50 protein-coding genes, 1 rRNA gene and 1 pseudogene (1 of these 52 running past the window's edge) are annotated in these 57,671 nt (G+C 47.8%); 18 read left to right on the forward strand and 34 right to left on the reverse strand.

Features of this window, described 5'->3' with window-relative positions; translation table 11 throughout:
• The 3 genes from Q4Q46_RS15600 to Q4Q46_RS15610 form a co-directional block, all read right to left on the reverse strand.
• Window positions 1–88 (reverse strand): 16S ribosomal RNA (locus Q4Q46_RS15600); the annotation flags it as partial.
• A 764-nt stretch (window positions 89–852) separates the two neighbouring features.
• Complete coding sequence (secA, locus tag Q4Q46_RS15605; protein ID WP_311906457.1) at window positions 853–3,579, reverse strand: preprotein translocase subunit SecA; 2,727 nt, start codon at window positions 3,577–3,579, stop codon at window positions 853–855.
• A 60-nt stretch (window positions 3,580–3,639) separates the two neighbouring features.
• Window positions 3,640–4,539 carry a M23 family metallopeptidase gene (locus Q4Q46_RS15610; RefSeq protein WP_006079901.1) on the reverse strand — a complete coding sequence of 300 codons (900 nt, stop codon included), beginning with the start codon at window positions 4,537–4,539 and terminating at the stop codon, window positions 3,640–3,642.
• Window positions 4,540–4,566: 27 nt separating this feature from the next.
• Here Q4Q46_RS15610 and Q4Q46_RS15615 point away from each other — a divergent pair, with 27 nt between their 5' ends.
• Window positions 4,567–5,013, forward strand: coding sequence for a DUF721 domain-containing protein (locus Q4Q46_RS15615; RefSeq protein WP_311906413.1), 447 nt, complete (start codon window positions 4,567–4,569; stop codon window positions 5,011–5,013).
• A 12-nt stretch (window positions 5,014–5,025) separates the two neighbouring features.
• Here Q4Q46_RS15615 and lpxC read toward each other — a convergent pair whose 3' ends face one another.
• From lpxC to mraZ, 15 genes are all read right to left on the reverse strand, one after another.
• A complete protein-coding gene (lpxC, locus tag Q4Q46_RS15620) occupies window positions 5,026–5,946 on the reverse strand; it encodes a UDP-3-O-acyl-N-acetylglucosamine deacetylase (protein WP_311906414.1) in 921 nt (306 codons plus the stop codon).
• Window positions 5,947–6,126: 180 nt separating this feature from the next.
• Window positions 6,127–7,314, reverse strand: coding sequence for a cell division protein FtsZ (ftsZ, locus tag Q4Q46_RS15625; protein ID WP_006079898.1), 1,188 nt, complete (start codon window positions 7,312–7,314; stop codon window positions 6,127–6,129).
• Between the two features lie 33 nt (window positions 7,315–7,347).
• Complete coding sequence (gene ftsA, locus Q4Q46_RS15630; protein WP_006079897.1) at window positions 7,348–8,583, reverse strand: cell division protein FtsA; 1,236 nt, start codon at window positions 8,581–8,583, stop codon at window positions 7,348–7,350.
• Window positions 8,564–9,313 carry a cell division protein FtsQ/DivIB gene (locus Q4Q46_RS15635; protein WP_311906415.1) on the reverse strand — a complete coding sequence of 250 codons (750 nt, stop codon included), beginning with the start codon at window positions 9,311–9,313 and terminating at the stop codon, window positions 8,564–8,566. The genes ftsA and Q4Q46_RS15635 overlap by 20 nt, the downstream gene beginning before the upstream one ends.
• 151 nt (window positions 9,314–9,464) lie before the next feature.
• Entirely contained in the window at window positions 9,465–10,931 is a 1,467-nt protein-coding gene (gene murC, locus Q4Q46_RS15640; RefSeq protein WP_311906416.1) for a UDP-N-acetylmuramate--L-alanine ligase, read from the reverse strand.
• Between the two features lie 2 nt (window positions 10,932–10,933).
• Window positions 10,934–12,022 (reverse strand): undecaprenyldiphospho-muramoylpentapeptide beta-N-acetylglucosaminyltransferase, encoded by a 1,089-nt coding sequence (gene murG, locus Q4Q46_RS15645; RefSeq protein ID WP_259570521.1) that lies wholly within the window; start codon window positions 12,020–12,022, stop codon window positions 10,934–10,936.
• The gene (gene ftsW, locus Q4Q46_RS15650; RefSeq protein ID WP_006086699.1) at window positions 12,022–13,233 is read right to left on the reverse strand and encodes a cell division protein FtsW; all 1,212 of its coding nucleotides are present in this window, start codon (window positions 13,231–13,233) and stop codon (window positions 12,022–12,024) included. Before ftsW ends, murG begins: the two co-directional genes overlap by 1 nt.
• Complete coding sequence (gene murD / locus Q4Q46_RS15655; RefSeq protein ID WP_006079892.1) at window positions 13,223–14,542, reverse strand: UDP-N-acetylmuramoyl-L-alanine--D-glutamate ligase; 1,320 nt, start codon at window positions 14,540–14,542, stop codon at window positions 13,223–13,225. Before murD ends, ftsW begins: the two co-directional genes overlap by 11 nt.
• A gap of 6 nt (window positions 14,543–14,548) precedes the next feature.
• Window positions 14,549–15,631, reverse strand: coding sequence for a phospho-N-acetylmuramoyl-pentapeptide-transferase (gene mraY, locus Q4Q46_RS15660; RefSeq protein ID WP_006079891.1), 1,083 nt, complete (start codon window positions 15,629–15,631; stop codon window positions 14,549–14,551).
• Window positions 15,632–17,014 carry a UDP-N-acetylmuramoyl-tripeptide--D-alanyl-D-alanine ligase gene (locus Q4Q46_RS15665; protein ID WP_263168648.1) on the reverse strand — a complete coding sequence of 461 codons (1,383 nt, stop codon included), beginning with the start codon at window positions 17,012–17,014 and terminating at the stop codon, window positions 15,632–15,634.
• Window positions 17,011–18,513 carry a UDP-N-acetylmuramoyl-L-alanyl-D-glutamate--2,6-diaminopimelate ligase gene (gene murE, locus Q4Q46_RS15670; protein ID WP_311906417.1) on the reverse strand — a complete coding sequence of 501 codons (1,503 nt, stop codon included), beginning with the start codon at window positions 18,511–18,513 and terminating at the stop codon, window positions 17,011–17,013. The genes Q4Q46_RS15665 and murE overlap by 4 nt, the downstream gene beginning before the upstream one ends.
• Window positions 18,510–20,264 carry a penicillin-binding transpeptidase domain-containing protein gene (locus Q4Q46_RS15675; protein ID WP_105251191.1) on the reverse strand — a complete coding sequence of 585 codons (1,755 nt, stop codon included), beginning with the start codon at window positions 20,262–20,264 and terminating at the stop codon, window positions 18,510–18,512. Before Q4Q46_RS15675 ends, murE begins: the two co-directional genes overlap by 4 nt.
• Window positions 20,265–20,277: 13 nt before the next feature.
• Complete coding sequence (gene ftsL / locus Q4Q46_RS15680) at window positions 20,278–20,592, reverse strand: cell division protein FtsL (protein WP_105251190.1); 315 nt, start codon at window positions 20,590–20,592, stop codon at window positions 20,278–20,280.
• Between the two features lie 10 nt (window positions 20,593–20,602).
• Window positions 20,603–21,544: a 16S rRNA (cytosine(1402)-N(4))-methyltransferase RsmH gene (gene rsmH / locus Q4Q46_RS15685; protein ID WP_006079886.1), complete on the reverse strand. Its 942-nt coding sequence runs from the start codon at window positions 21,542–21,544 to the stop codon at window positions 20,603–20,605.
• A gap of 31 nt (window positions 21,545–21,575) precedes the next feature.
• Window positions 21,576–22,034: a division/cell wall cluster transcriptional repressor MraZ gene (gene mraZ, locus Q4Q46_RS15690; protein ID WP_006079885.1), complete on the reverse strand. Its 459-nt coding sequence runs from the start codon at window positions 22,032–22,034 to the stop codon at window positions 21,576–21,578.
• Window positions 22,035–22,769: 735 nt separating this feature from the next.
• Here mraZ and Q4Q46_RS15695 point away from each other — a divergent pair.
• Complete coding sequence (locus Q4Q46_RS15695) at window positions 22,770–23,099, forward strand: hypothetical protein (protein ID WP_006079884.1); 330 nt, start codon at window positions 22,770–22,772, stop codon at window positions 23,097–23,099.
• Window positions 23,100–23,252: 153 nt separating this feature from the next.
• On the opposite strand, the gene glpK is transcribed toward Q4Q46_RS15695, so the two are convergent.
• Window positions 23,253–24,737 carry a glycerol kinase GlpK gene (gene glpK / locus Q4Q46_RS15700; RefSeq protein WP_311906418.1) on the reverse strand — a complete coding sequence of 495 codons (1,485 nt, stop codon included), beginning with the start codon at window positions 24,735–24,737 and terminating at the stop codon, window positions 23,253–23,255.
• A gap of 315 nt (window positions 24,738–25,052) precedes the next feature.
• On the opposite strand from glpK, the gene Q4Q46_RS15705 reads away from it, so the two are divergent.
• Window positions 25,053–26,354: an NAD(P)/FAD-dependent oxidoreductase gene (locus tag Q4Q46_RS15705; protein ID WP_311906419.1), complete on the forward strand. Its 1,302-nt coding sequence runs from the start codon at window positions 25,053–25,055 to the stop codon at window positions 26,352–26,354.
• Between the two features lie 47 nt (window positions 26,355–26,401).
• Here the strand turns inward: Q4Q46_RS15705 and Q4Q46_RS15710 are convergent, their stop codons facing one another.
• The 5 genes from Q4Q46_RS15710 to leuA all read right to left on the reverse strand — a co-directional run bounded on the left by Q4Q46_RS15710 (window position 26,402) and on the right by leuA (window position 33,050).
• Window positions 26,402–27,751: an outer membrane protein transport protein gene (locus Q4Q46_RS15710; protein WP_311906420.1), complete on the reverse strand. Its 1,350-nt coding sequence runs from the start codon at window positions 27,749–27,751 to the stop codon at window positions 26,402–26,404.
• Window positions 27,752–28,277: 526 nt separating this feature from the next.
• The gene (leuD, locus tag Q4Q46_RS15715) at window positions 28,278–28,883 is read right to left on the reverse strand and encodes a 3-isopropylmalate dehydratase small subunit (RefSeq protein ID WP_311906421.1); all 606 of its coding nucleotides are present in this window, start codon (window positions 28,881–28,883) and stop codon (window positions 28,278–28,280) included.
• A gap of 27 nt (window positions 28,884–28,910) precedes the next feature.
• Window positions 28,911–30,317, reverse strand: coding sequence for a 3-isopropylmalate dehydratase large subunit (gene leuC, locus Q4Q46_RS15720; protein WP_311906422.1), 1,407 nt, complete (start codon window positions 30,315–30,317; stop codon window positions 28,911–28,913).
• On the reverse strand, window positions 30,317–31,411 hold the full coding sequence (gene leuB, locus Q4Q46_RS15725) for a 3-isopropylmalate dehydrogenase (RefSeq protein ID WP_311906423.1): 1,095 nt from the start codon (window positions 31,409–31,411) through the stop codon (window positions 30,317–30,319). Before leuB ends, leuC begins: the two co-directional genes overlap by 1 nt.
• A 70-nt stretch (window positions 31,412–31,481) precedes the next feature.
• Entirely contained in the window at window positions 31,482–33,050 is a 1,569-nt protein-coding gene (gene leuA / locus Q4Q46_RS15730) for a 2-isopropylmalate synthase (RefSeq protein WP_311906424.1), read from the reverse strand.
• 507 nt (window positions 33,051–33,557) lie between these two features.
• On the opposite strand from leuA, the gene Q4Q46_RS15735 reads away from it, so the two are divergent.
• Window positions 33,558–35,339, forward strand: coding sequence for a diguanylate cyclase domain-containing protein (locus Q4Q46_RS15735; protein WP_311906425.1), 1,782 nt, complete (start codon window positions 33,558–33,560; stop codon window positions 35,337–35,339).
• On the opposite strand, the gene recQ is transcribed toward Q4Q46_RS15735, so the two are convergent.
• Window positions 35,321–37,144, reverse strand: coding sequence for a DNA helicase RecQ (gene recQ / locus Q4Q46_RS15740; protein ID WP_006086682.1), 1,824 nt, complete (start codon window positions 37,142–37,144; stop codon window positions 35,321–35,323). The genes Q4Q46_RS15735 and recQ overlap by 19 nt on opposite strands.
• Before the next feature lie 328 nt (window positions 37,145–37,472).
• Here recQ and Q4Q46_RS15745 point away from each other — a divergent pair, with 328 nt between their 5' ends.
• Window positions 37,473–37,937: a thioesterase family protein gene (locus tag Q4Q46_RS15745; RefSeq protein WP_219255934.1), complete on the forward strand. Its 465-nt coding sequence runs from the start codon at window positions 37,473–37,475 to the stop codon at window positions 37,935–37,937.
• Between the two features lie 200 nt (window positions 37,938–38,137).
• Window positions 38,138–39,022 carry an EamA family transporter RarD gene (gene rarD, locus Q4Q46_RS15750; protein ID WP_261273714.1) on the forward strand — a complete coding sequence of 295 codons (885 nt, stop codon included), beginning with the start codon at window positions 38,138–38,140 and terminating at the stop codon, window positions 39,020–39,022.
• A gap of 49 nt (window positions 39,023–39,071) precedes the next feature.
• Here rarD and Q4Q46_RS15755 read toward each other — a convergent pair whose 3' ends face one another.
• From Q4Q46_RS15755 to radC, 5 genes are all read right to left on the reverse strand, one after another.
• Entirely contained in the window at window positions 39,072–39,590 is a 519-nt protein-coding gene (locus Q4Q46_RS15755) for a PH domain-containing protein (RefSeq protein WP_261273715.1), read from the reverse strand.
• Between the two features lie 119 nt (window positions 39,591–39,709).
• Window positions 39,710–41,029: an amino-acid N-acetyltransferase gene (argA, locus tag Q4Q46_RS15760; protein WP_106648335.1), complete on the reverse strand. Its 1,320-nt coding sequence runs from the start codon at window positions 41,027–41,029 to the stop codon at window positions 39,710–39,712.
• Window positions 41,030–41,353: 324 nt separating this feature from the next.
• On the reverse strand, window positions 41,354–41,527 hold the full coding sequence (gene rpmG, locus Q4Q46_RS15765) for a 50S ribosomal protein L33 (RefSeq protein ID WP_006079871.1): 174 nt from the start codon (window positions 41,525–41,527) through the stop codon (window positions 41,354–41,356).
• Window positions 41,528–41,533: 6 nt separating this feature from the next.
• Window positions 41,534–41,770 (reverse strand): 50S ribosomal protein L28, encoded by a 237-nt coding sequence (gene rpmB, locus Q4Q46_RS15770; protein WP_006079870.1) that lies wholly within the window; start codon window positions 41,768–41,770, stop codon window positions 41,534–41,536.
• A 121-nt stretch (window positions 41,771–41,891) separates the two neighbouring features.
• The gene (radC, locus tag Q4Q46_RS15775) at window positions 41,892–42,569 is read right to left on the reverse strand and encodes a RadC family protein (protein ID WP_006079869.1); all 678 of its coding nucleotides are present in this window, start codon (window positions 42,567–42,569) and stop codon (window positions 41,892–41,894) included.
• Between the two features lie 122 nt (window positions 42,570–42,691).
• Between radC and coaBC the strand changes: the two genes are divergently transcribed.
• The 5 genes from coaBC to folE all read left to right on the forward strand — a co-directional run bounded on the left by coaBC (window position 42,692) and on the right by folE (window position 48,040).
• Complete coding sequence (gene coaBC / locus Q4Q46_RS15780) at window positions 42,692–43,912, forward strand: bifunctional phosphopantothenoylcysteine decarboxylase/phosphopantothenate--cysteine ligase CoaBC (protein WP_311906458.1); 1,221 nt, start codon at window positions 42,692–42,694, stop codon at window positions 43,910–43,912.
• Window positions 43,909–44,367 carry a dUTP diphosphatase gene (gene dut / locus Q4Q46_RS15785; RefSeq protein ID WP_006086674.1) on the forward strand — a complete coding sequence of 153 codons (459 nt, stop codon included), beginning with the start codon at window positions 43,909–43,911 and terminating at the stop codon, window positions 44,365–44,367. Before coaBC ends, dut begins: the two co-directional genes overlap by 4 nt.
• Before the next feature lie 34 nt (window positions 44,368–44,401).
• On the forward strand, window positions 44,402–44,995 hold the full coding sequence (slmA, locus tag Q4Q46_RS15790) for a nucleoid occlusion factor SlmA (protein ID WP_113941097.1): 594 nt from the start codon (window positions 44,402–44,404) through the stop codon (window positions 44,993–44,995).
• 135 nt (window positions 44,996–45,130) lie between these two features.
• Entirely contained in the window at window positions 45,131–47,119 is a 1,989-nt protein-coding gene (locus Q4Q46_RS15795; protein WP_311906426.1) for an alpha/beta hydrolase family protein, read from the forward strand.
• A 270-nt stretch (window positions 47,120–47,389) separates the two neighbouring features.
• Window positions 47,390–48,040, forward strand: coding sequence for a GTP cyclohydrolase I FolE (gene folE, locus Q4Q46_RS15800; protein ID WP_311906427.1), 651 nt, complete (start codon window positions 47,390–47,392; stop codon window positions 48,038–48,040).
• A gap of 225 nt (window positions 48,041–48,265) precedes the next feature.
• On the opposite strand, the gene pyrE is transcribed toward folE, so the two are convergent.
• Both pyrE and rph read right to left on the reverse strand, forming a co-directional pair.
• On the reverse strand, window positions 48,266–48,907 hold the full coding sequence (gene pyrE, locus Q4Q46_RS15805) for an orotate phosphoribosyltransferase (protein ID WP_311906428.1): 642 nt from the start codon (window positions 48,905–48,907) through the stop codon (window positions 48,266–48,268).
• 164 nt (window positions 48,908–49,071) lie between these two features.
• Entirely contained in the window at window positions 49,072–49,785 is a 714-nt protein-coding gene (gene rph / locus Q4Q46_RS15810; protein ID WP_106648341.1) for a ribonuclease PH, read from the reverse strand.
• A gap of 212 nt (window positions 49,786–49,997) precedes the next feature.
• On the opposite strand from rph, the gene Q4Q46_RS15815 reads away from it, so the two are divergent.
• From Q4Q46_RS15815 to Q4Q46_RS15840, 6 genes are all read left to right on the forward strand, one after another.
• Window positions 49,998–50,861 carry a YicC/YloC family endoribonuclease gene (locus Q4Q46_RS15815; RefSeq protein ID WP_311906429.1) on the forward strand — a complete coding sequence of 288 codons (864 nt, stop codon included), beginning with the start codon at window positions 49,998–50,000 and terminating at the stop codon, window positions 50,859–50,861.
• Window positions 50,862–51,323: 462 nt separating this feature from the next.
• The gene (locus tag Q4Q46_RS15820) at window positions 51,324–51,686 is read left to right on the forward strand and encodes an Arm DNA-binding domain-containing protein (RefSeq protein WP_311906430.1); all 363 of its coding nucleotides are present in this window, start codon (window positions 51,324–51,326) and stop codon (window positions 51,684–51,686) included.
• A gap of 118 nt (window positions 51,687–51,804) precedes the next feature.
• The gene (locus tag Q4Q46_RS15825) at window positions 51,805–52,110 is read left to right on the forward strand and encodes a type II toxin-antitoxin system HigB family toxin (RefSeq protein ID WP_311906431.1); all 306 of its coding nucleotides are present in this window, start codon (window positions 51,805–51,807) and stop codon (window positions 52,108–52,110) included.
• Between the two features lie 99 nt (window positions 52,111–52,209).
• Complete coding sequence (locus Q4Q46_RS15830) at window positions 52,210–52,581, forward strand: helix-turn-helix domain-containing protein (protein WP_000354815.1); 372 nt, start codon at window positions 52,210–52,212, stop codon at window positions 52,579–52,581.
• 25 nt (window positions 52,582–52,606) lie between these two features.
• On the forward strand, window positions 52,607–55,015 hold the full coding sequence (locus Q4Q46_RS15835) for a TOTE conflict system archaeo-eukaryotic primase domain-containing protein (RefSeq protein ID WP_311906432.1): 2,409 nt from the start codon (window positions 52,607–52,609) through the stop codon (window positions 55,013–55,015).
• Between the two features lie 468 nt (window positions 55,016–55,483).
• Window positions 55,484–55,639 carry a hypothetical protein gene (locus Q4Q46_RS15840; RefSeq protein WP_311906459.1) on the forward strand — a complete coding sequence of 52 codons (156 nt, stop codon included), beginning with the start codon at window positions 55,484–55,486 and terminating at the stop codon, window positions 55,637–55,639.
• A 301-nt stretch (window positions 55,640–55,940) separates the two neighbouring features.
• Here Q4Q46_RS15840 and Q4Q46_RS15845 read toward each other — a convergent pair.
• Together Q4Q46_RS15845 and Q4Q46_RS15850 are read right to left on the reverse strand one after the other, a co-directional pair.
• A pseudogene (locus tag Q4Q46_RS15845) lies at window positions 55,941–56,633 on the reverse strand (DUF927 domain-containing protein); the annotation flags it as partial.
• Window positions 56,620–56,862: a helix-turn-helix transcriptional regulator gene (locus Q4Q46_RS15850; protein ID WP_031214901.1), complete on the reverse strand. Its 243-nt coding sequence runs from the start codon at window positions 56,860–56,862 to the stop codon at window positions 56,620–56,622. The pseudogene Q4Q46_RS15845 and the gene Q4Q46_RS15850, both read right to left, overlap by 14 nt.
• Before the next feature lie 393 nt (window positions 56,863–57,255).
• Between Q4Q46_RS15850 and Q4Q46_RS15855 the strand changes: the two genes are divergently transcribed.
• Window positions 57,256–57,671, forward strand: partial view of an ATP-binding protein gene (locus tag Q4Q46_RS15855; RefSeq protein WP_311906433.1) — the 5' end (the start) only. It continues 898 nt past the right edge of the window; the window shows 416 of its 1,314 coding nt (coding positions 1–416); it begins with the start codon at window positions 57,256–57,258; its stop codon lies off the right edge, out of view.

Raw genomic sequence — 57,671 nt, forward strand, 5'->3', positions numbered from 1 at the left:
AGTAAACTCCCTTGTGCTGCCGCTCGACTTGCATGTGTTAGGCCTGCCGCCAGCGTTCAATCTGAGCCATGATCAAACTCTTCAATTAAAGTTTTGTTGTTTGACTTACGTCAAACGGCTCAACGAATTCTGTTCGACTCCTATTTATTCGAAAATAAGTAGTAAGTCTTTGTACATATTGCTATGAACACTCATCACTCTCGTGAAAGAATTGGTTGATTTAAATTTTGACTGCCAACCCGAAGGTTAAGCAGTTTCGATTAACTCAACACCTGTGAGTGTCCACACAGATTTGCTTGATAAATTGTTAAAGAGCGTTGACCACACACTGAGTTTTCAGCGGGTCAGGGCTGCGTATTCTACGCATTCCCGTTAGTGCGTCAAGTAGTTTTTTCAACTTTCTCAACACTCATCGTTTAGCTCGCTAACCGATGAACTGCTTGGCTTTCTTTGCTTAACTTGCGTTACGCTGTCTGCCGTGTCAGTGGATGCGCATTATAGGGAGATTGAGAAAGTCCGCAAGGGCTTTTTTGAGAAAAATGGATCTTTTTTTAATACTTTCAGTTAGTCACACAATACCCCCACTTTATCCTCAGACTTATCCACAAAATGGGTTTTAACGGTTAAATTTGCTACAGCGATGGGTTTGCTTTAATGGCTATCGATGAGAGTGAAATGATGTTCAATGGGGAATAACGACGATTAGCTATATAAAGAAGAGTAAGAATGTAATCCGGATGACACGAGAGTCGCGCTAGGCTTATTAAAGAGGAAATAAAAAGGCAACTTAGATAAGTTGCCTTTAGTGTGCGTTCTATTCTACTTATTCAGTAGGCTTAATCTGTCAGCAGATTAACTTAACTTGCCGTGACATTGTTTGTACTTGCGACCTGAGCCACAAGGACAAGGATCGTTACGACCCACTTTCTCACCATCGCGGATCATCGGTGCTTGCGCAGTGACAGCTTCATGCTCATCACCACCGCCAACAAGCGACTCTGCCGCTGCGTGTTGATAGTCGCGCTGGATCTTGGCATCTTCTTCACGACGACGCGCTTCCATTTCTTCCACATCTGACTGAGCTTGAACTTGTACTTTCGACAGCACACTGATGACGTCGTGTTTCAAGGTATTCAATAGTTGTTGGAATAACTCAAACGACTCACGCTTATATTCTTGCTTTGGATTTTTCTGTGCGTAACCACGTAAGTGGATACCTTGACGCAGATGGTCCATCGCCGCTAAGTGTTCTTTCCACAGACCATCGAGCGTTTGTAGCATAACGGCTTTCTCGAACTGGCGTAGCACTTGCGCGCCAACCATTTCTTCTTTTGCCTTATACGCATCGCCCCAAGCAGTGATAATACGCTCACGTAGACTCTCTTCATGCAGATCGTCTTCTTTATCTAACCATTCCTGGATAGGTAGTTTGAGCATAAACTCTTGGTGTAGACGTTGCTCTAAACCTGGGATATCCCACAGCTCTTCTACTGATTGTGGTGGAATATACTGATCGATGACCGCGCCAATCACATCGTCTTGAATGTTTTGGATAGTATCTTCAATACTTTCAGCATCCATCAACTCGTTGCGCTGAGCGTAAACCACTTGGCGCTGATCGTTAGCGACGTCATCAAATTCAAGTAATTGCTTACGAATATCAAAGTTACGTGCTTCAACTTTACGTTGAGCGTTTTCGATTGCACGAGACACCCATGGATGCTCGATCGCTTCGCCCTCTTCCATACCCAGCTTTTTCATCATGCCAGAGACACGATCCGAGGCGAAGATGCGCATTAAGCTATCTTCCATCGACAGGTAGAAACGTGATGAACCCGCGTCACCTTGACGACCCGCACGACCACGTAACTGGTTATCGATACGGCGTGATTCGTGACGTTCGGTACCTAGGATGTGCAAACCACCCGCGGCGACGACTTCATCATGACGAATTTGCCAATCGGCTTTGATCTTAGCTTTTTGCTCAGCGGTTGGATTATCGAGTTCATCGATTTCCATGTTCCAGTTGCCGCCAAGCACGATGTCGGTACCACGACCTGCCATGTTCGTCGCAATAGTCACTGAACCAGTACGGCCAGCTTGCGCGACGATTTCAGCTTCTCGTTCGTGGAATTTAGCATTTAAGACTTCGTGCGGGATCTTTTCCTGCACCATTAAGCGCGCTAACAGTTCAGACTGTTCGATTGAGACTGTACCCACCAATACTGGCTGACCACGTTCGCGGCAATCTTTAATGTCTTTGATGATAGCTTGATATTTTTCATCGGCGGTCAGGTAAACCAAATCCGCCATATCCTTACGCACCATTGGACGGTTAGTCGGCACAACAACTGTGTCTAATCCATAGATGTGTTGGAATTCGAACGCTTCAGTGTCGGCTGTACCTGTCATACCTGCCAGCTTCTCGTATTGACGGAAGTAGTTCTGGAAAGTGATCGAAGCCAATGTTTGGTTTTCGTTTTGAATGTGCACGCCTTCTTTGGCTTCGACAGCTTGATGTAAGCCTTCTGACCAACGACGACCTGGCATAGTACGACCCGTGTGTTCATCGACTATGATGACTTCGTTGTCTTGTACTATGTAATCCACATCACGCTCAAACAGCGTGTGCGCACGGAGCGCCGCATTAACATGATGTAACAGGGAAATATTTGCAGCAGAATAGAGTGAGTCACCTTCGGCTAACATGCCGCGCTCGATCAGCAGGTTCTCTACTTTTTCTTGACCACGTTCGGTGAAATGCACTTGTTTGGCTTTTTCATCGATGCTGTAGTCACCTTCACCCACATACTCTTCAGAGTCTTCTTTATCCTGACGGATAAGATTTGGGATAAGCAGGTTGATCTTGATGTAAAGCTCAGAGCTGTCTTCAGCGGCACCAGAGATAATCAGCGGTGTACGTGCTTCGTCGATTAAGATTGAATCCACTTCATCGATTAGGGCGTAATGCAACGGACGTTGTACCCGTTCTTGCGGTGAAAACGCCATGTTATCGCGCAGATAATCGAAACCAAACTCGTTGTTGGTCCCGTAAGTGATATCGGCGTTGTAAGCGGCTTTCTTTTCATGCTGGCCCAAACCTGCCACGTTGATGCCGACGGTTAAACCGAGGAACTCAAACAGTGGACGGTTATTCTCGGCATCACGACGTGCTAAGTAATCGTTCACGGTAATCACGTGAACGCCTTTGCCCGTCAATGCGTTTAAGTAAGCGGGCAAGGTTGCCGTTAAGGTTTTACCTTCACCAGTACGCATCTCTGCAATACGGTTACTGTCGAGCACCATACCACCGAGTAACTGTACGTCGAAGTGGCGCATGTCAAATACGCGCTTAGACGCTTCACGCACTGTCGCAAAAGCTTCAGCCATGATGCTATCTAATGAAGCGCCGGCAGCTAAACGCTCACGGAACTCAGCGGTTTTCGCTTTTAAAGCTTCATCGGTTAATTTTTCATAATCAGCTTCTAGTGCGTTAATGCTAATAACGATCTTTTGAAGCCCTTTAAGGGTGCGGTCGTTGCGACTACCAAATACTTTTGTCAGTAATTTACCAAACATCTGAATCACTTATTCTCTGTAGGCCAAGTCCATGATGGAAACTAGAAGCCAATGTTTCAATTAACTTGCTTTGCGGTAGACAAACTTTTGTGGATCTATCTGCTGTCCGCCGCGCAACACTTCATAATGCACATGAGCCCCAGTTGAGCGCCCAGTGCTTCCCATACTGGCGATTGCATCGCCTTTTGCGACCACATCACCTACAGTCACTGACAAAGCTTTATTATGGCCATAACGCGTATGTAAACCGTTACCATGGTCTATTTCGACCAACTCGCCATAACCGAACATGTTCCCAGCCCAAGTTACTACGCCTGCAGCAGTCGCAACAACTTTGGCCCCTTCTCGGCCGGTAAAATCAATCCCCTTATGCACAGTCCTGCGACCGTTGAAAGGGTCATTACGTAATCCGTAGGGCGACGATAACCAACCTTTATCGAGTGGGATCCCTGATATATAACGTTCATCATCTATATGGTGGTTAGATGACACTGTTTCAAGTAGTGATAGCTGAACATTATTATTGTCAATTCGTGATGCCAACTTATCCATATCGTCGATAAGCTGTCCGAGCTCGATGTTAGTGCCTAATTCGCTCAAACCACCCACACCAACTTCGGATGAGAAATCAAAATCTTCATCCAATTTGTTCTGCTGGGCGACCTGTTGACCTAAGGCTTCGAGACGGGTGATCTTGGCTTGCATACGTGCAACATGAGTCACTAGCATGGCCAGTTGAGACTCGGTAGCACTTTTTAGCTCTAAGACTTGTTTCTTTTGTTGTTCGCGCACGAGACGATCGTTATCGACACTGGCTTGCTGATCTTGAAATCGAGCTGAGTTGTGTTGATAAATACCGGACCCAGTGGCCAACAATAGTATTGGAAGTAGCAACCAGCGTTTACTGGGCTGCCAGCGTGTGACGCCATTCCGACCTTGAATAAATACTGTTACACTCATAGCCTAATTCAGCCATCTTATTATCATATGAAAAAGCCCCCTCAAGATCTCAGCCAATTACTGCATCAATCGGGCAAATTACCCGACCTTGCTGAGAAAGCGGAACTACTTATGTATCTGAATCAGCATGTGAAGCAGATTATCGCAGGTCCTGTTGCGGAGCAGCTAAAAGTCGCTAATTTCCGCCAGGGTGTTCTTGTGGTTGAAACCACTTCGGCGGCCTGGGCTGCACGAATTAATTTCCAAAAGCCGAAGCTACTAGCGCAGCTTCAAGCAGAAACGCTCCCAATCCTTACCGCAATCGAAGTTAAAGTCAACCCGAGATTAGCAATGTATGACGCAAAGCCTAAACAGGCACACAAAGAATTAAGCCCTGCGGCAGCGGAGCATATTGCGGCATTAGCGGAAAATATTGGCGGTTCACTGGGCGAAAAACTAAAACGGCTGGCCTCATTGGCCAGCCGTGATAAATAATCTCACCGCTTTTTAAGCAAATACAGCGCCACATGGCACGGTAAAGCTGACGGGAACATCGGCTTCTTTTTCAAAGCTAACCAACTCCCACGCATCCTGTTGCGCCAATAAAGCACGCACCAATTGGTTGTTCAGCGCATGACCGGTTTTATACGCAGTAAACTCACCTAAAATAGCGTGTCCTGCCACATATAGATCACCAAACGCATCTAGAATTTTGTGCTTAACAAATTCGTCCTCATAACGCAGGCCGTCGGGATTAAGGACGCGATATTCATCAAGTACAACTGCGTTTTCCATGCTGCCGCCCAACGCTAGGTTGTTGGCTCGCAGATATTCGATATCACGCATAAACCCAAAAGTACGGGCGCGGCTGATATCTTTCACGAAAGCAGACGTTGAAAAGTCCATCACCACATGCTGTTGGCTACGAGCGATTTCTGGGTGCGCGAAGTCAATTTTAAAATTGACTCTAAAACCTTTAAAGGGTTTCAGCTCGGCCCATTTGTCGCCATCTTCAACACGCACAGGGCGCTTAATCTTTAAGTATTTCTTAGGTGCGGCCTGCTCTTTAATACCCGCAGACTGCAATAAGAAGACGAACGGGCTCGCACTGCCATCCATAATAGGAATTTCAGGCGCGTCCACTTCGATTACGGCGTTATCTATGCCTAAACCCGCAAGTGCTGCAAATAAATGCTCAATGGTCGAGATACGAATACCTTCGTCATTGACAAGTGCCGTACACATAGTGGTTTCACGAACTTGCTCCGCCTTCGCTGGAATGGCGACGGCAGGACTCAAATCGGTGCGCACGAGTACGATCCCTGAATTAACGGGCGCGGGCATTATGCTCAAAGTGACCTTGTTGCCAGAATGCAATCCGACACCAGTAGTTTTCACCATTTTCTGAACAGTTCTTTGAAATATCATTCAGTTACCCGTTTATATGCCAATTATAAAGCCTAATATTTGTACACTCAGCGTCGGCAAATTGGCCGCACTGGTTCAACATAATAACATAACTTTATTATGTCACACAAATGCAGCTATGCTGTGGTATTGCCCAAAACGAACAACACCTCACATATACGCTGGACTCAAACGCTATCGCTAGTCGGCTTGCTTACGCAAAAATGCTGGAATATCAAGATAATCCAACTCATGCTTTGTCGATGGTGCAGGCTGTGGCGCTGGCTGTGGTGCCGCTGGCAATACGTTGCCTTTTGGCGCAGCGTAGTTCACATGTACCGCTTCTTCGACATAGGCTTCGACTTTTGGTTCCACAACCACTGGCTCTGGACGAGGCGCAGGCTTAGACACCAATTGAATATCTGGACGCTTTTCAGCACCAATACCCGTAGCAACAACCGTTACACGCAGCTCATCACTCATTTCTGGGTCGATGACAGCACCAACAACCACAGTCGCGTTGTCAGAGGCATAAGCCTTAACGTGATTACCCACGGTTTCGAATTCTTCGATACTCATGTCCATACCCGCAGTGATGTTAACTAACACACCACGCGCACCGGCTAAGTCGATGTCTTCTAATAATGGGCTGGCAACAGCGGCTTCAGCCGCTTCTTCTGCACGGTCTTCACCGCGAGCGACGCCTGTACCCATCATGGCATTACCCATTTCAGACATCACAGTCTTCACGTCGGCGAAGTCGACGTTAATCAGACCTGGACGAGTGATAAGCTCGGCAATACCTTGTACCGCGCCAAGTAACACGTTATTCGCTGCGGCGAACGCATCGAGTAAAGAAGTGCCACGGCCCAATACTTTTAATAATTTTTCATTTGGAATCGTGATTAACGAATCCACGTGCTTAGCGAGCTCAGCAATACCTTGCTCGGCATAAGCCATACGCTTTTTCCCTTCGAATGGGAAAGGCTTAGTCACAACCGCAACGGTCAGAATACCTTCTTCGCGAGCGATTTGAGCAACAACGGGCGCCGCACCTGTACCTGTACCACCGCCCATACCGGCAGCGATAAAGATCATGTCAGAGCCTTTGATTGCTGCGCGAATGTTTTCGCGGTCTTCTTCAGCTGCTGCACGACCCACGTCTGGGTTTGCCCCAGCTCCGAGACCTTTAGTGACATCGCGTCCTAATTGAATCGTTGAGCCTGCACCTGATTTTCTCAGGGCCTGAGCGTCTGTATTGGTAACGATAAACTCAACACCTTCAATGTTGTGTTTGACCATATGTTCGACAGCGTTACCGCCGCCGCCGCCAACGCCGATGACTTTAATCACCGCGTCGTCTGAGTGAGTATCCATGATCTCAAACATTGTCTGATCTCCGTGTTGCCTGCGTTATGAAAATTAAAATTCGCCCTTAAACCAGCTTTGGACCCGATTCCAAGCGCTAGTTACCCCTTGGCGCTCAGGACGTTCGAACTGACGTTCGATCACCCGTCGTGCACCGTAATGAAGCAGTCCGACTCCAGTGGAGTAAATAGACTGGTCCACGTATTCATATAAACCTTTGATCGGTAGCGGTGATGCTACGCGAACTGGCATGCCGAATGTCGCTTCTGCGATATCGACCACACCTTGAATCGACGCTGTGCCACCAGTGAGCACAATACCTGCGGCGATTTGATCTTCTAAGCCACTGTCTTTCAGCTCTTTGAGCACTAACTCAAACAGCTCTTGGTATCTTGGTTCTACTACTTCGGCGAGCGTGTGACGTGACATGCTCCGCGATGGACGTCCACCTACCGATGGCACTTCGATACTGTCTTCGCGGCTCACCATCGAGCTGCGCGCACAGGCGAATTGCACTTTAATTTGTTCAGCATGTGACGACGGCGTGCGAAAAATCTTCGCAATGTCGTTGGTCACTTGGTTGCCCGCAACTGGCACAACCGCGCAATGACGCAAGGCGCCGTTGGTATATACCGCTATATCTGTGGTGCCACCGCCGATATCGACGATACACACACCTAAATCTTTCTCATCGAAGGTCAGCACGGCATCGGCTGAAGCAATCCCAGAGAACACTAAGTCATCGACCTTAAGGCCACAACGCTCAACGCTCTTAGTGATGTTCTTCGCCATATCATTGGCGCAAGTCACTATATGTACCTTGGCTTCCATCCGCATGCCGGACATACCGATAGGGCTGCGGATGCCGTCTTGCACGTCGATCGCATATTCCTGCGGCAGCACATGTAAGATGCGACGTTCGGTCGGGATCTTCACCGAGCGAGCCGTGTGGATCACGTTATCGACGTCTTCCTGTGTCACTTCTTCATCGTTGATCGATACCATGCCGTTTTCGTTTTGGCAGGCGATGTGTTTACCAGAGATGCTCAGGTAAACCGATGACACTTGGCAATCCGCCATTAATTCCGCTTGATCGAGCGCACGTTGCACACTGCGAACTATCGAATCTAAATCATTCACGCCACCTTTATCCATGCCTCTTGAGGGATGGTTGCCAAGGCCGACTATGCTGATTTCGCCATCGGGCAGAACTTCGCCTATGATCACTGCGACCTTAGAGGTTCCTATATCCAATCCGACGATAAGGTTTCTATCTTGGTTTTTGATCATTAATTATCGGCTCTCTTGTTTGTGCATCGCCCCAGCCTACGGCCAACCCTGTGTCGTAGCGCAAATCTACTCTGGCGACGGATTTATCTTGTTTCGCCAAAACCGGATAAACAGTTATAAATCGCTGTATCCGTGCAATTTTATCTTCGCGACCTAAATCTAAAACGATGCCGTTTCCTAAGGTCGCGTGCCACGCATGTCGTGGCGTCAAATACAAACTGGCTAAGGTAAAGCCATTAATCTTTAACAGGGAGTTGATCTGTGCATAGACAGTCAATACCTCAAGCCCCATATCGTCTGGTCCTGATAACTGCGGTAAATGCTCCAGCTCTGGGTGCGATGGCGCTTCAAACACTTCACCATGCACATTCAACCAGGAGTCGCCATTCCAATGGGCCGCCGGTTGCTGCTCTTGCAAATACACCCTGAGTTTCGCTGGCCACTCGCGTCTTACCGACGCGCGATACACCCAAGGTAAGTCTTCTAACGCCTGTTGCACTAAGGTGATGTCAGCACTAAAAAAACTCCGCTGCATTAAATCCTGTAGTGCCACTTGTATATCTTTATCTGTGGTGTAAGCCCGCTCACCTTTGATGGCAACGGCCTCAATCGGCAAGGTGCTGGCATCATTTAAAAACTTATGTAACTGGTATCCACCAAATACAAAACTGGCCACGATGAAGAATAAAAAGCCAGCCCCGCTCCACAGATACCAATTAACCCGTGACATTCTTGCCCGCCAGTGCCGCCTCTTATCACTCCAAGACACGCTTCATTCCACCTTTAACGACACTCACTAAAAACCACAGAAAACCGGCCATTATATAGACCAAAATCCTTTGGTCAAAATTTCCTTTTCCTCGCAGATCAAGCGCTAAAGATCAGCTTGCTTGCGCAGGTAATTCCGCAACAGCAAAGCCCAATTCTGTCGTCGCTAACAATCGCGACAGGGCGCCAATATTACCCGCACCTTGGGTGAGTAATAAATCCCCCTCTTGCAATACATCGGGCAATACTTCTGCGAGCTGATCAGGACTGGCGATAAAGATCGGATCTAACTGGCCACGCAGGCGAATTGAGCGACATAAGGCTCGGCCATCGGCACCTGTGATTGGCGCTTCACCCGCACTATAAACATCGAGCAACAGTAAGCAATCCACTTGAGATAACACTTCCACAAAATCTTCATACAAATCACGGGTACGTGTGTATCTGTGTGGCTGATACGCCATAACCAGACGTTTGTCGGGCCAACCTGCACGGGCGGCTTTAATGGTCGCGGCGACTTCACTGGGGTGATGGCCATAATCATCAACTAACATAACTTCGCCCTTGGGCGTAGCAAACTTGCCCAAGTGTTGGAAACGACGGCCTATGCCTTGGAACTCCACTAATGCCTGAGTAATGGCGCTGTCGTCGATTTCATCTTCGGTCGCGACCGCTATCGCAGCTAAGGCATTAAGCACGTTATGTTGACCCGGTAAATTCAGCACCAGATCGAGATCAGTTTTGCCTTTACGTCTCACAGTGAAACGACACTGATGCCCTTGCTGACTGAAATTCAGCGCTTGCACGTCCGCATCGTCACTAAAACCATAGGTCACGAGTTGACGACCAATCCGCGGCATGATTTCACGCACCACAGCATCGTCGATACACACAACTGCGACACCGTAGAAGGGCAAGTTATGTAGAAAATCCACGAAGGTCGATTTCAATTTCTCGAAATCACCGCCATAGGTATCCATATGATCGGCTTCAATATTAGTTACCACACTGACCATAGGCTGCAAATGCAGGAAGCTCGCATCACTCTCATCGGCTTCGGCAATCAAGTAACGGCTGGTGCCTAATCTGGCGTTGGTACCGGCACTATTGAGCAAGCCACCAATCACGAAGGTAGGATCCCGTCCCGCTTGACCGTACACGCTGGCGATAAGGCTCGTTGTCGTCGTTTTACCATGGGTGCCAGCAATCGCCACACCATGACGGTAACGCATCAACTCAGCTAGCATTTCGGCGCGGCGCACAATAGGAATACGTAATTCTTTGGCAGCAAGGATTTCTGGGTTTTCCAGATTAATCGCCGTGGAGACCACGACCACATCCACTTGCTGCACGTTTTCGGCAGCATGACCAATTTGGATCTTGGCACCGAGCAAACACAATCTGTCGGTCACGGCATTTTGCGCGATATCCGAACCACTCACCTGATAGCCTTCGTTCACTAACACTTCGGCGATCCCGCCCATGCCCGCGCCGCCAATGCCGACGAAGTGAATACGCTTAATACGGCGCATTTCTGGGATCATGCTTCTCAGTTGTGCATATCTTTCTGTCTTAGTCATGCTTATCCTTTCTCAGCAAGGCTGATGCACACTGCGGCAACTTGTTCAGTCGCATCCAGTACGGCAACGTCTCTTGCTCTTTGGCCCATACGGGCTAATTCTGTTCTGTCATTGGCGAGCAGTTGTAATTTACTCGCCAGTTTATTCACGTCCAAGATGGCCTGTGGCAATAGGAAAGCTGCGCCAGCCTCAACCAATACTTGGCCGTTACGGGTTTGGTGATCATCCACGGCATGGGGATAAGGCACCAGAATACTCGGTAGCCCCACCGCCGCTAACTCAGACACCGTCAGCGCACCGGCGCGGCACAATACCACATCAGCCCAGCGATAAGCGGCTTCCATGTCGTCGATAAACTCGGCGATATTCACGCCGCCATCTTGCCCATGTTGCTGATAAGCCGCCTTCACGCCCGCAAGATTATCTTTACCCACTTGATGCCAAACCGTAACGGACTGCTGCTGACTCAGAATCGCAACCGCTTCAGGCATCAGATCGTTAAAGACTTTGGCGCCAAGGCTGCCGCCGACAACTAATACTTTTAAGGCTTCATCAGCCTCTGGCTTTGGTTCTGCGCCTAAGGCAATCAATTCTTGGCGAATCGGATTACCAACAACCTTGGCCTTCACTGTGGTAAAGGTATTTTTAAAGGCACATAACACTTGAGTCGCAATCCGCGACAACAACTTATTCGTCATCCCTGGGATGGCATTTTGCTCATGCAGAACCAATGGAATACCGGCTAATCTTGCCGCCACACCACCTGGGCCACTGGCGAATCCGCCCATGCCAAGCACGACATCGGGTTTAAACTCAGCAATCACGGCCTTAGCCTGCAATATTGAGCGCACCACTTTAAAGGGCGCCGCGAGTTTACGTATCAAACCATTGCCGCGCACACCTTTGATATCGATGAAATCAATATCAAATCCATACTGGGGCACTAAACGCGCCTCCATACGATCGGCCGTGCCTAACCAACGCACTTGCCAACCCTGTTGAGCTAGATACTTAGCCACAGCCAGCGCCGGGAACACATGTCCTCCCGTACCACCCGCCATGACTAAAATACGTTTTCCTGCTGGGGTCATCACTTCAATCTCCCTTGCACGGCCTGAACTAATGTCATGCGCCGCTCGTAATCAATGCGCAGCAACATCATGGCTGCCGCCGTCATGACCCATAAACTACTGCCGCCATAGCTGATAAAAGGTAATGTCAGACCTTTGGTCGGTAACATGCCGATACTCGCGCCGACATTAACCACAGTCTGGAAACATACCCAAATACCAATGGCGTAACCTAAATAACCTTCGAAGGGCTTATCCATGGCTAAGCACAAATTGCCCAAACGAATCGATCTCAGCGCCACAAACAGCAGCACAGATAACACGGCGATAATACCGATAAAACCTAATTCTTCCCCGATCACGGCAAAGATAAAGTCAGTGTGCGCTTCGGGCAGATACTCTAATTTCTGAATACTGTTGCCCAGCCCTTGGCCGAACCAATCACCACGGCCATAGGCCATCAAAGATTGTGTCAACTGGTAACCACTACCAAAGGGATCTTGCCAAGGATCCATAAACGATGTCACCCGGCGCATACGGTAAGGTTCTAATAACACCAAAGCCACAAACGCCAACACGCCGGCAAAAATCAGGGCGAAGAAGTCGAGCAAACGTGCACCCGCTAAAAACAGCAGGCCAACGGTACCGACGAACAACACCACAACCGTCCCTAAGTCGGGCTGCATCAAAATCAGCACAGCGTAAATGGCAAATACCGCAATCGGTTTATAGAAACCCTTAGCGTTCTCGCGCACTTCCTGATGACGACGCACTAAATAGCCCGCCATGTAGATGGCAAAAGCAAACTTAGCGACTTCCGCCACTTGGATGCGAATTGGGCCGATCGATAACCAACGCGTCGCGCCGTTTACCGTAGTACCGACCACTAAAACCGCCAGCAACATCAAGCCCACAACCAGCAGCAGCATGGGACTCCAGCGCTGCCAAGTTTGCATTTCAACTCTTAATACAAATGCCGCAATGGCTAAGCAACCCACTAAATAACCCACATGGCGAGTCATAAAATAAAACGGGTTACCCGTGAGCGTTTGCGCTTCTGGCATTGAGGCCGACATCACCATCACAAAGCCAAAGCCAATCAATGACAACACAGCCGCGAGCAAAGCGCGGTCGTACAATTGCACGCCCGGCACTTCGGTATCACGTTGCCAATTGGGCATTGCTGAACGCAAACGCCCAAATAGGCTGAGTTGTCTTACATCACTCGCCATTGAGTTGCTCCACAAGGTTTCTAAAATCGTCACCTCGAGCCATAAAGTTACTGTACATATCTAAACTGGCGCAGGCTGGTGACAATAAAACGATATCGCCAGAAGTTGCCAATTCAGCGGCCTTCGTTACCGCTGCCGCCATAGTGTCGACCTTCACCGCGCCGTCTTTTAACGCGGCAATCTTTTTGCCATCGCGACCTAAGGTAATGAGGTGTGTTACTTTCGCTAACGCCACGCCTAAAGGTTTAAAATCAGCACCTTTGCCGTCGCCGCCAGCAATCAAAATAATATCGCCTAAGTGATCACTCAAACCATCCAGCGCGGCAACGGTGGCACCGACGTTCGTCGCTTTCGAGTCATTGACATAGGTCACGCCATTCTTAATGCCAACCACTTCACAGCGATGGGATAAGCCGGTAAAGCTACGCGCCACTTTTGCCATCACCTGTTTATCAACGCCCACAGCATCCACAAGCGCCATTGCTGCGAGTAAGTTGGCATGGTTATGGCTGCCAATCAGGGAGACTTCAGTGATCGGCATGATTTCGCTGCTGCCGTGATAAATTTTGCTGTCGCTGATACCCCATTCGTCCGCTTCTGGCGCAGCTAAACCAAAACTGTTTTGGTTCATTGGCTCTGGCGGTACGGTCAGTTTATCGTCGCGATTAAACAGCACGGCGCGGCTTTGTTTGTATAAACGTAATTTAGCTTCGCGGTAGGCAGCGATATCGCTGTATCTATCCATGTGGTCTTCGCTGATATTCAAACAGGTCGCCACCACACACTTAAGGCTATGGGTGGTTTCCAATTGAAAGCTCGACAACTCAAGCACAAACAAGTCGGCATTTTCATGCAGTAGATCCAGCGCAGGCACACCGATATTGCCACCAACGGCAACGGCAATACCCGCTTCCCTTGCCATTTCGCCTACAAGCGTAGTGACAGTTGATTTACCGTTAGAGCCAGTAATACCGATAACGCAAGGTTTACGGTCAGCAATCTCACGGGCAAATAGCTCCACATCGCCAATCACTTCGATGCCCATATCCACAGCGGCACGCACCTCTGGGGTATAAGTGGCAATGCCGGGACTGATAATGATCTGCGTCGCTTGCACGAGATAACGGCAATCGAATCCGCCAGAAATCAGCTTCACATCAGGAAAAGACGTCGCTAATGTTTCGGCGCCCGGAGGCTGCCGACGACTGTCCATGACCAATGGCGTAATGCCCTTTCCACACAAATAGCGCACGACGGACAAACCCGTTGCCCCTAAACCTAACACTATGTGTGAATACTGATTTTGCATAACCAATTACCTTAACTTCAACGTGGCTAAGCCAAGTAAGACGAGGAATATCGAGATAATCCAAAAACGCACTATCACTCGAGGTTCAGGCCAGCCTTTTAACTCATAGTGATGGTGTATCGGCGCCATGCGGAAAATACGCTGGCCGCGTAACTTGTACGAACCCACCTGTAGGATGACTGACAGGGTTTCCATCACGAACACGCCGCCCATGATCACTAACAAAATTTCTTGGCGAACGAGCACTGCAATTGTGCCCAGTGCAGCACCTAATGACAGTGAACCCACATCGCCCATGAAGACTTGCGCAGGGTAAGTGTTGAACCACAAAAAGCCCAGACCCGCACCGACAATGGCGGTACAGACAATCACAAGCTCACCCGAACCGGGTAAATGCGGAATATGTAAGTAGTTCGCAAACTGCGCGTGACCCGATAAATAAGCTATCAAGGCAAACGCCGCCGCGACCATTACCGTCGGCATGATTGCCAAACCGTCTAGGCCGTCGGTTAAGTTCACCGCATTGCTCGAACCCACAATCGTGAAGTACGCCAATACGATAAATACGGCGCCAAGTTGCGGCATCACGTCTTTAAAGAAAGGCACCACTAACTGGGTTTCACCTGGATTTGCCGCTGTGGCATACAGGAAAAAAGCAATGAGCAGCGCAGCTAAAGATTGCAGAATGTACTTCCAGCGCGCGATCAAACCTTTAGTGTCTTTACGCACCACTTTGCGGTAATCGTCGATAAAGCCGATCAAACCGAAACTACCGAGCACAAACAACATCACCCACACATAGCGGCTACCGAGATCGCCCCACAGCAACACACTGATGAAGATAGCAGCCAATATCAGCAAGCCACCCATAGTCGGCGTGCCACGCTTACTAAAATGTGATTCTGGACCATCGTTACGCACGACCTGACCAATTTGCAGTAATTGCAAACGTTCAATCAGTTTAGGGCCAAACCATAAGCTAAAAACCAATGCGGTTAATAAGCCTAAAATGGCTCGAAACGTCACATAGGAAAACACGTTAAACCCGGTATGAAAACGGGTTAAATACTCGGCCAGATATACCAGCATTTACACTAACTCCCCACGCCCGAAGGCTACTGTTAGTCCATCCACGACCCGCTCCATGGCGGCGCTACGTGAACCTTTAACGAGAACCGTTACCTGTCCCGGTAACTGGTTAATATGCTTTATGAGTTTTTCTACTAACGTCGCCACACTGTCATAGTGCTCCGCACCGAAAGCTTGGCTCGTATGCTGACTTAACGTTCCGGTGCAAAACAAGGCATCTATCCCCTGTTGCTTGGCCAGTTGCCCTAGTTCAGCGTGTAAAAGGGGCGCATTGTCGCCTAATTCTCCTAAATCTCCCAGTACCAGACAGCGATTTTCAGAAATTTCCTTTAACCAAGCGATCGCAGCGCCAACGGACACAGGATTTGCGTTATAGCTATCGTCGATTAGACGCACGCGCCCCAATTGACTCGGCTGCATACGTCCTTTCACTGGCGTTAATTGGCTCAAGCCTTCAGATATTTCAGTCAAACTCAATCCCAAAGCAATACAAACACTTGCAGCGGCGAGTGCATTACTCACCTGATGACGACCCGCCAACGGCAATACAACTTGGCAAGATTCACCTAAATAATTGAGCATAAAACGATAGCAACCATCCGCATTAGTCTTATGGCCTGTCGCTATCACGTCGATATGACGTTTAGCGGCGCCATCTTGCTGGGAGAAGCTCAATTGCTTATAAGGTCTTGCCTTAACGCTCATAAAATCAGCGAAGGCATCATCGGCGTTGATGATGGCAGTGCCATCGGCCTGCAGATGATTAAAAATCTCTGACTTCGCCTGTGCGACACCTGCTTGTGATCCAAATCCTTCTAAATGGGCGCTGCCGACGTTATTCACCAGCGCTACGTTTGGACGCACGAGTCCCGAGGTGTAATCGATTTCACCTTTATGGTTAGCGCCGAGCTCGAATATCCCAAACTCATCCGCTGGCGTTAAACGCAGCAAAGTGAGCGGCACACCAATCTCATTATTAAAATTGCCAGCGGTATAGAGGATTTGATGCTTTGCCGACAGAATGGTCGCGATCATTTCCTTCACGCTGGTTTTGCCGTTTGAGCCAGTCAAAGCAACACAAATCGGATTGATCTGGTCACGAACATAAGCACCAATCGCACCCATGGCTTTTTGACAATCAGCCACTATGAGCTGCGGGATATCAAAAGCTAACTCACGCTCAACCATTAACGCCGCTGCGCCGTTCGCAATAGCTGTAGCTGCAAAATCATGGCCGTCAAAGCGCTCACCCTTTAAGGCAACAAACAGGGTTGCAGCGCCGATTTTGCGGCTATCACTGCTTAAATCTTGGATGGTGACGTCGTCACCGACTCGAAACGTACCTAAGTGTTGACTTAGGGTCTCGAGAGAAAGAGGGATCATCTTAATTGCTCCGATAACTGGCGTGCCAGAGCGCGTTCATCATAGTCATGACGCACACCTGCCGCCTCTTGGTAAGTTTCGTGGCCTTTGCCCGCCAGCAAGATCACATCGCCAGGTTTAGCCAATGCCACAACCTCTTTAATTGCTGCGATACGGTCAACCTGAGTCAATGCCTGCTCTGGTGTTGCAAGCCCTTGGATAATATCGGTAATAATTTGCGCGGGATCTTCACTGCGTGCATTGTCGCTGGTCACCATAATACGGTCGGCAAACTGTTCAGCAGCTTGGCCCATCAAAGGACGCTTGCCCTTATCACGGTCGCCGCCACAACCAAACACGCACCATAAATCACCGGCACAATGGCGACGTAGCGCGTTTAACGCTTGTTCGATCGCATCGGGTGTATGGGCATAATCGACCACTAAGGTGATGTTATCCGCTGTAGTGAAACGCTCCATACGACCTGCAACAGGCGTTAAATATTGCACCTGCTCGGCTAACGCTTTCATATCAAAACCTTGCAGATACAAGGCCGATAACGCCGCGAGTAAATTAGAGAGATTAAAGGCACCAAGAAGTGGCGAGTGGATTTGAGTCTCGCCCTCGGGCCACACTAAGGTTGCACTGACACCTTGATCGTCAAACTTGGCATTTTTGGTATAAAAAGCCGCACCTTGATGACCTTCAATACTAAAACCCCAAATCTGCGCAGGCGCAGGCTTAAGCTCAGTCAACCAAGACGCGCCAACTGCATCGTCGAGATTCAATAAACCGTGACCTAAAGTGCTGAAGCGAAATAGGCTTTGTTTAGCGGCGGCATAGCTTTCCATATCGCCGTGGTAATCGAGGTGATCGCGTGTCAGATTAGTGAACACGGCAACATCAAATGGTACTGCGTCGACGCGGCCTTGCACTAAGCCGTGACTTGACACTTCCATGGCGCAGACACTCGCGCCTTGGGCTTCAAACTCATGCAACTGACGCATTAAGGTAATCGCATCGGCTGTGGTATTACCGCTATCGACTAACGCCCCCCAGAGACCATTACCAAGGGTTCCCATGACGGCGGCTTTGCGCCCCAATGAAGTCACCAGTTGTGCAATGAGTTGACTCGTAGAGGTTTTACCGTTAGTTCCGGTAATGCCGATAACCCCAAGGGATGGCATAACGGCAGACTTGTGCGCTAAGGGATAACGCTGGGTGGCAATTGCCGATACCTGACGACTTAACTGAAAGAAATAAATCTGCACACCGTGCTCGGCATTATCGCCCAGCAACACTTTGCCATGTTGGTCAGCATCATCCGTGTGAACTAATACGCCTGCTGCACCTAAATCTAAGGCTTTTTCAATAAACTGTCTGCCATCGACCTTATGTCCTGGCAGCGCCAAAAACACATCGCCGCGACGTATTGCGCGGCTATCTAAGGTCAGATCATTGAAGGACTGCGCGCCAGCATAATGTAGCCAAGGCGCTAGCAAATCCCGTAATAACATCATTCTGCTCTCCCAGCGGCGATTCCCGCCAATTGCACTTGTTCTTTATCGGTAATGGGTTCAACGTTTAACATTTGCAGTGCGCCAGACATGACTTTGGCAAATGCAGGCCCCGCCACTGAACCACCATAATAGAGATCGCCCTTAGGCTCATTCACTACCACCACTATCGCTAATCTAGGATTATTCGCAGGAGCAACACCCGCAAATAAAGCAACATAATCATCACCATAACCACCAGCAACTGCCTTGCGACTTGTGCCAGACTTACCTGCAACTGGATAACCGTCGATGTGTGCTAAGGTGCCAGTGCCACCTTTTTCCGTTACACCGACCAGCATTTGCATCACATCGTGGGCCACATTTTCAGAAATGACTCGCTCACCGACAGGTGGCTTTTTCAGTTTCATTATCGAGACAGGGAACAAAGTGCCGCCATTGCCTAAAGTGGCATACATGCGCGCAAGTTGAAGTGTTGTTGCCGTTAAGCCGTAACCAAACGACAAGGTGGCACGTTCAAAGTCTGACCAGCGGTGGCGATCTTGAATCAAGCCAGCGCTTTCACCCGTGAGGTTAATTCCCGAAAAGCTGCCAAGTCCCATGGATTGATAAGTACCGAGCAGTTGCTGCACCGGAATAGACAAAGCCAATTTACTGATGCCGACGTTACTGGATTTAGCCAAAATACGCGCCAAACTCATATCGCCGTAGTTCGCGGGGTCGCGTACTTGGCGGCCGCCTAAACGCATCCAACCCGGTGAAGTGGCAATAATATCGGTCGATTTAACTGTGCCAGCTTCAAGCGCTGCGGCAACCACAAATGGCTTAATGGTCGAACCCGGCTCAAAGGTATCTGTCATAGCACGGTTACGCATTCTGAAGGTTTGCAGATTGTCGCGCGCATTGGGGTTATACGAAGGCGTATTCACCATTGCCAAGACTTCACCCGTGTGAATATCGAGTACGACGATGGAACCCGAAGTCGCTTGGTTCATCTCAGTGGTGCGTTTTAGTTCGCGATAGGCTAATTGTTGGATCCTATGATCGATACTCAGCACGAGATCATTTGGACTCTCACCTTCCTGCACTATATCGAGACGCTCGACGACATGACCATCGCGTGACTTACGCACTTTTTGTTTGGAAGGCGTACCTGTTAACCAACTATTATATGCATTTTCAACACCTTCAATCCCAACATCATCTATGTTAGTGATGCCGATTAACTGAGCCGTGATTTCGCCACCAGGATAATAACGGCGAGATTCAGACTTTAGAAATACACCGGGTAATTTAAGCTGAGTAATATAGTCCGCAACCGCAGGGGTAATTTGGCGTTTCAAGTAGGTGAAGCGTTTGGTGGGGTTACTGCGCACTCGCTCTAACAAATCTTCGAGGGGCTCATGCAACACATCGGCTAAGGCTTGCCAGCGGCGCATATCGGCAAAACCATTACTATCATTGACTTGTTTTGGATCGGCCCAGACGGCTCGTACAGGTACGCTCACGGCCAGCATGTCGCCATTACGGTCGGTGATCAAGCCACGCTGCACTTCACGACTTGTGGTCCGCAATGTTCGCATGTCACTTTCGTGACGTAATTTGTCGGGCTCGATAATTTGAATGTAAGCTGCGCGTCCCACTAGGCTGCAAAACAACGCACACACAAACCCGACCACTACGTATAAACGCCAGTGGATCAATTGAGGTTTTTGCGGTTTGCTTACCCGTTTGATTTTCGCTTGCCTAGTCATATCTTCCCTATACTCACGGCACCTTTACCACAACTTCTTCGCTGGGTAACGGACGACTCATGTTGAGTTCCTTAGAGGCAATACGCGTAATACGACTGTGCTCAGTCTGCGATTGCTCTTCTAATAATAAATTGCGCCACTCAATATCTAATCTATCTCGCTCCTGCAGTAACTGGTCCCACTGGGTTGTCAGTTGACGGCTAACATGGCTGCCATAAACCACGGCAACCGCATTACTCAGCACAAGCAAGGCTAATAACAAGATCCATTTGTGCAGCCATAAATCATGTAAAACGATCCGTGGCAGATTAATCGAGGGCTTACTCACAGTGCGCCCCTTAGTAATCTAAACGCTCGGCAATGCGTAACACTGAGCTGCGAGCTCTGGCATTGCGTTCGATTTCTTCGTCGGATGGCATAATCGCCTTGCCCACGGCACGTAACTTACGCGACTTGTTAATTTGATCTTCAGTCACAGGAAAACCGTGCGGTACACTTTCGCCTTGGCTATGACGACGAATAAAACGCTTCACGATACGATCTTCTAAAGAATGGAAACTGATGACCGACAAGCGCCCTTGGGGAGCCAGTACATTGACCGCACCTTCAAGCGCTTGATCAATTTGATCTAATTCACTGTTGATATAAATCCGGATGGCTTGAAACACCCGAGTCGCTGGGTGCTTATTGCGTTCTTTACTCTTAGTGATACGCGCGATCAAATCGGCTAAATCTTTAGTTCGTAAAAACGGGGTTTTATCACGATCCGCAGCGATACAACGAGCAATATGGCGGGCGTTTTTCTCTTCGCCATAGGTCTTAAATACCCAAGCCATATCCTCAATTTCTGCGCGGGCTAACCACTGAGCAGCTGTTTGGCCTTGGCTGTTATCCATGCGCATATCGAGCGGGCCATCACGCATAAAACTAAAACCACGTTCGGCATCGTCAAGCTGAGGTGAAGACACACCTAAATCGAGTAATACGCCATCAATTTTGCCCACAAGCCCAAGCTCTTCAACGTAATCGGCTAATTGGCCAAAACCACCATGCACGATTTGAAAGCGTGGATCGTCAGCAAATTGTTTTGCCGCTTCAATCGCTTGAGGGTCACGGTCGATTGCGATCAATCGGCCGTTTTCACCGAGTTGCTGCAACACTTGTCTTGAATGACCACCGCGGCCGAACGTGCCATCGATATAGATGCCATCGTCTTTGATGTTTAAACCGCCAACCGTTTCTGCTAGCAGCACGGATAAATGGGCAAATTCCTGACTCATTACTCTCTTCTTATTTAGTTATCGCGACTCGTTAAAGTGAAAAATCCGCGAGACGCTCGTTACTAGCAAGCTCCTCACTTCGAATCGTTTCCTGACACTCATCGATTTGCTGCAGCCAAGATTGCTCATCCCACAGCTCAAATTTGTTCAATTGCCCCACCAGCATGATGCGCTTATCTAAATTGGCATATTGCCTTAGCGGTGGCGGCAGTAATATGCGCCCATTACCGTCGAGCTCCACTTCGTGGGCGTAACCGAGTAACAGACGTTTTAACGATCTCTGGGTTTTATCGGTATCGGAAAGCGTTAACAACTTAGCTTCGATCAATTCCCATTCATGGATTGGATACAAGAGTAAACAAGCGGATTGGATGTCGACGGTAATCACGATGCGGCCTTGGTGCTCAAGCTGCAAAGGTTCGCGGTATCGCACTGGAATAGCGATCCGTCCCTTTGTATCTAAGTTGATAGCACTGGCTCCACGAAACACGCTAATTCATCCTTTCCTGTGATTTTTGATCCACAAATATCCACTATTTCCCACAACTGCTAAGTTTAGGGACAGTCGACAAGCAATGTCAAGGGATGGGATCCTTTTATAAATCCAGTCGGCAAGCGGGTTAGCAGCATGTTGAGCACTTAACCTAGCGACAAACTTTTGACATGAAAGACCACGAGAGATCGACTAAACAGAAGAAACTACAGGAATAAATTGCGCCGAAATATTCAGCAACCTTTTGCTTTCAGGCGCTTGCGATGAAAAAAATGGAGGATTAATTCTGTATTTGTGGGATTTTACGGGCCGAGGAATAACCTTAAACCCAAAAAGTAACAAAACAAACTTAAATTCAACCTTATTAGACAGTCAAAAAAGAGTTGGATTTAGCACGAAAATCTAAATAATTATCCGAAATAAAGACGATCATCTTTTTGCAGATGATTGAATATTAATGTCACGATTGCGAGAAAGCTCAACGTTCCCACTCCAAATCCCGCAAAGCACCACGCGAATCCAACAATTCACCTCAATTTTGCATTCGCTACTATTGTTCCTTCTCAACCACTGTGGTTCCTTCACAATGAGTGCCGCTTTGGTTAGCATCGATTGCTCATGCTTAGATCTTAACCCCCCTCATTCGCCTTAACGACTTAAACCGCGTATAGTCTAAATATTGACCGACTCCTGCCGATAACATGTTAAGAGGTGTAATAACAAGGAGGCGTTATGAGTGGATTGGATAGCATTTATGCCATGCTGGCGCAGCCAGTGAAAGCCGTGTTGCACCCTAAACGGGTCGTCGACCAAGTGAGTAGTGCAACCGCAAATGCCCCCGATAGCCATGAAACACCGCAGTCGCAGTTACCCCCAACGTTAGAAGGGCGCGACGCGAAAGTCAGGGAGAGGCGCAAAGATGCTGATAACAACAAGAATAAGAAACGCCGCGCATCGGATGAGCCCGAAGAATTAAAAGAAGGTGTCGTGCTTGAAGTGACCGACGATACCGCGGAAATCAAAAAGCCACCAAGCCAACATATTATTGATGTTGAAGTATAAATCCGTCTTAATATAAAACGGAAAAGGCGCAATCCTATTGGATTAGCGCCTTTTTATTCACCACAATCGAGTCATATTTCAAACCAACTCAATATCAAATTTAAGCATGCCTCAAGTCCAACGACTTGAGTTGAATAGCTTAAGTCGAATAGCTTAGGCGCGAGTTCTGGCGACGGCATCTTGCCAACCTGCGTATAACCGCCCCCGAGTCTCGGCATCAATATTGGGGATAAAATGCTTATCGATACAAGCTTTATGTTCAAGCTCAATGACACTCTCCCAAAAGCCCACCGCCAAGCCAGCTAAAAATGCCGCGCCCAAAGCCGTTGTCTCACAAACACTCGGCCTTAGTACTTCGACATCGGTGATATCGGCTTGAAACTGCATCAAAAAATCATTGGCGACCGCGCCGCCATCCACCTTTAAACGCTTAAGGCTGACGCCACTGTCTTTGGTCATGGCATCGAGTAAATCTTTACTCTGGTAAGCGATAGATTCTAACGCCGCCCGAATAATATGATTACGGTTGGCGCCACGGGTTAAACCAAATAGTGCGCCACGGGCATTGGGATCCCAATAGGGTGCCCCGAGTCCCACAAAAGCGGGCACTAAATACACGCCATTGGTATCAGCAACCTTAGAGGCAAAATACTCAGTATCACTGGCGTCACGAATAAGCCCCAGTTCATCCCGCAGCCATTGAATGGTCGCGCCACCCATGAAGACTGAACCTTCGAGGGCATAGTTCACTTCGCCCTTCGGTCCCACGGCAACTGTGGTCAGTAACCCATGGTTAGAGCGCACCGCTTTGGTCCCGGTATTCATCAATAAAAAACAACCAGTGCCATAGGTATTCTTCGCCATGCCGGGCTCGACACACAGCTGGCCAAAAAGCGCCGCTTGTTGGTCGCCCGCCATCCCCGCGACTTGGATTTCACTGCCTTCACCGGCAATCCGCGTAGTGCCATACACGCTGCAGGAAGGCTTAACTTCTGGCAACATCGACAAGGGAATGTCTAAAGCTTCAAGTAACTTGTTATCCCAAGTCAGGCTATGGATATTAAACAGCAGAGTACGGGCGGCATTGGTGGGATCGGTGACATGCACTTTGCCCTCGGTTAACTTCCACACTAGCCAAGTATCGATAGTGCCGAACAACAACTCACCGCGTTCAGCTTGCGCACGGGCATTGGGCACATTATCTAGAATCCACTTGATCTTAGTGCCTGAAAAATAAGGGTCGAGTAATAGGCCCGTGTTTTCACGCACATACTCTTCTAGCCCTTGGGCTTTGAGTTGCTCACAAATTTGAGAGCTGCGACGGCACTGCCACACAATCGCGTTATAGATAGGTTTACCTGTGGCTTTCTCCCAAATGACTGTAGTTTCCCGCTGATTGGTAATGCCAATCGCGGCCACTTCATCGCTGTGGATCCCCGCGCGCGCCAGCACTTCAATTAATACTGAACTTTGGCTTGCCCAGATCTCCATGGGATCATGCTCGACCCAACCCGGATTCGGATACAACTGGGTGAATTCCCGCTGAGACACGCTGACAATGTTTGCGTCGTGATCGAACACTATCGCCCTTGAGCTGGTCGTGCCTTGATCTAAGGCCACCACGTATTTTTTCTGCACGCTTTCCTATCCTATTTCTATTCCGAGTAACACTCTGAATGCCCACGAGTTTGGCTCTATCACCACAACTACGGACTTAAAAAATAATTGTGGATACTGAATATATTCGCAATAACGCCCTATGACCAGCCCAACAGCGACGTTGCCCTAGCGTGGGCTAATTCAAATAAATCATAGAAAGCATACAAATAGAGTTGCAAACAACTAAAGACGACCTACGCTTACATATAATTAGAAAAATCTAATTGATAGAAATTCAGTGAATGCCAACACCGAGGTCGACGCATTGATGATTTAATCAGTTTGAAGGAATGCATGATGAAAAGAGTGATAGTGATAGGTGCAGGACTGGGTGGCGTTTCCGCCGCATTTGAACTTAAGCAACGACTTCCGGCCGACTGCGAAGTAGGAGTGATCAGTGAAGGAGACTATTTTCAGTTTGTTCCATCCAATCCTTGGATTGCCTTGGGGGAGCGAACACGTGATGAAATTAGCCTACCGATAGGCGCTTACTTGAATAAGCGCAAGATCAGTTACTCGGGTGAAGGCGTTACCCATATCGATCCTATTAAGCGTCAGCTCACTCTAGGCAACGGCAGCACCGACCACTATGACTATCTTGTGATCTGCTCAGGCCCCAAACTCGCCTTCGAGAATGTGCCTGGTGCGGGTCCCGAAGGTTTCACTCAATCTATCTGTACGTTAGATCATGCGGAAAAAGCCTACGCGTGTTTTCAGCAACTACTCGCCTCACCCGGCCCCGTCGTGGTTGGCGCATTACAAGGAGCCAGTTGCTTCGGGCCCGCCTACGAATATGTGTTATCGCTCGAACACTTATTGAGAAAACATAAAATTCGCCAGCATGTTCCCATCACTTTTATCACCAGCGAACCCTATGTTGGCCATATGGGATTAGGTGGTGTTGGTGATTCTAAGTCCTTAATGGAACATGAATTTAGAGAGCGAAGTATCAAATGGATTTGCAATGCAAAAACCACTCACTTCGAGCCAGGCATGGCCTATGTGGATGAGCTAGATAGAAAAGGCGAAGTCGAGTTTCAACATGAGCTACCTTTCTCGCTCGCCATGTTTCTGCCCTCTTTCAAGGGCAGCGCGGCGATTGCAGCCGTACCCGAACTCTGTAATGAAAAGGGCTTTGTGTTGACCGATAGCTATCAACGCTCACCACGCTATCCCGAGATCTACGCCGCAGGTGTCTGTGTGGCGCTGCCGCCACTGGAAAAAACTCCCGTTCCTATTGGTGTACCTAAGACTGGCTTTATGATCGAATCCATGACCACTGCAATTGTGGATAATATTCTCGCCAGCTTAAAAGGCGAGTCTCCCAACACTAAACCCACACTCAATGCGATTTGTCTGGCCGATATGGGCGACAAAGGCGCCGCATTTGTCGCTTTACCCCAAAATCCACCGCGCAATGCTAACTGGACCTCCATGGGTAAATGGGTACATGTCGCCAAAATTGCCTTTGAGAAATATTTCCTCTACAAAGTTCGCCACGGAACGAGTGAGCCCATCTATGAAAAATATGTGCTCGGCAGTTTAGGTATCCATCGAACCCATGAGCCTGAAGATCCAAAACCACCTCAAGAATAAAACAAAAAAGCCCTGAAGATTCAGGGCTTGATTAAACTACGTAGAACTTACATCGTATAGCTCATCTGGATACCCGCAAGCCACACATCGCCGCTTGCTTCGCCGTTAAAGTTAACCGTCGCTAGATTCAATAGATTTTGTTGCTCGTTGATGGGCGCATCGCCTGTTGCTTTGATATAGGTTACAGCAAAATCAAGGTTCAGATTCTTAGTTGCCTGATAACCGGCGCCCACAGAGAACCACAGACGGTCAGAGTCTGGAATTGTGGTTGTGCGCCACTCGTCCTGCGCCGCCGTTTTATCTAGCGCCACACCGGCACGCACTAACCAAGCATTATTGACTTGGTAAGTGGTTCCCAGCGCGAAGCGCCAGTTATCTTCAAAGTGTTCTTCTTTAACTAAATCAGACTCTAAACCGCCCTTAGGTTTAACCTCGCCAGGGAAATACGCCACCAGCTGATCGAATACACTCCAATCGGTCCAGTTCACGCTCGCGTGCATGGCCCAGTTATCGGTCAATTGATGATGGGAAGCAATCTCTGCAAAGGCGGGTAATTCAAGCGGTAAATACCCTTCAATAGACACGTCTTGACCACCTGTATACAAGACACCAGAAGCATGACCATCTAAGTCCAGTTTCACACTACTGTGATACGCAAAACCTAAACGGTGAGCGGGATTAATCTGCCAGCTTGCACCTAACTGCCAGCCGTAACCGATATCATCACCCTTCATGCTCTTAAGCTCAGTACCACCTGGTGGCAACACAGCCTGCACTGGAGCCGGCAGAGCAGGCTTGATACCATCGACCCAACCGGGTAATGAGGCACCAATTTCGCCCTCACCATAAACAATACGTACACCAGCACCGACGCTGACAGCGTCATTGATGCGATAAGCGATGTTTGGATTAAACTCAACTGTGGTAACCGAAGTCTTATTACCAAAAATGGCCGCGGCATGGGTCGCAGGTAATTCAGTGGCTAGACCATAGTTAGAGTTTACCGCTAGGCCCCAAGTCCATTGATCATTTAGCTGATTCGAGTAGTAAAAGTTAGGTACCAGTGCATCATCGGCCACATCCAGTGCATCGCCGCCTTTCATTTTAACGGGTTCAGGGCCAAGCAACGGCGAGCGAAGGCTGACATCACCAGTCACATCGACATTTGGCATCACATAAATGCCACCCGCAGAGAGCTGACGACCTTCAAGGTAAGTCAGCATAGCTGGATTTCGACCTTGAGCCGAAGCGTTATCCGCCATAGCCGCTTCACCCGCAAAAGCACGGCCTAACCCAGTGGCAGAATATTCGGCTAATTGAAAACCAGCGGCATGGAGTTGAGTCGTTGAACTTAACAAGGCTGCAGTGACAGCCAAAGTCAGAAGACGTTTTTGCATCGTTATTCTCTAATAATATTATTGTTATCTGTACTACTTAAATGAGTACTGCGGCGTTCAGGCAAAATAGAGCAAACACTCCAGATTGAATGCGAAGCAGTTTACTTATGCAGAAGATGTTTGCAACCAAAGGAGATAAAACAGACAAAAACTCTAGCTAACGATGACTTTAAAACAGATTTAGTGACCAATATCACCATTTAAACAAAACTCAGCCTATATTCGCCCAGTTACTATTCGCAACGCTGATTAACTCAACATAGTGAAATCAAAAAATAACCATAATAAACAACAAAATAAAATCAAAAATCGCAGAAACACGTGTAAATCATTCAGATGTAACAAATTCAGCATAAATCACTATCGATACAAAAATTCTATGACACATCAACAGCAGTAAAAATTTATCACTTCAAATACAACTAGTTAAACCATGAGCAGATGATGATTTAAAACAAAAGCGCCTAGGTGTTAACCTAGGCGCTTAAATATGGACTCAACACCAGTACAAATGTACGCTGAAAAACTAACGGCGCCAGCCTTGGATTTGGGTTTCGTACTGACCGATTTGCGCAGCATGGGACAAGGTCAAGCCAATCGCATCTAAACCGTTGAGTAACTTATGTCTCGCCGATTCTGCCAGCGTAAAACTAAACTCGGCGCCCGACGGTGAAACCACTTTGCAGCTTGTGAGATCAACAGTTATTTGTGCGCCTGCTTCTGCCGCCACTTCATCCATTAATTGGCGCACCTGCGCGTGAGTTAACGCCACAGGTAACAGGCCATTATTGATTGAGTTACCGTAAAAAATGTCAGCAAAACTCGGCGCAATAATCGCACGCAGACCAAAGTCTGCCAGCGCCCAAGGCGCATGTTCGCGGCTTGAACCACAACCAAAGTTTTCCTGCGCCAAAAGAATCGACGCGCCTTTATAGCGGCTTTGATTCAATGAAAACTCAGGGTTAGGCAGATCGCCAGCATCATCTAAATAACGCCAGTCATGGAATAAGTGCACACCAAAACCATCGCGCGTCACCTTAGACAAAAACTGTTTCGGAATGATCTGATCCGTATCGATATTGGTGCTGTCTATCATGACCGCAAGCCCGGTATGGGTTGTAAAAGGTTGCATTAACTTCTCCTCTTGGGTTTACGGTAATTAGTAAGGTTTACGAATATCGACAAAATGCCCCGCCACCGCAGCGGCTGCAGCCATTGCAGGACTCACCAAATGGGTACGACTGCCGCGACCTTGGCGACCTTCGAAGTTACGATTACTGGTCGAGGCGCAGCGATCGCCCGCTTCTAATCTGTCATCGTTCATCGCCAAACACATAGAGCAACCCGGTAAACGCCACTCAAATCCCGCTTCGATAAAGATTTTATCTAAGCCTTCGGCTTCGGCTTGTGCTTTCACTTGGCCAGAACCTGGAACCACAATCGCGGTGACGCCACTCGCGACTTTGCGGCCTTTAGCATGCACGGCGGCGCTGCGTAAATCTTCAATCCGCGAGTTAGTACAAGAACCGATAAATACTTTGTTGATGTTGATATCTGTCATCGGCGTACCCGCACTCAGGCCAATGTATTCTAGGGCCTTTTCCATACTAGCTCGGGTACTTGGGTTGGCTTCATCACTAGGGTTTGGCACTTTGCCATCGATCGCTACGACTTGGCCTGGGTTAGTACCCCAAGTCAATTGCGGCGCAATATCGGCAGCATCTAACTCAACGACAGCATCAAACACGGCGCCGTCATCGGTTTTAATGGCTTTCCAGTAAGCGACAGCCTCGGCCCAATCTTCACCCTTTGGTGCAAACTCGCGGCCTGCTAAATAGTCAAAGGTGGTTTGATCCGGCGCGACCATGCCCGCCTTAGCGCCCATCTCAATCGCCATGTTGCACACTGTCATGCGGCCTTCCATCGACAGGGCTTCGATCGCCTCACCGCAGAACTCCACCACGTAACCCGTGCCACCATCCATGCCGATTTTACCAATAATGGCGAGTACGATATCTTTGGCGGTCACGCCATCGGTGACATGACCACGCACTTCAATCTTCATGGTTTTAGCTTTTAACTGACGCAGCGTTTGCGTTGCTAACACGTGCTCAACTTCCGATGTGCCAATCCCAAACGCCAATGCGCCAAAGGCGCCGTGGGTTGCGGTATGGGAATCGCCACAGACAATCACAGTGCCAGGTAAGGTAATCCCTAACTCTGGGCCCATCACATGCACAATGCCTTGATTAGGATGGTGAATATCATATAAACGCACGTCAAAGTCTTTACAGTTTTGCGCTAGGGTTTCTACCTGAGTGCGCGCCATAGGGCTTAGGGCATCTAAACTGGCGCTGCGGGTTGAAGTGTTGTGATCCATAGTGGCAAAGGTTTTTTCCGGCGCGCGCAGTTTACGACCCGCCACCTTCAAACCGCTGAATGCTTGAGGTGACGTCACTTCATGGACTAAATGTCTGTCGACATAAATGATCGGCGCTTCGCCCTCGGGAGCTGCAACGATATGTGCATCCCATACTTTTTGGTACAAGGTCTTTGCGTTCGTCATTACACACCTTCCTTTATAGCATTGGCGATAAAGTCACCCATTTCTGCTGTCGATTTCGCTTGGCTACGCTTGTCGCTGCTCAATAACTCACCGGTTAAATAACCAGAGTTCAAGGCTTTGCTCACGGCACGCTCAATCGCACTCGCCGCTGCTTCTTGTTTCAAGCTATGACGCAACATTAATGCCGCCGACAGAATTTGCGCGACTGGGTTGGCTATCCCTTTACCCGCGATATCCGGCGCACTGCCACCCGCGGGTTCGAACAAACCGAAGCCAGTGCTGTTCATGCTCGCCGAGGACAACAAGCCCATAGAGCCCGTTAACATCGCGATTTCATCGGATAAAATGTCACCGAACAGGTTAGAACATAGCATCACATCGAACTCATCGGGACGACGTAGCAACTGCATAGTCGCATTATCGATATAGATGTGTTCAAGCTCGACATCGGGGAAATCTACCGCGACTTCTTCAACCACTTGGCGCCATAACACTGAACAGGCGAGCACATTGGCTTTATCCACTGAGGTGACTTTTTTACGGCGACCACGGGCGGCTTCAAAGGCGATGCGGGCGATACGGCTAATTTCGCGGCGGCTATAACGCATGGTATCGAAAGCCTCTTCATTGTCGCCTTCACCTTGGCGCCCCTTTGGCTTACCAAAATAAATACCGCCGGTTAGCTCGCGTACACACAAGACATCAAAACCACGGGCAGAGATATCGCTGCGCAGCGGTGACATATGTTCTAAGCCGTCGTGCAGTTTAGCTGGGCGCAGATTGCAAAACAGTTCAAAATGTCCACGCAGAGGCAATAGCGCGCCGCGCTCAGGTTGTTCATTTGGCGGCAGTTTTTCCCACTTAGGGCCGCCGACTGAACCAAATAGAATCGCATCGGCCGCTTCGCACCCTTTTAGCGTGGCATCGGGTAGTGGACAACCGTGGTTATCGATGGCAATACCGCCGACATCGTATTGCGTATATTCGATATTCAAATCGAATCGCGCTTCCACTTCACGTAGCACTTTACGCGCCTCTGCCATCACTTCTGGGCCGATCCCGTCCCCTGCTAATACTGCTACTTGATAACTCATACGCCAGCCAACTCCTTTAAATGTGAATGCTTTATGCTCGACCTTGCTATTCTTTGGATGCTTTTAGCGACTAGACGCCGCCTAGCTCTCGATTCTTTTGCATGCTTTGTTTGTAATCGGCGACCTTGTCTGCGCGGCACGTTAAGTTCATCACATGCACTAAAGCACGCGCCGAGGCTTCAACGACATCGGTCGCTAAACCTACCCCGTGGAAGTTTTGCTCGTGGTAAACGGCGGTAATGTCCACTTGACCTAAGGCATTTTGGCCTACGCCCTTAGCGCCTAACTTGTAGCTGATGATGTCGATACGACGATCAGTTGCACGGGCAATGGCGTTATAGGCGGCATCAACGGGACCATTGCCCGTTGCGGCTTCAGTTTTAATTTCGCCGCCCACTTCGATACGCACGGTAGCTGTGGCAACGCCTTCGGTAGAGTCAGACTGCACCACTAATTGCTGCAATTGATAGTGATTGTCTTCTTCGGCCTGCGCCTCCATAAAGGCTAAGGCTTCTAAATCATAATCAAATACTTGGCCCTTTTTATCCGCCAATTTTAGGAACTCTTCGTACAGCGCATCCATATTGTAATCGTGCTCGTTATAACCCATTTCCTCCATGCGATGCTTGATCACATGGCGACCCGAGCGCGAGGTCATATTCAAGTTATTGCGATTCAAACCTATGCTTTCTGGGGTCATGATTTCATAGGTATTTTGCGCTTTTAACATGCCATCCTGATGGATACCCGACGAATGGGTAAAGGCATTGGCACCGACAATCGCCTTATTTGCCTGCACAGGCATATTGCATAACTGGCTGACTAAATTAGAAGTACGGTGGATTTCCTTAGCGTTAATGCCGGTTTCCAAACCCAACATGCCCTTACGCGTCGCTAAAATCATAGCGATCTCTTCCAATGAACAGTTACCCGCACGCTCACCTATGCCATTGATGGTACATTCGATTTGGCGCGCACCGTGTTGCACTGCGGTTATCGAGTTCGCCACAGATAAACCTAAGTCATCATGGCAATGCACTGAGATCACCGCTTGGTCGATGTTCGGCACGCGGTTAAACAGGGTTTGGATAATAGTGCCAAACTCGCTTGGCACGGTATAACCGACCGTATCGGGAATGTTAATGGTACGCGCGCCAGCAAGAATGGCAGCCTCTACCATACGACACAGATTATCAATTGGCGTGCGTCCCGCATCCTCACAGGAAAACTCCACATCGTCGGTAAAGCGACGGGCGTATTTCACTGCGCCCACCGCCATCTCTAACACTTGATCGAAAGAACGCTTCAACTTGCTCTCAACGTGAATCGTCGAGGTCGAGATAAAGGTATGAATACGGAATTGATCAGCAACAGACAAGGCCTGCGCCGCGGCATCTATGTCCTTTTCAAGTGCACGGGATAACGCACAAACGCGACTATTTTTGATGGTTCGCGCTATGGTTTGCACCGACTCAAAATCACCGGGTGATGAGACAGGAAAACCCACTTCCATTACATCAACACCTAGACGTTCCAGCGCCATGGCGATCTGTAACTTTTCTTTGACCGAAAGGCTTGCGGCTAACGCCTGCTCACCATCACGTAAGGTCGTATCAAATATAATTACTCTGTTAGACATCTCGCTTCTCCATGGAACGTCACCGTTCATTATTTAACTTTTGCCGTATTCAGATACAAAAAACCCCGCAACATTGGTGCGGGGTTTGTGAATGCTTTGCCTATTTATCGAGCGTGCAACACTAAGACCTCCGCGTATAAACCGCGAGGAGAGAGAGTAGGAGGTCGAGTTTGCTGCTAATTCTATTCATTTTATTTAAATATTTATTCTGTTCAAATAATCTAGGACGGTTAATATTTAACTTGCCTAGCCGAGAGTGTCAACCCTAATTTTTTCATGTTCCACTCATTCGACCTGTCTTAAGGCCAATAACTGTGAGTTTTATCCCCGAATAAGTGATCGATTCCACAGAATTAACCCGCTGTTTGGATTCAGAAAGCACGGGGATGTGTTAACTTATTCCCCTTAGAAAATAATAGTTTTTTATGCAAAAAACGATTAAGAAAAGTTATAATCTCGCCTTAGTGATTACGGATATTAGAGCTTACGCATTTTATGGAGCACAAAATGGATTTTCGCGTCTTGGTACTGAGCCTGTTGTTATGGCTGATCCCCTTTGGGGCGAGTGCTATAGACCAGTTAGATGAGCTCACAGAACTCGTCTACCAATATCCCAGTAAAGCCCTGACTCAAATCACTGCCTTAGAAAAACAATTTACAACCCGTGCCACTTCTGACATTAATCGACTCAGATTGAGCGTGTTGAAATGCCAAAATCTGCTGCAACTGGGTGAGAACGAAGCCGCGATCAACGTAGCTCAGTTAGGCGAGGCCAATGCTAAGCAGCTTAAGCTCGATCAAGTTCGCCCCTACTTTTTGATTTGCCAAGCCGACGCCAATCTCAACTACAACAATATTCAGAATGCGCTGCCCTTGCTGGATTCAGCCATTACCTTAGCGCGACGCTATCAACAACCCCAAGCCTTAGTCGATGCCTTGCGTTTACGTGGTCAGCTCGATACCGACACAGATAACTTTTCCTCTGCCATCGAAGATTTACGTCTGGCCATCGATATTTATCCAGACATTCATACTCAGACCCAGAATTGGGTTTGGCCACCACAGGCTTATATTTATGCGGCCATGGGTAATTTACTCTACGCAACCCATGATTTCCCTCAGGCCATGTATTACACCAACTTAGGGATACAGAGCTCAGATGCCAAGGGCAAAGTGTTACATATCATTCTACGAAATGCGGCCAGAATAGCGCTCGATAATCAAGAATTCGATTACAGTGATAAACTCGAAAAACAAGCAAAGGCACTACTGCCTGAACTCGGTTCGCCACTTGAACTTGCCTACAGCTATGCCATTTTAGCTTCAATCGCACTCGATAAAGGCCGCATCGACACAGCCGAAGAATACCTTTCTATCGCCATCAATACCTTCAAGAAGCACAATCAGCAATTGGCTATGATGCGCTCGACTCGTCTGCTGGCACAAATACGCTTTGCCCAACATCAAGACGATGCCGCATTAATCCTAATGAATCACGCCATTGAACAAGCTGAAAATCTAAAACAGTATTCTGATCTCAAAGGATTTTACGGGATCATGAGCGATCACTACTTAGAACAAGGGGATTTTAAGCAGGCCTATTCTTTCTTACTCAAACGCTATCGAGCTGCCGAACTCGCCAATCAAGGGATGAACACTGCACGGATATTGCAATTTAAAGCCCGCCTGAATCAACAAGATTTGCAGCAGGATCAGAATAATCCTGCGCCAGAAAAGGCATCGATCCTCCAAGAGTTAAATCTAGACTGGGCCTATAGCACTTTGTTCTTAATTGCGATGACGTTACTCGGCGGGGCTATTTGGTATTTGATTGATAAGCAAAATAATCGAGCGCCCCGTATCGAAGGCGAGGAGCCTGCGGAAACTCTGCTCCAACAAGTCACATCAGCCTTAAACAGCGCCAAACAAGGTAATTACCCGCTGTCTTTATTACTTTTTAATGCGAGTCAAATACGGCAAGTTGATTTACCACCTCTGCAGGATGAGCTACAACACAGACTGCGAGAGCAAGATAAGTTAATCCGATATTCGATGGATGAAATTGTGATTATCCTGCCGCATACCTCAGCAGCTGGCGCTAAAAAAGTAGTCAATCAATTGGTGGCCTGTATTCAGCCTTGGCAGGGGTCAAGCAAGGTCAATATTGGTATAGCGGCAATGCAACAGTTTGATACGTTAGAGTCTTTAATTAAGCGCGCCAGTATCAATCAATTGGGTAAGGTTAAAATCAGTGAGAATAATCCAAACCATTATTCTCCCGCTAAATAAGCCTCAATTTCATCGAGAAAAGCGTCGCCGAAACGACTCAGTTTACGCTCGCCAACCCCGTTGACGGCGAGCATTTCCCCTGCACTGGTCGGCATCATGGCCGCCATTTCCGCCAGCGTCGCATCGTTAAACACTAAATACGGTGGCACATCCTGCTGCTCAGCTATGGTTCTTCGCAGTAACTTGAGTCGCGCGAATAGCTTACGGTCGTAGTTCAGCGGCGCCTTAGACTGGCTCACCTTGCGTTTTGTGGTCGTTAACTGAATGCGCGGTTCGGCGAGCATTAATGCCACCTCACCTTTGAGTACAGGTCGTGCCGATGGGTTTAAGGTTATAGATGAACCTCGCGTCACATCCTGACTCGCCAGTCCCAAGTGGATCAATTGACGGATCACGCTCAACCAATACTCATGGCTCTTGTCTTTACCAATTCCCCAAGTCGTAAGTTTGTCATGGCCTCGGTCAACAATCGGGGCGCCTTTAGAGCCGCGCAGCACTTCAATTAAGTGATTAATACCAAAACGCTGGCCTAAACGGAAAATACATGACAACACCTTTTGTGCATCTTCGGTGCCGTTATAACGCTTAGGCGGATCGAGGCAAATATCGCAGTTACCACAGGGCTCTAGTGCGCTCTCATCAAAGTAATGCAATAGCACTTGGCGACGGCAGGTTTGCGCCTCGGCAAACGCCGCCATGGTATTGAGTTTATGGAATTCGACTTGCTGCTGTGGCCCTGGCTCAGACTGTTCAATCAAATGTCGCACCCGGCCAATATCGGCAGGATCAAACAACATAAAGGCCTCGGCATCAAGCCCATCACGGCCGGCACGGCCCGTTTCCTGATAATAGGCTTCGATACTTTTAGGAATATCGTAATGCACCACAAAGCGCACATTCGATTTATTGATCCCCATACCGAAAGCCACAGTGGCGACAACGATATCGATTTGATCTTTAAGGAAACTGTCCTGCACTGCGCCACGATCTTCCTGCGTCATTCCCGCATGATAGGCCTTAGCATTAAAACCTTGCAGACATAAACGATCGGCTACTTCGTCGACACGGCGACGACTACTACAGTAAATAATCCCGTTGGTGCCATTTTGCTGGGTTAAAAAATGCCGTAACTGATTCGCAGCATTGAGCTTTTCCGCCACTGTGTAGCGAATATTAGGCCTGTCGAAACTCGAGAGTAAACGGAAAGGGTCAATCCCAAGTCGCTCGCAAATACTCTGCCGAGTCGCCTGATCCGCCGTTGCAGTCAGCGCCATCATGGGCACATAGGGGAAGAGTTGTTTTAGCTGACCGAGTGCCGCATATTCAGGGCGAAAATCATGACCCCACTGGCTAATGCAATGCGCCTCGTCGATGGCAAACATCGCTAGCTGCAACGACTGCATTCGCTCAATAAAATCTGCGCTTAATAAGCGCTCTGGTGACACATAAAGCAGTTTTAACTCACCGTGGCGCAGCTGCCTTAATACTTCGGCGCTCTGCTCTCGCGGCAATGAAGAATTGAGATAAGCCGCCGCAACACCGGTTTGCAACAAGCTATCGACTTGATCTTTCATCAAAGAAATCAATGGAGATACGACAATCGTAATGCCATCCATCAGTAACGCGGGGAGTTGATAGCACAGACTCTTACCGCCGCCCGTTGGCATGATCACTAAGCAATCTTGCCCGCCGCAGACACGTTCTATCACCTCCCGCTGACCGTCCCTAAAGTCACGGTAACCAAACACCTGTGCGAGGCGTTGCGAGAGCGGATCATCATGCGTGTCGAGTACGAGCTTTTCCATGGATCTTCTATGTCAAAAGTGAGGGGGCCTATTCTATACCCAAACTAGCTCAAAATGCAGGATTCAGCGGTAATTTAAAGTACTTTAGACGAGGCCATTCATCGCGATTGTAGCTATTTTAACCCCTAGTGGACTAAGCCAAAAATAACGAACGCGGGGTAAAGTACTTTAAAACCCGCCGAAACTGTGTCGTCATTTTAGCGACGGAGTTGCATTAGCCGTGAGCTTCACTGTAGATTAATTGCTCTAAGCCGCACTTTGTTCATCTCAGTGTTGATAACAAATCCAATTACGCCTAATGCAGTCACTCAGTGACAAGGACCCAATAATGACCAGCCCAATCCAAGCCGAAGCTTTGAGAAGAGTCGCAGCAGTATTTGATCAACATGTTCCTTTCCATAATCTACTCGGACTCGATATCAAGCGTTATGACATTGATGGCGTCGAAGTCGTGATCAACATGAAACCTGAGCTGATTGGTAATATCCACCAGCAAATCCTCCACGGCGGTGTGACAGCCACGGTACTCGATGTGGTTGGCGGACTCACCGCCTTTGCAGGACTGGTCGCCAGTCGTGAAGATTGGACGATTGAAGAATTACAACAACGCCTCCAAACTTTAGGGACGATTGATATGCGCGTCGATTATCTGCGGCCGGGACGCGGCCTCACCTTTACCGGGACGGGCAGCGTGATCCGTGCGGGCAATAGGGTGTCGGTATGCCGCATGGAATTGCATAATGAGCAAGGCACACATATCGCTTTTGGAACAGGGACTTATATGGTGGGCTAGCCGTTTCACCGCAGAACACTCATTTACCGTATTAAAGATCAAAGCCAGTGAACATCTTGATTAGCAAGATGTTTACTGGCTCTAATCGGCCATTTAAACTCTTATCGAGATATTCTGTAACCAAAAGAACGCTGCGATGCCTTGAGTCAGCGGTCAGACACACCTACAATCGCCGTCTTGTTGTCCTTCGAAGATGTCTCATGCCAGATCTTGAATACCGCAAAGGGATCCTACTCGCCGTCAGTGCTTACTGTATGTGGGGGTTTGCGCCTTTATACTTCAAATTACTCAATCATGTTTCCGCTACCGAAATTTTGCTCCATCGGGTGATTTGGTCATTCGTGTTTATGTTGATCATCATGCAATTTATTGGCGGTTTTTCACGCTTACGCTTACTGTTTAAACAACCTAAGCAACTGATGGTTCTCGCCATTACTTCCATACTGATCGCGGGAAACTGGCTGCTATTTATCTGGGCAGTAAATAACGATCACATGCTCGATGCCAGCTTAGGTTACTTTATCAACCCTTTGCTCAACGTCTTGCTTGGCATGTTATTTCTAGGCGAAAGGTTACGTAAACTGCAATGGTTTGCGGTCGCTCTCGCCAGCGCTGGCGTGTTAATCCAATTAATCTCTTTTGGCTCTATTCCCATTGTCTCACTGGCACTCGCGGGCACCTTTGGTTTCTATGCACTGCTGCGAAAAAAGGTCAATGTGGATGCTAAGGCCGGTTTATTGGTCGAAACCGCAGTGTTATTACCGGTCGCGCTAATTTACCTCGTCGCGACCTTAGACACAGCAACAGCGAGCATGCTGACAAACGATTGGCAACTGAATCTGATGTTAATGGCGGCTGGGATAGTGACTACCATTCCTTTACTGTGTTTTGCAGGGGCGGCAGTACGGATTCCATTGTCTATGCTTGGTTTTTTCCAATATATCGGCCCAAGTATTATGTTTATCCTCGCGGTGAGTCTGTTTAATGAGCCCTTCGATGCCGAAAAAGGTGTGACCTTCGGCTTTATCTGGAGCGCGCTGCTCATCTTTACCTTAGATATGGCCTATAAACGCAAAACGGCGTGAGCATTATCACGCCGATAAACACAGTGGCAGAAGCGATGACATATGATGATTACTTCTGCAACTGTGCTAAAAACTCACTCCCTTGCGGTACTGTCAGTAATAAGCTGTAGCCTTTCGCCGTTGGCACTAACACTAACTGCGATTTATCTGTTATCGCCAAAAATGCCTTACCTTTTCCCTGTAGATTAAACCAGCCCAATTGAAATCCCGGCATGCCTATGCCGTTGGTTTTAAAGCTCGGAGTCAATTCTGCCTCTTGTTGCAAATCGACCATGCGTGCCTCGGCGGGCAATAAATCCGCGCGGGATAACTGCACTTTATAGAAGGGCACATCCAAGGTAAGCTCAGTATCGGTTAACACTAACTCGGCACTATTAGACTGATAAAATACCCAAGAAAATCCGCCCATCATCACCAGCAATATGCCTAAACTCGCTGACTTCGCTATCTTTGGCATATTTTTTAGCCATAACATCAGCAAGATACCCGCTAAACCGAGCAATAAGACGATAAAACTAAAGATAGAGGTTTGGGTTAAAGGGGCGAGTTCAAAAAATTGAGGACTCATTGGCAGTATCTCCCGTGCAGTGAAGTCTTAATCTGCCAACAAAGACATATTATGTCAATAAAAATGCCAGCGCTAATATGAGTACTAGGCTGGCATTGATTGGATTGATTTAGAACGGCTTAGAGATCGAGCGCGAGAATTTTGGAGCGGCGTTGATAGTTATACAACTGCTTTTTCTTCTGTGGCAGTGCTTCAACATCTTCAATCACAAAACCATGCTCGAGGAACCAGTGAATGCTCCGTGTTGTCAGCGCAAACAAGCGTGAATAACCGCGGTTTCTGGCCTGATTGATAATGTTCTTCAGCAGTAAGCTCCCTCTGTCGGCATCGCGATAATCTGGATGCACCACCAAACAGGCAAACTCGCCCGCATTGTCCTCTTCAAAAGGATAAAGCGCAGCGCAACCAATCACTAAACCATCACGTTCAATCAACATGAACTGTTCAATTTCAATCTCAAGCTGCTCACGACTACGACGCACCAGAATGCCTTGCTCCTCCAATGGACGAATAAGGTTCAGTACACCGCCAATATCGGCGATCGACGCACAGCGTAAACGCTCGGCACTCTCAGTCACGATTTGCGTGCCTATCCCTTCGCGAGAAAACAGTTCCTGCAGTAAAGCGCCATCTTCGAGGTAGCTAACTAAGTGACAACGCGGCACACCATTGCGGCAAGCATCAATACTCGCTTTCAAGAAAGCCATAGTGCCAATGCAGGCAGAACCTTGCTCGGCCAGCTTGTTCATGATGTTTTGCGCATCGTTCGGCATCAACTCGGCAATGACATCGCCATTGCGATCGAGAATACCGTTCTGTGAGCTAAAACCGATCATCTTATCTGCTTTGAGTTTGATCGCCACCTGGGTCGCGATTTCCTCGGCGGTCAGATTAAAACTTTCACCCGTCACAGAAGCCGCAATCGGCCCCATCAACACGATGCAGTGATTATCTAACTGACGTTTTAAGCCTTGCACATCAATACGACGCACTTTGCCACTCAGGCAAAAATCCACACCATTGTCGACACCAAGAGGTTGAGCAATCACAAAGTTGCCGCTCACTAAGTTAATTTGCGCGCCTTGCATCGGCGTATTGCTTAAGCTCATGGATAAACGCGCTGTGATATCAAATTGCAGTGCACCCGCAACTTGCTTGATCACTTTGAGCGAGTCTTCATCCGTGATACGCACACCTTCGTGGTAGGCAGGTTCAATACCGTTGACGGCTAATGCAGCATCAATCTGCGGTCTAGCGCCATACACTAACACCACTTTAATCCCTAAACTGTGCAGCAGGGCAACATCATTTAAGATGGCGCGGAAGTGATTTTGAGCCAAAGCTTCACCACCCAGCATGACCACAAAAGTTTTACCTCTGTGAGCATTAACATAGGGGGCAGAGTGACGAAATCCATCAACCAATTCAGTGGTACGCACGCGTTATTTACACCTCATTTTTGAGCTGGCAGCGTCACGATGACATGCCAGGAATGAATCGCTAACTTTCGCGTATGGTATTGCATTTTAATTCACACATAAAGAATTTATTCTCACTAAAGTGCAGTTTTAATGATTTAAAGTGCTTAGAACCGCACTATTTTATATTTTCAGCAAGTGTTCACACTTTTTTAACTTCACAGGGGATGATTCAGCGGCTTAAGTTTGCGAGGCAATTATCTCAACTTGATGACTAACTACTAAAAAAAGCGCAAAAAAAAAGCCCCTTAAATAAGGGGCTTTTCTCGAAACACTAACCAAGGATTACTTGATTTTTGCTTCTTTGTAGATAACGTGCTGACGAATAACTGGATCAAATTTTTTGATTTCCATTTTTTCAGGCATGTTACGCTTGTTTTTTTCAGTTGTGTAGAAGTGACCAGTTTTAGCTGTAGAAACTAATTTGATCTTCTCACGATTACCTTTAGCTTTAGCCATGATCTATTATACCTTCTCGCCACGAGCACGAAGTTCAGCAACAACAACTTCGATACCTTTTTTGTCGATCAGACGAATACCTTTAGTAGATACACGTAACTGTACGAAACGCTTTTCTTCTTCTAACCAAAAACGGTGGTTTTGTAGGTTAGGTAAAAAACGACGACGGGTCGCGTTTTTTGCGTGCGAACGGTTGTTACCAACCATCGGCTTCTTGCCAGTAACTTGGCATACTCTTGACATGTCAATCTTCTCCAAAAACAATTTTAACGCTCGAGCATTAATGTGCCTCGTATGGCCGTCGCCCGAGGCACAAAGAGGGCGCATTTTATACACGATCACAGAGTGAAGATCAAGTGTTAGATTAATTAATCCAGCCTCGTTCTGCAAAAGAAACTATCTCTCGATCACCTACAACCATATGGTCCAATAAGGATACGTCTATGGTTGCTAACGCATTTTTTAATCGCTCAGTTATTCGTCGGTCAGCCTGACTGGGCTCGGCAATACCAGACGGATGATTATGACAAACTATAACTGCTGCGGCCTTTTTCTCCAGCACTAAGCTCACCACTTCACGTGGGTACACTGAGGCTGAGTCTATTGTGCCGCGGAATAATTCGACAAATTGAATCACTCTATGCTGGCTATCCAGCAGTAAAACTGCGAACACTTCATAGGAGCGATCGGCCAATTGTCTCATTAAATAGTCCCGAGTTAAATCGGGATTTGTTAAAACTTGACCTCTTTGCAGATTTTCCTGCGCTACACGCCGCGCTAATTCGGCAGCAGCTTGAAGCTGGGCGTATTTTACAGGTCCTACGCCCGGAAGTCGACATACCTGATTTCGAGGCGCACAAAGCAGGTTTCTGAGGCCGCCAAACTCGCTAATAAGCGACCTTGCAAGGTCAACCGCATTTAATCCCGCTAAACCGTTCCGCAGTAATACCGCCAATAACTCCGCATCCGACAACTGCCCCGCCCCTTTTTGTAACAGTTTATCTCTGGGACCTTCCCCCTCAGGCCAATCTTTAATTCCCATGCGACCTCCCTGTCATCTCACATATTTTCACTTTACTGAGTATGGACGAGATTTTTTGAACTGGGAGAGTCACTAAAATTCACCGCTTTGTGGTATCGTTGGCGGCATTATTTCTATCTCGGATGATGTCTGTGAGTCTGACAAATAAAAACGTCCTGCTGGGCATTGGCGGCGGTATTGCGGCCTATAAAAGCGCTGATTTAGTCCGCCGCTTAAAAGAGCGTGGCTGTGATGTGCGTGTGGTGATGAGCCAGAGTGCGATGGAATTTATCACCCCTCTTACGCTGCAAGCGTTATCTGGGCATCCCGTTGCCTCAAGCCTGCTCGATCCTGCGGCAGAAGCAGCCATGGGCCACATAGAACTCGCTCGTTGGGCGGATCTCGTCATCATCGCCCCTGCAACCGCAAACCTATTGGCGCGGATTAATGCCGGCATGGCCGATGAGCTGATCACCACCACATGTCTTGCCACTGAGGCGCCAATTGCCCTGTGTCCAGCAATGAATCAGCAGATGTACCGCAATCTAGCTACGCAGGCGAATTTAACTAGCCTAGCATCACGTGGTTTTACACTTTGGGGACCCGCCAGTGGCAGTCAGGCCTGTGGTGAAGTGGGTCCTGGACGCATGCTCGAACCGCTAGAAATTGCCGAGCTAGCCAGTGATTTTTTTGCAACAAAAGAAGTCTCTGCGCTGCCTTTGGCTGGCCAGTCAGTGCTGATTACCGCCGGACCAACCCGTGAAGCAATTGATCCCGTCAGATACATTTCAAATCACAGTTCTGGAAAAATGGGCTTTGCACTGGCCAAAGCCGCGGCAGATATGGGTGCAGCAGTCACCTTAGTCTCAGGCCCAGTAAATCTCAGCACCCCAGAAGGCGTGACACGGATTGATGTTGAATCGGCGCAAAATATGCTCGATGCTGTTATGGATAACGTTGATAAAAAAGATATTTTTATTGGCTGCGCCGCCGTTGCAGACTACCGCATTAGTGATATTGCTACCTGTAAGATCAAAAAATCGACCGAAGAAATGCAACTTGCGCTGGTGAGGAATCCTGATATCTTAGCCACGGTTGCGAGCTTACCTAACCGTCCTTTTGTGGTGGGATTTGCCGCCGAAACCCATGATGTAGAAGCCTATGCGCGCGATAAGCTCAAACGTAAAAACTTGAACATGATCGCCGCAAACGACGTTTCCGTTGCAGGTATTGGCTTTAATGCCGATGCCAATGCCCTGCGAGTGTTCTGGCCGCACGGCAGTCAAGATTTGCCTGCTACTGACAAACTCACGCTGGCACGGCAATTACTTTCGTTGATAGTGAAAGAAAAAACAAATACATGAAAACACCGATTGAATTAAAAATTCTCGACTCCCGTATCGGCTCAGAATTTCCTTTACCTGCCTACGCTACACCTGGCAGTGCAGGCATGGATCTTCGCGCCATGATCGACACGACTTTGACCATAGCACCGGGTGAAACCGTGCTTATTCCAACGGGGATTGCCATTCATGTTGCCGATCCAGGACTGGCTGCAGTGATTTTGCCGCGCTCAGGTCTTGGCCATAAACACGGTATAGTACTGGGGAATCTGGTCGGACTCATCGATTCCGATTACCAAGGCCCCTTAATGGTGTCTTGCTGGAATCGTAGCGACAGTCCTTTTGCCTTAGAAATTGGCGATCGTCTTGCGCAACTGGTGTTTGTTCCTGTAGTACAAGCACAATTCAAACTCGTTGATGAGTTCGACAGCTCAGATCGTGGTGAAGGCGGATTTGGCCATTCAGGCACTAAATAATCCCCTAAGTCGTTATTGAGCCAAGGATACTGCAATGGCTGTAAGCCCAAAAATTAATCGTCGTGAACATATTTTGCAATGTCTAGCACAGATGCTAGAAACCAACCCAGGACAAAGGATCACCACAGCGAAACTGGCCTCAGAAGTCGGTGTATCGGAAGCCGCCCTGTACCGTCACTTCCCAAGTAAAGCACGGATGTTCGAAGGCTTAATCGAGTTTATCGAAGAGTCGTTATTGTCGCGCATCAATTTAATCATGGATGACGAAAAAGACACCATGAAGCGCTGCCAGTTGGTACTGCAACTGCTGCTGATCTTTGCCGAGCGTAACCCAGGAATTTCCCGCGTTCTCAACGGTGATGCTCTACTCGGTGAAAATGAACGCCTGCGAAGTCGTATTGGTAACTTATTTGCCAAAATTGAAACCCAGTTAAAGCAAATTTTACGGGAAAAAACCCTACGAGAAGGTAAAGGCTTCAACTTAGACGAAGCCATATTAGCCAATTTACTGTTAGCCTTTGCCGAAGGCCGCATCGCCCAATTTGTACGAAGTGAATTCAAACTCAAACCGACGACACACTTCGATGAACAGTGGCGCTTTATCCAACATCAACTGTTGCAAAGCTAATGATTTTTCAACATAAAGGACGGTAACTATCGTCCTTTATTTTCAATATTCCTTCCTTGTTTCACTTCATCTTTTGTTTTATCCTCGAAAAACATTTTAAGAACAAAAACCACAATGATTTTACAAGGATGTCAGATGAAACTCTTCCGATTAGCGACTTTGGCTACGCTCTGCTTGCCAATGCTCCCTATAGCAACTTTTGCTGCAACTCCGCCAACCACCAATGCACTATCACAGGCACAATTATTCAGCAAAGGTGATGAGTACTCTGATGTAAAAATATCTCCTACTGGCAAATACTTAAGTGCAATCACGAGTGTCGAAGGTAAAAATGTTCTCTTAGTTTTAGACACCCAAACCAAAAAGCTCCTTAATGCGATAAGCTTCCCCGGTAATGCTCAAGTTGGTAACTATGAATGGGCCAATAGTGAGCGATTGGTACTGGCAAAAGAATACCTAAAAGGCTGGCAAGACACCCCCATCTACTATGGAGAATTATTGGCCGTAAATGCAGATGGTTCACGAAAGGCTTATCTCTTCGGCTTCGATAGTGGTGAGCAACAAACAGGTTCAAATATCAAGAAAAACACACCTATGCGAGCGAGCGCATTTATTCTCGATCCTCTACCTGATGATGAACGCTACATGCTAGTTAACGCCATTCCATGGAACGATAGGATCAATCTGGATGTGGAACTGTTACAAGATGTCTATCGCGTAGACTTATTTAATGGAACGCGTAAACGCATCGCAGGCTCACCCATCGGCCAAGCCAGCTTTATGACAGACCATCAAGGGGAAGTTCGCTTCGTTGCCGGTGAGGACAGTAAAAACATCACTAAAGTGTTCTACCGTAAAGAGGGAAATTGGGTAAATACCGATAAACTCAATCTAGGTCTTGCTGATTTTAAACCACTCTCCTTCGCCGATGATAAAAATACGATTTATGCGGCGGGACGCTCCCAAGGTGAAACCTTAGGGGTGTATAAAATTAATCTCGAAACGGGTGATAAAACTGAAATAATTCAGGATGAAAACGTTGACCCCAGTAACTTTTGGATTAACGGTACCAATAAACAACTTTACGCCGTCGAGTTTGAAAATGGCTACCCAAGTTATGCCTTCGTCGATAATGAGGATTCACACGCTAAATTGCTAAAAGATCTGCTTGGTGCTCTGCCTGGCCATCAAGTCCGAATTGTTAGCGAAACCCGAGATGCAGACAAACTCGTTGTACTTGCATTTAATGATCGCAATCCTGGTGATTACTACATATTTGATACAAAAAAACTGAAACTTGAATATCTAGTCGCTGCAAAGAAATGGCTCGACCCTGAACAAATGGCTGAGGTAAAACCCATCAGTTTTACCAGCCGTGATGGTAAAACACTCCATGGATATCTAACCCTCCCCTTTGGAAAAGAAGCTAAAAATCTGCCCTTAGTCGTCAATCCACACGGTGGTCCACACGGTATCCGTAACTGGTGGGGCTTTGACTCACAAAACCAATATCTAGCGAGCCAAGGCATAGCCGTTCTACAGGTCAACTTCCGTGGTTCGGGTGGATATGGCGATCAATTTGAACGTGCAGGCTATCAAAAATGGGGCTCGGATATTCAATACGATATTATCGACGCCACCCAGTACGTCATTGACCAAGGTTTTGCCGATAAGGAGCGTATCTGTATCGTTGGCGGCAGTTTTGGTGGTTACAGCGCCTTGCAGAGCGCCGTACTTGCTCCAGATATGTTTAAATGCGCCATAGGTGTAGCTGGCGTTTATGATCTTGAATTGATGTTTAATGAAGGCGATGTTGCTAGTAGAAGAGCAGGCACTAGCTATCTCAAGGATGTGCTTGGCCAAGACAAAGCCACCCTAAAAGCCATGTCGCCCTCAGAAAACGTTGCCAAATTAAAAGCGAACCTCTTACTCGTTCACGGTGGTGAAGATGAGCGCGCGCCAATTGAGCAACTCGAATCCCTCGAAAAAGGCCTAAAAGCTCACAATTACCCTTACCAAAAACTGGTAATGGACAATGAAGGCCACGGTTTTTATAACGATGAGCATAGAGCGAAATACTATGAACAAATGCTCAGCTTCCTAAAAACTAATCTAAAACTTTAGGATTGACTCAAACTTGCCGTCACTGCCAGTCTACACTCGATTGGCAGTGGCCGATTTAAAGCCGATATCCGATAAGGACTATCGGCTTTTTCATGTGGCCTATGCGCGTTTTTCGGTATGAATTGTCTGCAATTCGCGCTATCCTCCTCCCCCTATTCTTGCCCTAGCGAGAATAGCAATAATTTGTATCTGATGCTGAACAGCCCAAGTACCACTCGATGATCAGCATAGGTTTTCTGTTATAGCCGCTACGACGTAGTGGAGGATAAGATGGCATTAAGTGAAGCAGCAGTAAAAGTACAAGCCGCGTTATCAGAACGTGGACTTGAAACCCCAATGCTCCCAAGCGTTTACAGCAGTGAAGAACGTAAAAACAAGATTGAACATCATATGAAAGAAATCCTGACATTAATGTCATTGGATCTGTCAGATGATAGCCTTGCCGATACGCCGCGCCGCATTGCTAAAATGTACGTCGATGAAATCTTCTCCGGCTTAGATTATGCGAACTTCCCTAAGATCACGGTTATCGACAATAAGATGGGCTTCGATGAAATGGTGCGCGTGCAAGACATTAGCCTTACCAGTACCTGCGAACACCATTTAGTGACGATCGATGGCACTGCAACCATAGCTTATCTGCCACGCAAAAAAATCATTGGTTTATCAAAAATTAATCGCATCGTGCGTTTCTTTGCCCAGCGACCACAGGTACAAGAGCGTTTGACGCAGCAAGTGCTAGTCGCGCTGCAAACCTTGCTCGAAACTAAGGACGTAGCGGTTAAAATGGATGCTGTGCATTACTGCGTCAAATCCCGTGGCGTGATGGACTCAACCAGTTCAACCACCACCACAGCACTGGGCGGTATTTTCAAATCTAACCCTGCGACCCGCGCCGAGTTTTTGCATCAGTCGAAATAAGTGTATTGAAGCGTAACGTGATTTAAAGCGTGCCTAAATCAATAGCAATCAATACAACTCAACAAAAAACGCTGCGATTCCTTCTATAGAATCGCAGCGTTTTTTGTTTTCATACCAACCCAATCAAACCTTTCTCAACCTAGCTAAGATCAATGCCGGCTGATTAACTGATTTCACCACGCCAATAATAGCCACTTGATCAATACCAGCGGCTAAGCACTAGAGTTAAATGCCGTATTGCTCGCGGTACTGGCTCACGGCGGCAAGTTGTACTTCCATTCCAGGCTTTTCAGACAGATAGCTAATGAGGTCGGCAAGTTTAATAATTGCTACTATGCCGCAACCAAAATCGCGCTCAACTTCTTGAATAGCCGATAACTCACCCTTGCCTTTCTCCTGTCTGTCTAAGGCAATCAACACGCCCGCTAATTGTGCCTTATGGGCTTCGATGATTTCCATCGACTCACGAATAGCAGTACCGGCTGTGATCACATCATCCACCAGCATCACGCGGCCTTTCAGCTCGCTTCCGACTAAGCTGCCACCTTCGCCGTGATCTTTTTTCTCTTTGCGATTGAAGCAGTAAGGAATGTCGATATCGTGGTGTTCACACAAGGCAACAGCCGTAGTGGTCGCAATCGGAATGCCTTTGTAAGCAGGACCAAACAGCAAATCGTAATTAATGCCAGAATCCACTAGCGCAGCGGCATAGAAACGGCCTAAACGCGCTAAATCACGGCCAGTATTGAACAAACCCGCATTGAAGAAATAAGGACTAATACGGCCCGATTTAAGTGTAAATTCGCCAAATCGCAACACCTGACGTTCAAGGGCAAATTCAATAAACTCACGTTGATAGGCTTTCACAATATCTCCTTACGACTTTGTATTTTATTGGTTTTTTATTATGGGGAATTTTTATTCGGTATAGGGCTTACATTACACTAACATCTTGCTGCAAATAAAAAAGTTGCAGCTAATAAAAAGCCCCGCACGGCATAACATAACGGGGCTTGTTCATCACCACACTATTAGTTCAGTGCGGCTTTTTGCACATCGACGATTTCTCGAATACTGTTCTTCGCCAATCCGAGTAGCTCAATCAACTCTTCGTGGCTGAATGGCTCGCCTTCGGCGGTGCCTTGAATTTCGATAATCTTGCCCGTTTCTGTCATCACCACGTTCATGTCAGTTTCGGCGGCGCTGTCTTCGATATATTCTAGATCGCTTATCGCTTCCCCCTTGTAAATACCGACGCTGACAGCAGCGATAAGGAATTTCAGCGGGTTAGATTTAATGATGCCTTTACCACGCGCCCAGTTCAGCGCATCCACTAAGGCCACACAGGCGCCAGTGATAGAAGCAGTGCGCGTGCCACCGTCAGCTTGGATCACATCACAATCGATCACGATAGTGTTTTCGCCTAGGGCTTTCATATCCACACAGGCGCGCAAAGCACGGCCGATAAGACGTTGAATTTCTTGCGTACGGCCCGATTGCTTACCGCGAGCGGCTTCACGATCCATACGGCTATGAGTCGAACGTGGCAACATGCCGTATTCCGCCGTCACCCAGCCTTGACCCTGACCTTTAAGGAAACGTGGCACACCTTCAGTAAAACTGGCGGTACAAAGCACTTTAGTTTCGCCAAATTCCACTAACACAGAACCTTCGGCATGGGCCGTAAACTGGCGAGTGATAGTGATGGGACGAGTTTGTGCTGGCGTTCTGTTACTTGGACGCATGCGAGATTCCTGTATTCTGAGTCATTGACCGATTTTGGCTGCATATTATAAGGGCTTGAGCCTTAGGATGCCATGCTTAGGGTGATTCTCTGGCAAACTCATCTAGGCAAAGTACTCATTAACTTGCGGTCTTATACTGTATGCCTTTAATCCTAAAGCCATTGACTCTATAATCGCCTCTCATTATGACGATTAAACCATTAGGACAACCCATGATCCAAAGCATGACAGCCTACGCTCGCATCGAGCACAAAGCACAATGGGGCACTGCCTCCTGGGAAATTCGCTCAGTCAATCAACGTTATCTCGAAACTTACCTACGTTTACCCGAGCAATTCCGCAGTTTCGAACCCGTACTGCGCGACCGCCTACGTAAACGCTTAAGCCGCGGCAAAGTTGAAGTCAATCTGCGCTACGAACTGGCAGACAACAGCAACAACGAGCTGCAGTTGAATCAAGCGCTAGCAAAACAGCTATTAGGCGCTGCCAATTGGCTCAAGCAAGAAGCGGGACAAGGCGAAGTCAATCTTACCGACATCCTGCGCTGGCCGGGCGTACTAGCGAGCGGTGAACAAGATATGGATGCCATCGGCGCAGATCTGATGACAGCCTTCGATTCAGCCATAGATCAATTCATCGAAGCCCGTGGCCGTGAAGGCGAAGCCATCAAAGACATGCTGCTGAGCCGCTTAGATGGCGTGAGCGAGCAAATCGCCGTCGTACGCGAGCACATGCCTACTGTGATGCTATATCAACGCGAAAAGCTCACCAACCGCCTTGCAGAAATCAAAGGTGAACTCGACCCAGCCCGCATCGAGCAAGAAATGGTGCTACTGGCACAGAAACAAGATGTGGCCGAAGAAATGGATCGCCTCGAAGCCCATGTGGCCGAAGCCCGCCGCATCCTCAAGAAAGGCGGCAGCGAAGGTCGTCGTTTAGATTTTATGATGCAGGAATTCAACCGCGAATCGAACACACTCGCCTCTAAATCCATCAGCAGTGAGATCACCTCAGCCGCCGTTGAGCTTAAAGTGCTAATCGAGCAAATGCGCGAGCAAATTCAGAACATAGAATAGTTTTTTCACCCGTCCAAGAGTGTCTTAAAAGCCCTGTATCACCTTGTGAAGAGCATTGAAAATACAGGGCTTTTTTATTTTTCCCGTCCAAATCGGTTTGCAGATGTCCGTTACCAACTACCTGTTTAGTGGTGGGCAGAATGGTGGGCAGCCCCCTCATTTTGGCTCAATAAGCGTTTTGCGGTGAGCAAATTGGTGAGCAGTAAGTTGCCCAATTTTCGCATTTAACTCGCCACCACAACAGGTTAGCTGCTGATTCAATAAGCAAATCGGTGGTGGGCAGCCATTATTGCCCCCTCCATTATTTCAGCAACTATGGAGTAAACATGGGAAAACTCACAGCAAAACAGGTTATTGCATACAGCAAAACAGGTTATTGCATACAGCAAAGCCGACCCAAAAAAATATTCAGATGGTGAAGGGCTATACTTTTGCGTCCGCAAACAGGGCTCGCCTTATTAGATGACCCGCTACACCACTGCCAAAGGAAGACGAGAAGCAACCTTGGGGCAATTTCCTTTAATGTCATTGGCAGACGCAAGAATTGCCGCTGCTTATTTTCGAAAAGAAGTACGTGACGGCATAGATCCTCTTCTAGAAAAACAGAAAATCGAGTTACCTGACATTGAAACCGTGGATCAACTGTTCCATGACTGGTATCGAACCGATCTGAGTAGACGACTAAAGCACCCCAAGATTCCGTATCGGGTTTACACCAAAGAGATAAGCCCAGTCATTGGCATTAAGTGTATTGCTGAGGTGACTGCACGTGACGTGCGCGAAGTAAATGGGGCAACACTTGATACAGCGAGCTTTAGAAAGTGAATAAGAGGAAATTAAACTGCCCCAAGGAATGGGGCAATTGGGGGCCGTGTCAACAACTCCTTTCAGTCAATCAAACTACAAACTTGCAAAAGTCCCAATATGGGACTAGCATCTATTTATGAGAATTATCGCACTATCAACCTTAAAAACATTTTGGGAAGACAGCCCAGAATACATTGACGCGAAAGAGCCAACTTTAGCGTGGTATAGGCATGCATTAAACGCTGATTGGGAATCACCGGCGGATGTGAAACAGGACTTTAGAAATGCCAGCATCCTCAAAGATGGGCGTGTCGTGTTTAACATTGCCGGTAATAAATACCGGTTAGTCGTTTGGATCAATTATGCCTACAAGGTGGTTTACATACGGTTTATCGGCAGCCATACACAATACGAAAAATTCGTCGGGAACGAATTTTCATGAGCAACGCGAGCCCGAAGGGTAAGGCTCATGGACGAGCCGAATAAAAAATTGATGTGCAAACGATTTGAAGCCAAAAGGTAGTAACAAGAGGTAAATATAATGGACATCAGACCTATTAAAACAGATGCCGACTACCGTGCGGCATTAAACGACATCGAAAACCTAATGATGGCGGAGCCAGATACCGTTGAAGGTGAAAAGCTGGACATTTTGGTTACGTTAGTCGAGGCCTACGAAGCAAAGCATTTTCCAATGGATTTGCCAGACCCTGTTGAGGCAATAAAGTTTGAGATGGAGCGCAAAGGCTTAACGGTTAAAGATCTTGAACCCATGATAGGTAAAAGCAATCGTGTTTATGAAATCCTAAACCATAAGCGATCACTCACGCTAAAAATGATTTGGAAACTTCATGAAGGGCTAGGTATTCCAGCAGAGTCACTGATCAAGCCACCTCAAGTTCGCGCTTCATAGCGCTGCGAATCAAAAATAGTTTGTTATGAATGACGCTCGTTACCCAAACATTTCTGCTATTGATAACAGGCTAGCTGAGCTTGAAAACGAAAAGCAGCAGCTTCTCGCATTAAGAGAGGCTTTGCGTAGCGCTCAAAACGAGCGTTCAGTACAGACATTCACGCCAGAACAAAAATTCGCCCTATTCAGACAACGATTTCGTGGAAGAGAGGATATCTTTGCCAATCGTTGGCAAAATCAACAGGGGCGCAGTGGCTATTCCGTAGCCTGTGATAATGAATGGGTAAACGGGGTTTGCAACAAACCCCGCATTAAATGCCAAGACTGTTCACACCGAAAGTTTAGCGAACTAGACGAGCGCATTATTTACAGGCACCTTGCCGGTCATCAAGTGGTGGGGCTGTATCCCTTACTGAAAGATAATACGTGCTATTTGTTGGCAGCCGATTTTGACAAAGGCTGTTGGCAAGAAGAAGTCAAAGCAATGTCTAAAGCGTGCCAAGAGTTTGATATTCCGCACGCGATAGAAATCTCGCGCTCTGGCAACGGGGCACACTTATGGATCTTTTTTGACACCAATATCCCCGCTAACCAGGCTCGGGCACTGGGTTTCGCTTTGCTTGATAAAGCCATGGAAATATTTCCAAATCTATCGTTTGACTCCTATGACAGGCTCTTTCCTAACCAAGATATCCTTCCTGAAGGCGGTTTTGGTAATCTCATTGCGCTACCACTTCAAAAGGAGGCTCGCCTTTCAGGCCGTAGTTGCTTTGTTGACAGTGACCTGAATGCGATTGACGATCAATGGCAGTACCTTGCTGAGCTTAAAACGCTCACGCAATCGAGTATTGATCAACTCATAACAACCATTGCACCCGATACCCTATTACTGTCCGAACAAGGGCTAACAGATAACCGCCCACCTTGGGAAATCACAGCCAAAGCCACACCAATAAAATTAGAGTCTTTGCCGAAAACCGTGACCATTACCTTGGCTAACCATATCTACTTTTTGATGAGCGAGTTACCTGGGCCACTACTGGCAGGACTCAAGCGATTAGCTAGTTTTTCTAATCCTGTGTTTTTTAAGACACAAGCGTTGCGCTTTTCAACCCATGGCATTCCAAGGTTTATTTCCTGTGCTCGTATTGAAAACGGTTACCTAGCACTACCGCGAGGCTGTCTCGATGACGCGATTGCTTTGCTACAAGAGCACAATATTTCGCCACTGTTTGACGATAAGCGTGAAACCGGCAAACCATTATTAAAACTTAACCCCGAGTTCACTTTGCGAAAGAACCAGCGTGACGCAGTGGCCGCAATAACTAAACATGACTTCGGTATTTTGCATGCGCCGACCGCATTTGGAAAAACGGTTACTGCCATCGGCATGATCGTAAAACGCAAAGTAAATACCCTAATACTGGTTCATAGCCGACAACTGCTCGAACAATGGCAAGAGCGCTTGCGCACATTCCTACCCGACGTAAACATTGGCAGTATAGGCGGGGGTAAAAGAAAGCCGAGTGGCATTATCGACATTGCCACCTATCAAAGTTTGGTTAATAAAAAAGACAATTCCATCACGCCTCTCATTCAAGACTACGGCCATATTATTGTTGATGAATGCCACCATCTGTCTGCGCCAAGGTTTGAAATGGTACTCAACGAGGTAAGAGCAAAATATGTATTGGGCCTAACAGCAACGCCAGAGCGACAAGATGGCCATCAGAAGATCATTTTTATGGCGGCAGGGCCCATTCGCTACAAAGTGAAACAAAGTCCTGATGAGCAATTTACTCAAACCGTGATGATTCATCAGCTCTACGATATACCGCCAGCTGAGCTAATAAAAACAGATGAGCGCCCAAAAATAAGCGATGCTTACCGCTGGCTCGTCGATAACCAACAGCGCACTTCAAAAATTGTCTCAGACGCCTCTCAGTGTGTTCAAAATGGGGGGCACCCGTTAGTCCTTACAGAGCGTAGAGAGCACGCAGAGTACATACACTCACGACTTATCGAGATGGGTATAAGCACTGTCGTACTCAAAGGCGCCATGAAAGCTGCCGAACGCAAGAATGCTGACAATCATCTGCAATCGGCTCAAGTTGTCGTCGCAACAGGAAAATATGTGGGTGAAGGGTTTGACCTACCAAGACTGGATACGTTGTTTTTGGCCATGCCCATCGCATGGAAAGGTACGTTGGCCCAATATGCCGGTCGTATTCATCGTGAATCGGAAGGAAAAACACAAGTCACCATTCACGACTATGTAGACTTCGCTCTCCCTATGCTGCAACGCATGTTTAAAAAACGCGAGAAAAGCTACAAGGCTATGGGGTACGCCCTTGAGTACATTGATGACAACAGTAACAAGCAACCTTCATTGAAGTTAGAAAACATCCCTTCACCAAATACCAAGCCAAAATAAACAGCAGCACTTCATTAAACACTTCCCCATGCCTTTACCCTCTTACGCCAAAACCACTATCCGTTTGGCTTTTGGATCGAAACGCCAAACAGGGAAATTAGCCCATTTACTGTTTGGCGTCTCGATTGAAATCCAACGCTGCTAAGCCTTGTCGGTACTGGCACAAAGCAAGACTTGGCACTTTTTGCACCCTAAACCAACCTCGAATCCAAAGTACAAACCGTTTGTTTTTTCTAACCCAGAATGCAAACGATCGTTTGGCGTCTCGATTTTTTGCACTAGCCAAATGCCGCCAAACAGCGCCGCATTGGACTATGTATATCAAACAGTTAGCTGCGCATAGGTCATCATAAACAACCGATTTGACTGGTTAGTTTTATGGCCATTTCTTTCATCTAATTCACCACCGCGTCTGCACCCGACGACTGAAAATAGACGGCATGAAAAACCAACAAGGTGATAAGTGACGTGTTATGGGCAAGTGGTAACGATTGGGATAGAGAATGGATACAGCAGGTGGTCGCGTTACTGGTTAGGAATGCCGCGTTTACTCTCTACCCAGCATTAAGCCAGTGCGACAATGCCGCCGAACGCATAACCCGCTGGCTAACCTATCAAGTTTGATCGTGTTATAAAAAAAGCGATCACAGCCTGTGAGGGCTCTGGCCAATCAAGCGAGGACCATTTTTCCCAGGTGGGAAAAATGGTCGATATTGGCTCGGGGGCGAAACGAACTACCCGTGATTATCAGCTTTCCCGCTATGCCTGTTACCTCATTGTACAAAACAGTGATGCCAGTAAGCCGGTGATCGCCAATGGGCAGACCTATTTTGCCATTCAGACTCGTCGCCAAGAGCTACAGGGCAAGGGGTTTATCAAACCAAAACTACGGCGTCGAAGGCAGACGCCATTGCCCACGCCACAATTTACCAGTACTGCTGGCACCGTAGAGGTGTAAACCAAAACCATCCACCCCGCATAAGTGCAACAAAGGCGCAGCCAGTGCAGCACAAACGCCAACAATTAATAACGGGTTATCCAGACAATAACGGCCTACGTGCTGCCGCCAACTGTCGCTATTGCCCTGTTTAATAAAGCCTTCTATCGGGTGCATGGTTTGTAGCACCATGCGCGGGTTGTTGCTGTGTTCGCTTGGATAAAAGGTGAGGCGCGGATGCACATAAGCGTGGTGATGCCAGCCAATGCAGTTCACGCTGATGGCCTTTTGCGTGGCCAGCTCGCCCATTTGTTGAATAAACAGCGAGAGCAACTGCCGCGCTTTGACACTGTTGCTTAGGCGCATTCCTCGGCTGAGTAGGATTCGGCGGTACTCGCTGCCGTCTCCGGCCAATAGTTCGGCGGGCATGGCCCAGTAGCGATGGCGATTGTCATCGTCTAACCAGTGCAATAGATAACCGTAGTTGTCGCCTTGCGGATCGCGGGTACGTGCCGCTACTTGCAGCCAAGAGCAGATTTTGACTGGGCTATCTTGCCCGGCCGGTTGCATCACCAGCCAGTTTTGCGCGTTATAGGCAAAACCTGGCGGTAATGTTGGCGCGTTGTTATTCATCTCACTTGCAGGTAACGGGGTTGGTGCTGATGGTTTATCCACGGCCATAAGCAGCACCGATACGGCGGGTTTCAATCCACTGGTCGATATCGCTTTCTAACCAGCCCACGGCACGCGCACCAATACGAATGGAACGGGGAAATTCACCGCTGGCCATCAGGGCATAAATGGTGCTGCGGCCAAAGCCTGTTTTGGCCTTTACCTCGGGCAAGCGCAAAATCCGCTGCTGACGCGCTGGGTGTACTGAGTTTGTGGGTGATTGTGTAGTTGGGTTCATCGTTTGCTTCCTCACTGATCTGTTAAGTTCAGTTAGGAGTTTGCCAGTACTAAACGGACGCAGTAGGCAGATAAATGCCCAGATCGTGCAGCTTTCTGAGGGTACAAGTAGCTACTTGCCCCAGAATTTACATAATGCCCCAAGTAACAAATACCGTATGGGCAGTGTTGGTGTGTGCCTAAGTGGCGTGAACTAAGGCTTTGCCCAGACTGCCCCAAAAGCCCAAGGGATGAGTGCCAAAAGCTTTCTCAAAAAGGGAAAGTCTTGCTCAATTAGAATATCACAACACTTTTATGCGCATAAAAATGTAAAATTACGCACTTTTATGCGCCAAAAAATGTAGACTAAGTTATACTACAGGCAGTTAACAGTCTTAATTGGCGGGAAATGACAATGCAGCGCAACTTACTCAACGCCCTAATAGCATGGAAAAGTCAACCTGTGCGCAAGCCATTATTGATCGATGGCGCAAGACAAACAGGTAAAACCTATCTACTGCAAGAGTTGTTTGGGAATACCTTTGCCAACATCCTTCGTATCGACTTCCTTGAAAACCCAGCTTACAAAGAAGCGTTCGATGGCTCGTTGTCACCTGACGAGCTAGTAATGAATATTGAGTTGTTAACCAACCAAGCGTTCAATCCAGAAACCGACTTGCTGATATTAGATGAAATTGGCGAATGTGAACGAGCCGTAACTTCGCTGAAGTATTTTGCCGAAAAAGCACCGTCCTATTTTGTCGCAGCCAGCGGTTCGAACATTGGTTTGCTCAATACCTTCCCTGTAGGCAAGGTAGAACAATACAATTT

Origin of the sequence: Shewanella vaxholmensis (genome assembly GCF_031932135.1) — a bacterium.
Taxonomy (GTDB): domain Bacteria; phylum Pseudomonadota; class Gammaproteobacteria; order Enterobacterales; family Shewanellaceae; genus Shewanella; species Shewanella hafniensis.

What these genes read in the sequence shown, in the direction of transcription:
- secA (WP_311906457.1), bottom strand. Translation starts at nt 3,579, where the DNA reads ATGTTTGGTAAATTACTGACAAAAGTATTTGGTAGTCGCAACGACCGC.
- Q4Q46_RS15610 (WP_006079901.1), bottom strand. Translation starts at nt 4,539, where the DNA reads ATGAGTGTAACAGTATTTATTCAAGGTCGGAATGGCGTCACACGCTGG.
- Q4Q46_RS15615 (WP_311906413.1), top strand. Translation starts at nt 4,567, where the DNA reads ATGAAAAAGCCCCCTCAAGATCTCAGCCAATTACTGCATCAATCGGGC.
- lpxC (WP_311906414.1), bottom strand. Translation starts at nt 5,946, where the DNA reads ATGATATTTCAAAGAACTGTTCAGAAAATGGTGAAAACTACTGGTGTC.
- ftsZ (WP_006079898.1), bottom strand. Translation starts at nt 7,314, where the DNA reads ATGTTTGAGATCATGGATACTCACTCAGACGACGCGGTGATTAAAGTC.
- ftsA (WP_006079897.1), bottom strand. Translation starts at nt 8,583, where the DNA reads ATGATCAAAAACCAAGATAGAAACCTTATCGTCGGATTGGATATAGGA.
- Q4Q46_RS15635 (WP_311906415.1), bottom strand. Translation starts at nt 9,313, where the DNA reads ATGTCACGGGTTAATTGGTATCTGTGGAGCGGGGCTGGCTTTTTATTC.
- murC (WP_311906416.1), bottom strand. Translation starts at nt 10,931, where the DNA reads ATGACTAAGACAGAAAGATATGCACAACTGAGAAGCATGATCCCAGAA.
- murG (WP_259570521.1), bottom strand. Translation starts at nt 12,022, where the DNA reads ATGACCCCAGCAGGAAAACGTATTTTAGTCATGGCGGGTGGTACGGGA.
- ftsW (WP_006086699.1), bottom strand. Translation starts at nt 13,233, where the DNA reads ATGGCGAGTGATGTAAGACAACTCAGCCTATTTGGGCGTTTGCGTTCA.
- murD (WP_006079892.1), bottom strand. Translation starts at nt 14,542, where the DNA reads ATGCAAAATCAGTATTCACACATAGTGTTAGGTTTAGGGGCAACGGGT.
- mraY (WP_006079891.1), bottom strand. Translation starts at nt 15,631, where the DNA reads ATGCTGGTATATCTGGCCGAGTATTTAACCCGTTTTCATACCGGGTTT.
- Q4Q46_RS15665 (WP_263168648.1), bottom strand. Translation starts at nt 17,014, where the DNA reads ATGATCCCTCTTTCTCTCGAGACCCTAAGTCAACACTTAGGTACGTTT.
- murE (WP_311906417.1), bottom strand. Translation starts at nt 18,513, where the DNA reads ATGATGTTATTACGGGATTTGCTAGCGCCTTGGCTACATTATGCTGGC.
- Q4Q46_RS15675 (WP_105251191.1), bottom strand. Translation starts at nt 20,264, where the DNA reads ATGACTAGGCAAGCGAAAATCAAACGGGTAAGCAAACCGCAAAAACCT.
- rsmH (WP_006079886.1), bottom strand. Translation starts at nt 21,544, where the DNA reads ATGAGTCAGGAATTTGCCCATTTATCCGTGCTGCTAGCAGAAACGGTT.
- Q4Q46_RS15695 (WP_006079884.1), top strand. Translation starts at nt 22,770, where the DNA reads ATGAGTGGATTGGATAGCATTTATGCCATGCTGGCGCAGCCAGTGAAA.
- Q4Q46_RS15705 (WP_311906419.1), top strand. Translation starts at nt 25,053, where the DNA reads ATGATGAAAAGAGTGATAGTGATAGGTGCAGGACTGGGTGGCGTTTCC.
- Q4Q46_RS15710 (WP_311906420.1), bottom strand. Translation starts at nt 27,751, where the DNA reads ATGCAAAAACGTCTTCTGACTTTGGCTGTCACTGCAGCCTTGTTAAGT.
- leuD (WP_311906421.1), bottom strand. Translation starts at nt 28,883, where the DNA reads ATGCAACCTTTTACAACCCATACCGGGCTTGCGGTCATGATAGACAGC.
- leuC (WP_311906422.1), bottom strand. Translation starts at nt 30,317, where the DNA reads ATGACGAACGCAAAGACCTTGTACCAAAAAGTATGGGATGCACATATC.
- leuB (WP_311906423.1), bottom strand. Translation starts at nt 31,411, where the DNA reads ATGAGTTATCAAGTAGCAGTATTAGCAGGGGACGGGATCGGCCCAGAA.
- leuA (WP_311906424.1), bottom strand. Translation starts at nt 33,050, where the DNA reads ATGTCTAACAGAGTAATTATATTTGATACGACCTTACGTGATGGTGAG.
- Q4Q46_RS15735 (WP_311906425.1), top strand. Translation starts at nt 33,558, where the DNA reads ATGGATTTTCGCGTCTTGGTACTGAGCCTGTTGTTATGGCTGATCCCC.
- recQ (WP_006086682.1), bottom strand. Translation starts at nt 37,144, where the DNA reads ATGGAAAAGCTCGTACTCGACACGCATGATGATCCGCTCTCGCAACGC.
- Q4Q46_RS15745 (WP_219255934.1), top strand. Translation starts at nt 37,473, where the DNA reads ATGACCAGCCCAATCCAAGCCGAAGCTTTGAGAAGAGTCGCAGCAGTA.
- rarD (WP_261273714.1), top strand. Translation starts at nt 38,138, where the DNA reads ATGCCAGATCTTGAATACCGCAAAGGGATCCTACTCGCCGTCAGTGCT.
- Q4Q46_RS15755 (WP_261273715.1), bottom strand. Translation starts at nt 39,590, where the DNA reads ATGAGTCCTCAATTTTTTGAACTCGCCCCTTTAACCCAAACCTCTATC.
- rpmG (WP_006079871.1), bottom strand. Translation starts at nt 41,527, where the DNA reads ATGGCTAAAGCTAAAGGTAATCGTGAGAAGATCAAATTAGTTTCTACA.
- rpmB (WP_006079870.1), bottom strand. Translation starts at nt 41,770, where the DNA reads ATGTCAAGAGTATGCCAAGTTACTGGCAAGAAGCCGATGGTTGGTAAC.
- radC (WP_006079869.1), bottom strand. Translation starts at nt 42,569, where the DNA reads ATGGGAATTAAAGATTGGCCTGAGGGGGAAGGTCCCAGAGATAAACTG.
- coaBC (WP_311906458.1), top strand. Translation starts at nt 42,692, where the DNA reads ATGATGTCTGTGAGTCTGACAAATAAAAACGTCCTGCTGGGCATTGGC.
- dut (WP_006086674.1), top strand. Translation starts at nt 43,909, where the DNA reads ATGAAAACACCGATTGAATTAAAAATTCTCGACTCCCGTATCGGCTCA.
- slmA (WP_113941097.1), top strand. Translation starts at nt 44,402, where the DNA reads ATGGCTGTAAGCCCAAAAATTAATCGTCGTGAACATATTTTGCAATGT.
- Q4Q46_RS15795 (WP_311906426.1), top strand. Translation starts at nt 45,131, where the DNA reads ATGAAACTCTTCCGATTAGCGACTTTGGCTACGCTCTGCTTGCCAATG.
- folE (WP_311906427.1), top strand. Translation starts at nt 47,390, where the DNA reads ATGGCATTAAGTGAAGCAGCAGTAAAAGTACAAGCCGCGTTATCAGAA.
- rph (WP_106648341.1), bottom strand. Translation starts at nt 49,785, where the DNA reads ATGCGTCCAAGTAACAGAACGCCAGCACAAACTCGTCCCATCACTATC.
- Q4Q46_RS15815 (WP_311906429.1), top strand. Translation starts at nt 49,998, where the DNA reads ATGATCCAAAGCATGACAGCCTACGCTCGCATCGAGCACAAAGCACAA.
- Q4Q46_RS15820 (WP_311906430.1), top strand. Translation starts at nt 51,324, where the DNA reads ATGACCCGCTACACCACTGCCAAAGGAAGACGAGAAGCAACCTTGGGG.
- Q4Q46_RS15825 (WP_311906431.1), top strand. Translation starts at nt 51,805, where the DNA reads ATGAGAATTATCGCACTATCAACCTTAAAAACATTTTGGGAAGACAGC.
- Q4Q46_RS15830 (WP_000354815.1), top strand. Translation starts at nt 52,210, where the DNA reads ATGGACATCAGACCTATTAAAACAGATGCCGACTACCGTGCGGCATTA.
- Q4Q46_RS15835 (WP_311906432.1), top strand. Translation starts at nt 52,607, where the DNA reads ATGAATGACGCTCGTTACCCAAACATTTCTGCTATTGATAACAGGCTA.
- Q4Q46_RS15850 (WP_031214901.1), bottom strand. Translation starts at nt 56,862, where the DNA reads ATGAACCCAACTACACAATCACCCACAAACTCAGTACACCCAGCGCGT.